Origin of the sequence: Xenorhabdus sp. BG5 (assembly GCF_015163665.1) — a bacterium.
GTDB lineage: Bacteria > Pseudomonadota > Gammaproteobacteria > Enterobacterales > Enterobacteriaceae > Xenorhabdus.
The window spans coordinates 1-57,671 of record NZ_JADEUG010000009.1 but is presented as its reverse complement, the minus strand read 5'-3'; the positions used below and the strand labels follow the sequence as shown (position 1 = coordinate 57,671).

50 protein-coding genes, 1 tRNA gene, 1 pseudogene and 1 CRISPR repeat array (1 of these 53 running past the window's edge) are annotated in these 57,671 nt (G+C 45.5%); of the genes and pseudogenes, 29 read left to right on the top strand and 23 right to left on the bottom strand.

Features of this window, described 5'->3' with window-relative positions; translation table 11 throughout:
* The 3 genes in view from IQ209_RS06855 to IQ209_RS06845 are tightly spaced (each overlapping or abutting the next) and all read right to left on the bottom strand, a layout consistent with a single transcriptional unit that may run on beyond the window.
* A protein-coding gene (locus IQ209_RS06855; RefSeq protein WP_193850216.1) for a cysteine protease StiP family protein crosses the window boundary here: on the bottom strand, positions 1–906 show its 5' portion. 174 nt of this gene lie to the left of the window's left edge; the window shows 906 of its 1,080 coding nt (coding positions 1–906); the start codon lies at positions 904–906; the stop codon falls past the left edge of the window.
* A complete protein-coding gene (locus IQ209_RS06850; protein WP_193850214.1) occupies positions 899–1,672 on the bottom strand; it encodes a hypothetical protein in 774 nt (257 codons plus the stop codon). Before IQ209_RS06850 ends, IQ209_RS06855 begins: the two co-directional genes overlap by 8 nt.
* Positions 1,665–2,849: a phosphoribosyltransferase domain-containing protein gene (locus IQ209_RS06845; RefSeq protein ID WP_193850212.1), complete on the bottom strand. Its 1,185-nt coding sequence runs from the start codon at positions 2,847–2,849 to the stop codon at positions 1,665–1,667. The genes IQ209_RS06850 and IQ209_RS06845 overlap by 8 nt, the downstream gene beginning before the upstream one ends.
* A 339-nt stretch (positions 2,850–3,188) precedes the next feature.
* Here IQ209_RS06845 and IQ209_RS06840 point away from each other — a divergent pair, with 339 nt between their 5' ends.
* The 6 genes from IQ209_RS06840 to IQ209_RS06815 all read left to right on the top strand — a co-directional run bounded on the left by IQ209_RS06840 (position 3,189) and on the right by IQ209_RS06815 (position 8,156).
* A complete protein-coding gene (locus IQ209_RS06840; protein WP_193850210.1) occupies positions 3,189–3,776 on the top strand; it encodes a TerD family protein in 588 nt (195 codons plus the stop codon).
* Complete coding sequence (locus IQ209_RS06835; RefSeq protein WP_193850208.1) at positions 3,776–4,903, top strand: TerD family protein; 1,128 nt, start codon at positions 3,776–3,778, stop codon at positions 4,901–4,903. Before IQ209_RS06840 ends, IQ209_RS06835 begins: the two co-directional genes overlap by 1 nt.
* Before the next feature lie 31 nt (positions 4,904–4,934).
* Positions 4,935–5,390 carry a tellurite resistance TerB family protein gene (locus tag IQ209_RS06830; RefSeq protein WP_193850206.1) on the top strand — a complete coding sequence of 152 codons (456 nt, stop codon included), beginning with the start codon at positions 4,935–4,937 and terminating at the stop codon, positions 5,388–5,390.
* Between the two features lie 27 nt (positions 5,391–5,417).
* On the top strand, positions 5,418–6,446 hold the full coding sequence (locus IQ209_RS06825; RefSeq protein ID WP_193850203.1) for a TerC/Alx family metal homeostasis membrane protein: 1,029 nt from the start codon (positions 5,418–5,420) through the stop codon (positions 6,444–6,446).
* 49 nt (positions 6,447–6,495) lie between these two features.
* Positions 6,496–7,074, top strand: coding sequence for a TerD family protein (locus IQ209_RS06820; RefSeq protein WP_193850201.1), 579 nt, complete (start codon positions 6,496–6,498; stop codon positions 7,072–7,074).
* Positions 7,075–7,805: 731 nt separating this feature from the next.
* Positions 7,806–8,156, top strand: a complete 351-nt coding sequence (locus IQ209_RS06815; protein WP_193850199.1) for a SymE family type I addiction module toxin — start codon at positions 7,806–7,808, stop codon at positions 8,154–8,156.
* A 128-nt stretch (positions 8,157–8,284) separates the two neighbouring features.
* On the opposite strand, the gene IQ209_RS06810 is transcribed toward IQ209_RS06815, so the two are convergent.
* Positions 8,285–9,031: an SDR family oxidoreductase gene (locus IQ209_RS06810; RefSeq protein ID WP_193850197.1), complete on the bottom strand. Its 747-nt coding sequence runs from the start codon at positions 9,029–9,031 to the stop codon at positions 8,285–8,287.
* Positions 9,032–9,162: 131 nt separating this feature from the next.
* Between IQ209_RS06810 and IQ209_RS06805 the strand changes: the two genes are divergently transcribed.
* From IQ209_RS06805 to IQ209_RS06785, 5 genes and pseudogenes are all read left to right on the top strand, one after another.
* Positions 9,163–9,498, top strand: a complete 336-nt coding sequence (locus IQ209_RS06805) for a DUF3761 domain-containing protein (protein WP_228005752.1) — start codon at positions 9,163–9,165, stop codon at positions 9,496–9,498.
* Positions 9,499–10,134: 636 nt separating this feature from the next.
* Positions 10,135–10,908 (top strand): protein bax, encoded by a 774-nt coding sequence (locus IQ209_RS06800; protein ID WP_193850193.1) that lies wholly within the window; start codon positions 10,135–10,137, stop codon positions 10,906–10,908.
* Between the two features lie 157 nt (positions 10,909–11,065).
* Positions 11,066–12,487, top strand: a pseudogene (locus IQ209_RS18740) (MBOAT family protein).
* Positions 12,474–13,610 (top strand): SGNH family hydrolase, encoded by a 1,137-nt coding sequence (locus IQ209_RS06790; protein WP_193850191.1) that lies wholly within the window; start codon positions 12,474–12,476, stop codon positions 13,608–13,610. The pseudogene IQ209_RS18740 and the gene IQ209_RS06790 overlap by 14 nt, the downstream one beginning before the upstream one ends.
* Entirely contained in the window at positions 13,597–14,805 is a 1,209-nt protein-coding gene (locus tag IQ209_RS06785) for an SGNH/GDSL hydrolase family protein (RefSeq protein ID WP_193850189.1), read from the top strand. Before IQ209_RS06790 ends, IQ209_RS06785 begins: the two co-directional genes overlap by 14 nt.
* 273 nt (positions 14,806–15,078) lie before the next feature.
* On the opposite strand, the gene nadS is transcribed toward IQ209_RS06785, so the two are convergent.
* From nadS to gntR, 5 genes are all read right to left on the bottom strand, one after another.
* Positions 15,079–15,375, bottom strand: coding sequence for a NadS family protein (gene nadS, locus IQ209_RS06780; protein ID WP_189758784.1), 297 nt, complete (start codon positions 15,373–15,375; stop codon positions 15,079–15,081).
* The gene (locus IQ209_RS06775) at positions 15,376–15,687 is read right to left on the bottom strand and encodes a type II toxin-antitoxin system RelE/ParE family toxin (protein WP_189758785.1); all 312 of its coding nucleotides are present in this window, start codon (positions 15,685–15,687) and stop codon (positions 15,376–15,378) included.
* A 186-nt stretch (positions 15,688–15,873) separates the two neighbouring features.
* On the bottom strand, positions 15,874–17,211 hold the full coding sequence (gntU, locus tag IQ209_RS06770) for a gluconate transporter (protein WP_193850187.1): 1,338 nt from the start codon (positions 17,209–17,211) through the stop codon (positions 15,874–15,876).
* Positions 17,208–17,765: a gluconokinase gene (gene gntK / locus IQ209_RS06765; RefSeq protein WP_193850185.1), complete on the bottom strand. Its 558-nt coding sequence runs from the start codon at positions 17,763–17,765 to the stop codon at positions 17,208–17,210. Before gntK ends, gntU begins: the two co-directional genes overlap by 4 nt.
* Positions 17,766–17,986: 221 nt before the next feature.
* Positions 17,987–18,982 (bottom strand): gluconate operon transcriptional repressor GntR, encoded by a 996-nt coding sequence (gene gntR / locus IQ209_RS06760; RefSeq protein ID WP_193850311.1) that lies wholly within the window; start codon positions 18,980–18,982, stop codon positions 17,987–17,989.
* A 539-nt stretch (positions 18,983–19,521) separates the two neighbouring features.
* Positions 19,522–21,260: direct repeats of the CRISPR family, unit length 28 nt; unit sequence GTGTTCCCCGTGAGTACGGGGATAAACC.
* A 469-nt stretch (positions 21,261–21,729) separates the two neighbouring features.
* Between gntR and IQ209_RS06755 the strand changes: the two genes are divergently transcribed.
* From IQ209_RS06755 to IQ209_RS06700, 12 genes are all read left to right on the top strand, one after another.
* A complete protein-coding gene (locus IQ209_RS06755) occupies positions 21,730–22,128 on the top strand; it encodes a VOC family protein (RefSeq protein ID WP_193850309.1) in 399 nt (132 codons plus the stop codon).
* A gap of 50 nt (positions 22,129–22,178) precedes the next feature.
* Positions 22,179–24,926: a CRISPR-associated helicase Cas3' gene (cas3, locus tag IQ209_RS06750; RefSeq protein ID WP_193850182.1), complete on the top strand. Its 2,748-nt coding sequence runs from the start codon at positions 22,179–22,181 to the stop codon at positions 24,924–24,926.
* Positions 24,926–26,404, top strand: coding sequence for a type I-E CRISPR-associated protein Cse1/CasA (gene casA, locus IQ209_RS06745; RefSeq protein WP_228005751.1), 1,479 nt, complete (start codon positions 24,926–24,928; stop codon positions 26,402–26,404). Before cas3 ends, casA begins: the two co-directional genes overlap by 1 nt.
* A 126-nt stretch (positions 26,405–26,530) precedes the next feature.
* Positions 26,531–27,082: a type I-E CRISPR-associated protein Cse2/CasB gene (gene casB, locus IQ209_RS06740; protein ID WP_193850180.1), complete on the top strand. Its 552-nt coding sequence runs from the start codon at positions 26,531–26,533 to the stop codon at positions 27,080–27,082.
* 41 nt (positions 27,083–27,123) lie between these two features.
* Entirely contained in the window at positions 27,124–28,161 is a 1,038-nt protein-coding gene (gene cas7e, locus IQ209_RS06735) for a type I-E CRISPR-associated protein Cas7/Cse4/CasC (RefSeq protein WP_193850178.1), read from the top strand.
* A gap of 11 nt (positions 28,162–28,172) precedes the next feature.
* The gene (cas5e, locus tag IQ209_RS06730) at positions 28,173–28,946 is read left to right on the top strand and encodes a type I-E CRISPR-associated protein Cas5/CasD (protein WP_193850177.1); all 774 of its coding nucleotides are present in this window, start codon (positions 28,173–28,175) and stop codon (positions 28,944–28,946) included.
* Entirely contained in the window at positions 28,933–29,607 is a 675-nt protein-coding gene (gene cas6e / locus IQ209_RS06725) for a type I-E CRISPR-associated protein Cas6/Cse3/CasE (RefSeq protein WP_193850175.1), read from the top strand. The genes cas5e and cas6e overlap by 14 nt, the downstream gene beginning before the upstream one ends.
* Positions 29,607–30,527 (top strand): type I-E CRISPR-associated endonuclease Cas1e, encoded by a 921-nt coding sequence (cas1e, locus tag IQ209_RS06720; RefSeq protein WP_193850173.1) that lies wholly within the window; start codon positions 29,607–29,609, stop codon positions 30,525–30,527. Before cas6e ends, cas1e begins: the two co-directional genes overlap by 1 nt.
* Positions 30,528–30,529: 2 nt before the next feature.
* Positions 30,530–30,823 carry a type I-E CRISPR-associated endoribonuclease Cas2e gene (cas2e, locus tag IQ209_RS06715; protein WP_189758795.1) on the top strand — a complete coding sequence of 98 codons (294 nt, stop codon included), beginning with the start codon at positions 30,530–30,532 and terminating at the stop codon, positions 30,821–30,823.
* Between the two features lie 505 nt (positions 30,824–31,328).
* On the top strand, positions 31,329–32,318 hold the full coding sequence (locus IQ209_RS06710; RefSeq protein WP_193850171.1) for a hypothetical protein: 990 nt from the start codon (positions 31,329–31,331) through the stop codon (positions 32,316–32,318).
* Positions 32,318–33,469: a BamA/TamA family outer membrane protein gene (locus IQ209_RS06705; RefSeq protein WP_193850169.1), complete on the top strand. Its 1,152-nt coding sequence runs from the start codon at positions 32,318–32,320 to the stop codon at positions 33,467–33,469. The genes IQ209_RS06710 and IQ209_RS06705 overlap by 1 nt, the downstream gene beginning before the upstream one ends.
* 35 nt (positions 33,470–33,504) lie before the next feature.
* The gene (locus IQ209_RS06700) at positions 33,505–34,599 is read left to right on the top strand and encodes a DUF4056 domain-containing protein (RefSeq protein ID WP_193850307.1); all 1,095 of its coding nucleotides are present in this window, start codon (positions 33,505–33,507) and stop codon (positions 34,597–34,599) included.
* Between the two features lie 49 nt (positions 34,600–34,648).
* Here the strand turns inward: IQ209_RS06700 and IQ209_RS06695 are convergent, their stop codons facing one another.
* From IQ209_RS06695 to IQ209_RS06660, 8 genes are read right to left on the bottom strand one after another with little or no spacing between them, the layout of a single operon-like run.
* A complete protein-coding gene (locus IQ209_RS06695; RefSeq protein ID WP_304952570.1) occupies positions 34,649–35,404 on the bottom strand; it encodes an Asp/Glu racemase in 756 nt (251 codons plus the stop codon).
* On the bottom strand, positions 35,401–36,390 hold the full coding sequence (locus tag IQ209_RS06690) for a carbon-nitrogen hydrolase family protein (RefSeq protein ID WP_193850167.1): 990 nt from the start codon (positions 36,388–36,390) through the stop codon (positions 35,401–35,403). The genes IQ209_RS06695 and IQ209_RS06690 overlap by 4 nt, the downstream gene beginning before the upstream one ends.
* A 30-nt stretch (positions 36,391–36,420) precedes the next feature.
* Entirely contained in the window at positions 36,421–37,332 is a 912-nt protein-coding gene (locus tag IQ209_RS06685) for a fumarylacetoacetate hydrolase family protein (RefSeq protein ID WP_193850165.1), read from the bottom strand.
* A 3-nt stretch (positions 37,333–37,335) separates the two neighbouring features.
* Positions 37,336–38,475, bottom strand: coding sequence for a cupin domain-containing protein (locus IQ209_RS06680; RefSeq protein WP_193850163.1), 1,140 nt, complete (start codon positions 38,473–38,475; stop codon positions 37,336–37,338).
* 9 nt (positions 38,476–38,484) lie between these two features.
* Complete coding sequence (locus IQ209_RS06675) at positions 38,485–40,842, bottom strand: bifunctional salicylyl-CoA 5-hydroxylase/oxidoreductase (protein WP_193850161.1); 2,358 nt, start codon at positions 40,840–40,842, stop codon at positions 38,485–38,487.
* 53 nt (positions 40,843–40,895) lie between these two features.
* Complete coding sequence (locus tag IQ209_RS06670; protein WP_193850158.1) at positions 40,896–41,315, bottom strand: thioesterase family protein; 420 nt, start codon at positions 41,313–41,315, stop codon at positions 40,896–40,898.
* 24 nt (positions 41,316–41,339) lie between these two features.
* Positions 41,340–42,932 (bottom strand): indolepyruvate oxidoreductase subunit beta family protein, encoded by a 1,593-nt coding sequence (locus tag IQ209_RS06665; RefSeq protein ID WP_193850156.1) that lies wholly within the window; start codon positions 42,930–42,932, stop codon positions 41,340–41,342.
* 15 nt (positions 42,933–42,947) lie between these two features.
* Entirely contained in the window at positions 42,948–45,107 is a 2,160-nt protein-coding gene (locus IQ209_RS06660) for an indolepyruvate ferredoxin oxidoreductase subunit alpha (RefSeq protein ID WP_193850154.1), read from the bottom strand.
* Positions 45,108–45,563: 456 nt separating this feature from the next.
* Here IQ209_RS06660 and IQ209_RS06655 point away from each other — a divergent pair, with 456 nt between their 5' ends.
* Positions 45,564–46,541 (top strand): AraC family transcriptional regulator, encoded by a 978-nt coding sequence (locus IQ209_RS06655; protein ID WP_339378924.1) that lies wholly within the window; start codon positions 45,564–45,566, stop codon positions 46,539–46,541.
* Between the two features lie 150 nt (positions 46,542–46,691).
* On the opposite strand, the gene tsaD is transcribed toward IQ209_RS06655, so the two are convergent.
* The gene (gene tsaD / locus IQ209_RS06650) at positions 46,692–47,729 is read right to left on the bottom strand and encodes a tRNA (adenosine(37)-N6)-threonylcarbamoyltransferase complex transferase subunit TsaD (RefSeq protein WP_193850150.1); all 1,038 of its coding nucleotides are present in this window, start codon (positions 47,727–47,729) and stop codon (positions 46,692–46,694) included.
* A 407-nt stretch (positions 47,730–48,136) separates the two neighbouring features.
* Between tsaD and rpsU the strand changes: the two genes are divergently transcribed.
* From rpsU to rpoD, 3 genes are all read left to right on the top strand, one after another.
* Positions 48,137–48,352: a 30S ribosomal protein S21 gene (gene rpsU, locus IQ209_RS06645; protein WP_001144069.1), complete on the top strand. Its 216-nt coding sequence runs from the start codon at positions 48,137–48,139 to the stop codon at positions 48,350–48,352.
* A 114-nt stretch (positions 48,353–48,466) separates the two neighbouring features.
* Positions 48,467–50,215 carry a DNA primase gene (gene dnaG, locus IQ209_RS06640; protein ID WP_193850148.1) on the top strand — a complete coding sequence of 583 codons (1,749 nt, stop codon included), beginning with the start codon at positions 48,467–48,469 and terminating at the stop codon, positions 50,213–50,215.
* Positions 50,216–50,565: 350 nt separating this feature from the next.
* Entirely contained in the window at positions 50,566–52,416 is a 1,851-nt protein-coding gene (gene rpoD, locus IQ209_RS06635; protein ID WP_193850146.1) for an RNA polymerase sigma factor RpoD, read from the top strand.
* A 69-nt stretch (positions 52,417–52,485) separates the two neighbouring features.
* On the opposite strand, the gene IQ209_RS06630 is transcribed toward rpoD, so the two are convergent.
* The gene (locus IQ209_RS06630) at positions 52,486–53,265 is read right to left on the bottom strand and encodes a GNAT family N-acetyltransferase (protein WP_193850144.1); all 780 of its coding nucleotides are present in this window, start codon (positions 53,263–53,265) and stop codon (positions 52,486–52,488) included.
* 261 nt (positions 53,266–53,526) lie between these two features.
* On the opposite strand from IQ209_RS06630, the gene IQ209_RS06625 reads away from it, so the two are divergent.
* Positions 53,527–53,602 (top strand) — tRNA-Ile (locus IQ209_RS06625).
* 212 nt (positions 53,603–53,814) lie between these two features.
* Complete coding sequence (locus IQ209_RS06620) at positions 53,815–53,973, top strand: hypothetical protein (RefSeq protein WP_193850142.1); 159 nt, start codon at positions 53,815–53,817, stop codon at positions 53,971–53,973.
* Between the two features lie 493 nt (positions 53,974–54,466).
* Here the strand turns inward: IQ209_RS06620 and IQ209_RS06615 are convergent, their stop codons facing one another.
* From IQ209_RS06615 to IQ209_RS06605, 4 genes are all read right to left on the bottom strand, one after another.
* The gene (locus tag IQ209_RS06615; protein ID WP_193850140.1) at positions 54,467–54,883 is read right to left on the bottom strand and encodes a type II toxin-antitoxin system HicB family antitoxin; all 417 of its coding nucleotides are present in this window, start codon (positions 54,881–54,883) and stop codon (positions 54,467–54,469) included.
* Positions 54,884–54,937: 54 nt separating this feature from the next.
* On the bottom strand, positions 54,938–55,111 hold the full coding sequence (locus IQ209_RS06610) for a type II toxin-antitoxin system HicA family toxin (RefSeq protein ID WP_187650298.1): 174 nt from the start codon (positions 55,109–55,111) through the stop codon (positions 54,938–54,940).
* 148 nt (positions 55,112–55,259) lie between these two features.
* Positions 55,260–55,343, bottom strand: coding sequence for a damage-inducible type I toxin DinQ (gene dinQ / locus IQ209_RS18735; protein WP_370588405.1), 84 nt, complete (start codon positions 55,341–55,343; stop codon positions 55,260–55,262).
* A gap of 489 nt (positions 55,344–55,832) precedes the next feature.
* Positions 55,833–57,470, bottom strand: coding sequence for a hypothetical protein (locus IQ209_RS06605; protein ID WP_193850138.1), 1,638 nt, complete (start codon positions 57,468–57,470; stop codon positions 55,833–55,835).
* Positions 57,471–57,671 lie beyond the last annotated feature (201 nt).

Below are 57,671 nucleotides of genomic sequence, written 5' to 3'. Positions count from 1 at the left end.
TTCGGCAATGCCAGGTTTAATACGGTTAATACTGTCAATCTGGTATTTTTCAGCAAGACTGGAAATCACCGTTTTGCTTAATTGCTGCAAAGCGGTTTTTTCCTGTGGCAACCAAACCGCTTCTGGTATAACAGCCCAATCCAATCGATTACGACAATCAGCGACAGTGTCCACCAATAAGCGGCTGCACTCAAACTTGAGCAGGTGATCACACTGCACGCAACCGTGCACCTCTTCTTCATGCCAGATCGAACGTGATATCAATCCCGATACCGGTGCTCCCATAATACCGAAAGGAATCAACCAATCATCATCGCTGGCTGCCAGCCACGAACAGCCACAAGGATCAGCTAATACCACCAGACGTGGAATACCTGAATATCCCTCCCGCCCCGCTAAAGATCGCGACAGTTCTGTAGTAATCGCGCCTTTGCCTGTCCAGCCATCAACAAATACCACGCCATCCGTTCCATGTTTCTGCTCAATATACGATAGCGCTGTATTATCAATACCACGATCCCGAATAATGCTGATGCCATAATGATAAGAACGCTTGCCCATTTCCCTGAGGGTTTGATGCAACATCACCCCCAATGGAACGCCAGCCCTAACCAAGCTGACCAAGACAATCGGCGTATCACCAAAGCGGGACACCAGAGCTTTGGCTAGCATCACAACTTCCGTCGCCAACCGAACAGCCCCTTGTCCAAGCGCTTTATCAAACAGTTCAAGGTGATAAGATGTGGGTTCTGGCTCCTGACTTAACATATCCGAATAATGACGAGCGCCAGACTGGATCAACTGCTCCTTGATATCCACAGGCGTCATCTCAATTTGAACAGGTTTTAGCAGGAATTGGACATCATCAGAAGCATAACTCCCAGAGAAAGGGGGAAAGCTATTCATTATTTACAGCTCCAAATAAGGCCGTCATTAATGTGACAGCAAACTGGCTTTGCTGAGGCATGCCAAACCAATCACACAGTTGCATAAAACGGTGATCGCTCAGACTGTCTCCCAAGCCGATAACCGGGAAAACGCCTCTCTCAGCACGAAGCCTTTGCAAAAGATGATGAGTCGCCAGTCCCTTGTCAACACACTTTGGCAACACAGTAAGATTGTTATTGTTTTGATGGAAATAAAAGTTTTGATGAAAATGACTTTCTTGAGCCAAAGCTTCAGCCAGTATATTAAGCTCATTCAATTTATCGTGATTGCGGTGCTTGATGATCAGAGAAACAGGCACATCACCGTACTCATAGTCAATGCGTACCCAAGTATCTATACCATAAGATGCCATCAAACGCTGGCTCAGACGTTCCAACTCACACAATTTATCCCGATATGACAACAGTTCTGACAACATGTACGATTGCCACAGCTCATCAACAGTACCTTCTGGCGTGAGGAGCACCGCACCGTGCGAAACAATACGCCAGGAACGGAAAGGGATCTGCACGCGGTTTAACTGTTCTGTATTTCTGGCTGTGACTGGAATAACCTCTGTATGAGCCAACAACCAATCAACCAGCATGGACTGTTTTTCAGTCATATAGCTGTGGGGAACACATTGTCTATCCAAGGCACCCACGCGAAAAGCGATTTCTTTCAGCTTACGGCGAGATTGAAATAGCGTGTCATCAAGATCAGTCAAAAATACAGGCTTAATCATATCCAACGATCTCGACAACCGGAGAAACACGGGCAAGCTGTGCCATCAGCGCCGGATCAACGGACATTTTGGGCGTTTCAAGACAGAGTAATACCCGATCAAATTTCTGGTGCGCAACATTGTAGAGAAAATTCGGAATGCCAAGCCCGTAATTATCCGTAAAAGCCATCACAGATTGGATAGCATGGCCGCAAGAAATGGGGGAGCGAGTTGTTGAACCAAATACCACTGATGCCCCTTCCTGCTCAAGCCGTTCAGCCAGCAGGAACGGCTGCCAGACAAATTCACTGGAACCCAATACCAGCACGTTTTCGCCTGCTTTGGCATTGATTGTAGCGCCAATGTCACATTGGATCTCATCCAACCCCAAACGTCCCCAATTCTGTTGGCCTATCATGTTGATTTCTCCCTTGGCCGTAACATTGACTGGAGGCATCACCGGCACTGTGGCAGAGATATCCGCTTCCCACTGCCAATTCCCCTCGATCAGGGAAACCTCAGAAACCGGCAATGGGCTGCGTTTCACAACCGATTTGCCACTCCAATCCGTCAATGTCACGGTGACAATATGTTCAATATGCTCAAGCCCTGCATGACGCAGTGCATCCAGCAAATTAAGGAACGTATTGCCCGTGGTTGCTTCATCATCAATCAGAACCAAAGTTCGGGCATTTGTCACCCGTTGGCGCAAACGGTTCTCTGTTGGCCAATAAATCAGATGATCCGTAGCATGGCTGTGATTTTCCTTAAACTCACACAATAAATCGCCATCAACCGGATGGCGTGTCGAAGTCAGAAATACGGGCTTATCGGCTTTGTGTTTCGTTTCTTGAAATACCCCTGCCGCTAGCCCGACAGCCGTTTCTGCCATGCCAATATAGAGAACCGGGCCGGGAAGATTAGCAGGGAATCGTGCAGATAATTGCTGATAAACCGAACGCATGATCGATGGCTTGACCGGAATATGTCGCCCCAAAACTTTACTGACAAACAGGAATGCTCTTTTGGGATTACGGCGTTCAGCGATATCAAACAGGGTTTCCAGACATGCTGTGCCACGCGATGCCGTCACCGTCAATGTCCCACTGTTTAACTTTTTTTGGTAAACCTGGTCTTGGAAAACCTGTTTTTCATCAGCTGGTTTTTTATAAACATCGATGTCACTCAACACAGTCATGGAGATGCCTTTTCAAAAAAAACTCAGCCTGAACCAATAAGGTAACTTTCAGCATTTGTTCTTAATTCGGTGAAATAGTCATCGCAGTCTAGAATTTCAAACTAGTACGTGTCAATCATATTATGATTCTTTAGGCTAAAATTTGTTTGACTTTTCTGCATGGAAAAGAAATCATACCAAACGAAACCAGCCTGTTGACTATCATACAGTTAACAGCCAGATAGACCTGTTTACGGGAGTCATAATATGACAGATTTAAGTTATCTATTTGTCATATTATGATTTTTTAATACGTGAAATTACCGTGATTCACCGACAAACAGAATAGAGGTGTCATTAATGGTTTCGTTAAGCAAAAACCAGTCAGTTTCGCTCGCCAAACAGAGCGCATCACTGGCTAAAATGGATTTTGGTCTGGGATGGGATCCTGTGACCAAGAAGAAAGGCTTTCTGACGAGTTTATTCGGCGGTGGCAGTGATGAAATTGATCTGGATGCAAGCTGCGTTCTGCTTGATAAATCTGGCAATGCCATCGATACAGTGTGGTTCGGCCAACTGAAATCAAAATGCGGTTCTATACAACACACTGGCGACAACCTGACTGGTGAAGGTGATGGGGATGATGAAGTTATCCGCGTCAATCTAATCAAACTTCCCACCAATGTCGAATACCTTGCATTTACTGTTAACAGTTTCCGTGGACAAACCTTCAATGACATTGAAAATGCCTTCTGTCGTGTCGTTGACCAAAACGGCAAAGAGCTGGCTCGCTATCAGTTGAATGAGCAAGGTGCCCACACTGGCATTATTATCTCTTCCCTGCGCCGCAACGGTGGTCAGTGGGATTTCACGGCACACGGCGTCCCTTGCCTTGGACGTACTATTGACGCGATGTATCCACAGATCGTTGAAACGGTGGTGCGCTAATGAATCTGACGCCTGGGGGCAACGCCTCTGTTCCCAACCAAACGCTGACTGTGCGGGTGCTATCGGGTTCAGCCGTTGATGTTTCTGCTTTCCGTCTGTATGCAGAGGGCAAAGTGAAGGGTGATCCAGATATGGTGTTCTACGGTCAGCCGGTCAATGATGACAACACCATCCGCCTGACTGGCGGTAATATCAATACCTCATTCAGTGTCAACTTGCCTGCATTAAGCCAGGATGTCCAGAAAGTCGCGTTCACCGCGACTTGCGACGGTAATCAAACGATTTCCAATCTGCGCAACCTTTCCATTCGGGTTGAACTGAACAACAGCGTGATTTTGCAGGGAGATGTTGAAGTACAAGGTCGTCCAGAGGCTGCCTTGATCCTCGGCGAACTGTATCGTCGGAACGGTGAATGGAAATTCCGTTTTATTGCCCAAGGCTTTAATGGCGGTCTCAAACCACTGGCTGAGCATTTTGGCGTAGATATTATTGATGATGAGCCAGCACCAAATACCGTTAATTTGAGTAAGGTTTCTCTGACCAAAGAAAAACCGACTATCAGCCTTAGCAAACGCGACAACTACGGTGAAATTCGCATCAATCTGAACTGGAGTCAAAACGCTGCCTCCTCAAGAGGCCTATTGCAAGGCATGTTCGGTGCAAACAAAAACGTGGATTTGGATCTCGGTGCATTCGTTAGACTGCAAGATGGAGAGAAAGACGTTATACAAGCACTGGGGAATCGCTTTGGCAATTACCGTTATGAACCGTATGTAGAATTACAGGGGGACGATCGCACCGGTCAAGTACGTGATGGTGAATGGCTCCACGTCAATGGGGTTGAATGGAAAAACCTCCGTGAAGTTTTGATCTACGCCTTTATCTACGAGGGCGTGCCGAGTTGGGACAAAACCGACGGTATAGTCACAATTTATGTCCCTGACCAGCCCCCGATTGAAACGCGGATGACAGAAGGCAACAACCACAAAGGCATGTGTGCCATTGCCCGCCTTGTCAATGAAAACGGCGCCATCAAAGTAGAACGCATTAATCAATACTTCAGCGGGCATAAAGAGATGGACAGGGCGTTTGGCTGGGGTTTTAGCTGGACATCCGGCAAGAAATAACTTTCTATTTTACCAATAAGCGGAGGGACTGATGTCCTTTTTAAACAAAATCAAATCAGCGTTCAACGCAGGCCGCGAAGAACTCACCACCCAAGTTAGTCGCTTCAAGAACAGAAAGTTCATGGAAGGTACGGTAGCAGTATGTGCACACGTTGCCATGGCGAGTAATGGCGTCAGTTCAGAAGAAAAGCAGAAAATGATCGGGTTCATCAAAAACTCTCCTGAGCTGAAAGTGTTCGATACCGCTGAGATTATCGAATTCTTTAACAAACTGGTCAGCAGCTATGAGTTTGATGCTGACATTGGTAAAGGTGAAGCCATGAAATTCATTATGGCTTTGAAACAGCAACCGGAAGCGGCGCAGCTTGCTTTGCGCGTCGGAATTGCAGTCGCCAAAAGTGATGGTGACTTTGATAACAACGAAAAACAGGCTGCCCGTGAAATTTGCTTAGCCCTTGGCTTTGCACCGGCTGATTTCGAACTGTAATCGCAGATAATTTAAGAGGCTTACTTCATGGTATCCACGCACATTGGTTTTCCGATGGAAACCGTTGCTGTATTTATTATTCTGTCGGTTGGTGCGCTCTTTATCGACCTCTTTATGCATCGTCATGATAAGCCGATTTCGCTGCGTAGTGCCGCCCTTTGGTCTATTTTCTGGATCGCAATTGCCTTTGTTTTCGCGGGATTCCTGTATGTCCATCACGGCGCGGAAGCCGCAAGTCTGTTTGTCACGGGCTATGCACTGGAAAAAGTCCTGTCCGTCGATAACCTGTTTGTCATCATGGCAATTTTTTCCTGGTTCGCTGTCCCAGACCGCTACCGCCATCGAGTCCTGTATTGGGGGATTATCGGCGCGATTGTCTTCCGTGGTATTTTTGTTGCCATTGGGACAAGTCTGCTGGCGCTTGGGCCGTGGGTTGAAATCATATTTGCGGTTATCGTTGGCTGGACAGCGGTCATGATGCTGAAAAGCGGTGATGATGACGATGAAATTGAAGACTATTCACAGCACCTTGCCTACCGTCTGGTGAAGCGTTTCTTCCCAATCTGGCCGAAACTGCGCGGCCATGCTTTTGTACTGAACCAAAAGGAAGTGGATGAGGAATTGGCTAAACCAGAAAACGCCGATGTGAAAGTGGGTTGGGCGAGCAAAGCCGCACTTTATGCTACGCCACTGATGCTGTGTCTGGCAGTGGTTGAACTGTCTGACGTGATGTTTGCCTTTGACTCTGTACCTGCGGTAATTGCAGTCAGCCGGGAACCATTAATTGTGTACAGCGCCATGATGTTTGCTATCTTGGGCCTGCGCACGCTCTACTTTGTGCTTGAAGCATTGAAAAAGTATCTGGTGCATTTGGAAAAGGCAGTAATCGTTTTACTGTTCTTTATTGCCATCAAACTGGGTCTGAATGCTTCTGAGCATATATTCCACCACGGTTATTCAATTTCAGCTACAAATAGCTTATTTGTGGTGATTGGCGTACTGGCAGCCGGTATTCTTGCCAGCCTGCTGTTCCCGCAAAAAGAAAATGCAAGCTAACTCCGTAAAATCTAAATAACAATACGACGTAATAAGTGAGGAAATAACAATGGGTGTATCTCTTTCTAAAGGCGGTAACGTTTCTCTGAGCAAAGAAGCGCCAAGCATGAAAAACGTTCTGATCGGTCTCGGCTGGGACGCTCGTGCTACTGACGGACAAGACTTTGACCTTGATGCCTCAGCTTTTCTGCTGACAGCAAACGGCAAAGTACGTAGTGATGCAGATTTCATTTTCTACAACAATCTGAAATCGGCTGACGGCTCCATCATGCACACTGGCGACAACCGTACCGGTGAAGGGGATGGCGATGACGAATCACTGAAAATCAAACTGGATCAAGTGCCTGCTGACGTAGAAAAAGTGGTGTTTGTAGTAACTATCCATGAAGCACAAGCTCGTCACCAGAGCTTCGGTCAAGTTTCCGGTGCCTTCATCCGTCTGGTTAACGATGACACACAAGTTGAAGTGGCGCGCTATGACCTGACGGAAGATGCGTCTACCGAAACCGCTATGCTGTTCGGTGAACTGTATCGCCACAATGCAGAATGGAAATTCCGCGCAGTAGGCCAGGGTTATGCGGGTGGTCTGGCTTCTGTTTGTGCCCAATATGGTATTAATGCTGCTTAATTTGAGTATTACTCAATTAAGCATTTCAGTGTAAAGCTTGAATTCGGTGCACTGAAATTAAAAGCCCTGCTTGATAATATCGGTAGGGCTTTTTGTTGTCTTACCTATTTGTTTATAATTCATTACTCAGAGCCTGAGCCAGAAATTGATCACTGGAAATCTGGGGTTATCATACGGATATTTCTACCATTTTAATTCGAAAAGATTTTGAAATGCATTTCATTTTAATATTCTCATTTAAAACTCTTTAGCATTTTCACGACATATACCAATCCAACTTCAAGATGCGTGTTATATTTCCCCGCTGCGCGGGGAAATATAAGGCCTCGCCTCGTCTTGCGGATTACAGCTTGAAGTTTATTGAGTATATAATGTCAATATTTATAAATAGATACAGGATAAAAAATATAACCTGCCAAAGAAACCACAGACTAAGATCCTCTATTCATCCCTTTGATAACACAAAAAATCACATAATTATTTACAGAGTTATTTTTTGTTCTAACCTAAGAGATGCATTTCAAAATGGATAAATATCCAGTTATTTTTTGCGAGTTGCTTCGCAAAGAGCAACATTACCGATGGCATATTAGCCAACTAACCGCTAGGGTAGATATTGATTATTAACAATGAACACTATTTAGATGAAAAACACGTATGAATTCGCGGTGCAGTGCGGGCGAAGTGCTGATAGCGTATCGCAGTATATCCATAACACAAGGAACGTCCAAATGGGCCTTCATGTTTCATTCCGCTATTCTGACATTGGCTTCCCTGAATTAATACTGAACGGCAGTGCACTCAGTGATGCTGGATTTACCGCAAATGAATTATTTCATATCTCACAGTTTTCCAATGGCGTTATTATTTCTCTTGTTGATCCTAACGCAGATTTAGCCAATTTAATCAATAAAGTGGAAAACAATCCATACCAAGGAATCGACAATATTCGTGAAAATGGTGAACTTTATATTGCCGGTGACTGGCTAACGATCAGCAACTTAGTGGAACAACCTATTAACATTGAAATACAACCTGACAAGATTATTCTAAAACCGAAATTGATGGAAATATTGGCTTAAAATCAATTGTCACTACAAAAATAGCCTTCCATTAATTAGCCGGAAAGAAATATTAAGAAGAATTCCGGCTTTTATAATTTCTGATATTAAATGCCGCCTTATTTAAACAGCATTTCGAACTCTATAACCTATTTCCCACCAGCCAAATCAACGAAATTACCTGTAACATATGACGATTCATCAGATAGCAACCATGCAATGGCCTGAGCAACTTCTTCCGGTTGTCCACCCCGTTTCATAGGCAAGGAATCTTTGATTCTTTCAACGCGTTCAGGCTCTCCACCATCGGCATGCATTTCGGTATAGATGAATCCAGGGCGCACAGCATTTACCCTGATTCCCTGCGCAGCCACCTCTTGCGCCAACCCAATTGTCAGCGTATCAATGGCCCCTTTCGATGCCGCATAATCAACGTATTCATGGGGAGAACCTAATCGAGCGGCAGCGGATGAAACATTGACGATGACTCCACCTTGCCCACCGTGACGCAAAGCCATTCTCTTAACCGCTTCACGCGCACAGAGAAAGGCGCCAGTGATATTAGTGGCAAAAATTTCATTTAACCGCTCTGCCATCAACTGTTCAATGGTAGCTTGAGGTTTTAAGATCCCGGCATTGTTCACTAATCCAGAAATATACCCCAACTCTTTTTCCGCCCTTTGGAACAATGCTATCACTTGATTTTCATCCGCAATATCCACCTGAACCGCAATTGCTGACTGCCCAAGAGCACGGATCATATCCACTACTTCATAAGCACTGTCTTCACGGTTACGATAGCCAATACAGATATGGTGTCCCTGTTTTGCCAAACAAATTGCCGTGGCCTTGCCGATACCACGGGAACCACCAGTAATGATCGTTACTTTTTTCACAATGCTATCCCATATTTGATTTGCGTTATTTTTTTACTCTCTATGTAAAATTTGCAATCACAATATTCAAAACTATACTCCAAACTGCAAGAGTAGATTTCGAGTTTCAGTACTCTAATCAGAGGAACCATATGATGAAAAGCTTGAAGTTATCCGTTGCAGCATTACTGGTGTTGTTTTCGAGTGCAACACTTGCAGCACCAGCAGTATCAACCTCCGCCGAAGCTGCCTCAAAAACAGCAACGGCAGTAAAGCAAAATGTTAATTCAGCAAAAAATAAAGCTAATTCATTCGAGAAGAAAGTTACTAAAAAAGTAAAAAACCAAAAAGTATCAAAGAAGAAAACTAGAAATAGCTCAACCAAAAAAGGCGCTAATACGGCTCTTTGCAAAGATGGTAGCTATAGCAAGAGTAAATCCCGTAAAGGAGCTTGCTCTCGCCACGGTGGTGTTGCTAAATGGCTATAAAGTTTCGTTGATTTTTCATCATGCACAATTAGGGGGCTTCGGCTCCCTAATTATTTTTGAGTTTTTTTCATTAAATTACTTAATCGTCATACGATGAATAAAAAACACTTTACTCCCCAATCAGAAATAATTTCACCATTATGATGTTAATTGTCATATTTCCTTCAGAAAAAATATTGCCGTTTATATTTCATTAACTTCAACTTCTCATGCTAAAATTCAGATAAAAAACTTAAAATAAGCCAGAAAAACAGGCAATAAAATATAAACAATAAAATAATTTACAGCAACCCACAATAAAGCAAAAACGCACACGCCAACGAGAGTTGGATTAAAATTGGAAATATTTAATTATAACATATAGTTAAATAAGGATGATTCATTAAATCAAGTTACATAAACGGGCAATATAGCATTATTAAATGTAACATAGATAACCCAATTCACCAGATAAAATCATAATAATCATTACATTAATTTACCATACAAAGTAAAAAATATAGATATTTGTCAGTAGGGTGCTAATATTCGTTACAGAAACTAAACTTATGAATGACGAATAACAGTAGCCATATATTGTTTGCTCTGCTAACATTCGTCTAATTTTTATCCAGAGTAATAAAAAGAGGAGAAGCAATGCCCTCTCTAACGATGAGGACAAGTGCGGTCTTCGCTTTCTTTATCTCATTAATCTTTATCGGTCTGAGCCATGCCTCGACCAGTACCTCAAAAGTGCAAGAGTATTCTCACAATGGCATGCAGGTAAGTTTGCCTGATTTGCGACAATACCCTTCAGGTACACCTCGGAAGAAAGCGTTTTTAAATATTATTGTCCCTGTAATTGATCAGCATAATCAAAAGATTATGCAAGACCGCAAATGGCTCCTGTCACACCAAAAGAATCATCATTGGTCTGTACAGGATAGTAATCTATTAAAAAAGATCTGCATGGATTACAAAATGACCTGCAATTCGCCAAAACAGGTCAATTGGAACAAGTTATTAAGCCGGGTTGATATTATTCCCACCCATTTTGTTGCTACGCAAGCAGCAGCTGAATCAGGTTGGGGAACGTCAGAGCTTGCCAAAAAAAATAATAATCTGTTTGGAATGCGTTGTAACTCTTGCGGCAAAACGAAAGGAAAAGTCAAAGGTTATTCAGTTTACCCTACCATTAATGCTTCCGTCGTTGCCTATATGAAAAACCTGAATACGCACCGTGCTTATGAGTCACTGCGTTCTTCACGTGCAAAGCAGAGAACAACACAGGAGCCGCTGAATATCAGTAAGCTGATTGATAATCTCAATGGTTATTCTGAACTGGGATCTGACTATAATCGCTATTTACATCGGGTATTTAATGGCAACAAGGCGCTGATTTCACAAGTGCAAGAATTGGCTATTCAATAACACTCTCCCAACAATCCACATTGTATTAATTACAAGGTGGATTTTTTTATAATCTATCTCTGTATTATCTACTGTAAACATCGTCAAATTCCATACTATAATGCACTTCAGAATTACATTCTTTCTCCCAACGATAAATGGTTAACCAGAGCCTAATATGAATTTCTTCTCTTTTGAGTTCCTTGGATCGTTTGTTATTCTGCTGGTTGTCTATTGGCTTTTACAAAAAGCGCCCAGGCTACAGAATGGCGTGTTAATTTTAACGAGTTATTTATTTGTATTCTCTTTTGCAGCAAATTTCGCCTATATTTTATTCGCCTATACCCTATTTATTTACTTTTTGGCGAATATTCTTAGTCGTTATTTATCCAATAAGGCTATATTTATACTACTGACATTCGGACTTCTCAGCTGTTTCACTGTTTTCAAATATTACTCTTTCTTTCAAGAGTCGATTCAACAAACATTAGCTAATGTTGAAATCAACGTGGAACTCCCAGTCCTTGAATTGCTGATGCCGCTAGGTCTGTCATTTTATGCGTTCCATTCGGTCAGCTATGTTGTATCAGTATGCAAGAAAGAGCTACCTGCCGCTCCATTGCTTGATGTCATTTTGTATCTTTGCTTTTTTCCCAGCATTGTCGCCGGACCGATTAATCGAGCCAAAGATTTTCTGCCACAGATTTAGGCAACATCCAGAATTGTACTGGAACCATTGAAGGCGCTATTATTGATTACTCTCGCCATTGTAAAACTCTTTTTGCTCAGTTCTACGCTCTCTGAGTCTCTTGTGAATCCTGTTTTTGAAGATCCGATTAACCATCATGCAGGGCAAGTCCTTGTGGCAATTTATGCTTATGCCTGGAATATCTATTTTAACTTTTCCGGCTATACCGACCTTGTCACAGGTATCGCCATGCTATTAGGCTACAAAGTGCCACGTAATTTTGATGCCCCTTATCTGGCTGAAAACTTACAGGTATTTTGGCGACGCTGGCATATCAGCCTGTCAACATTCATCCGTGATTATGTCTACATTCCATTAGGTGGTAACAAAAAAGGTGTATTCCGCAAGAACCTGAATATGTTCACCGCTATGGTTATTTCTGGCCTATGGCATGGTGCTGGTCTTAATTTCATTATTTGGGGTGCTATTCACGGATTAGGGTTAATTCTGCAAAATATTAAAAATGCCCTGCTCCCTGTTTCAAAGAAACAGAGAGCACCACAAGCCAGAAGCCCGATTGCATTATTTTTATCTCGTGTTGTGACATTCCATTTTGTCTGCTTTGCATGGATCTTTTTCCGTAGCCCGACATTTAATGATGCGTTGGCGGTATTAAATCAATTGTTCTCTGGCGAAACATTTGCATCCCTGTTATCCAGCCGTTCTCTATTAATGGTTTTCTGGGGATTCTTTATTATCTATCCTTGGTTGGTGAATTTCAGAAACAAAATTGAAAAAAATCATGGCCTGATTTCCTGGGTTTATTACCCCATTCCCTTAGCCCTGATCCTTACTTTGGTATTTATTTTATCACCTTCAGGAATGCCAGGATTTATCTATGCCAACTTCTGAATTTACCTCTAATCTTAAAAAAGTCGGACAAGCGATTTGTACCGTGGCATTGATCAGCTTAATATTAATTTGGCTTAATCAAGGTTCGTTAGATAATTTCTGGCAACAGAAATATCACCGCAATAGTCCCTGGGCATCTCTCAAGGGGAAACCGTGGTGGGATTTGGGGAATAATGTGCAGCAAGGAGCCATTGCTGCCAGTAAAACTTTTATGGCATATGCGCAAGGCAAATATCAGGATAATCCGTCATCAGCCATGAATATTGATAACAGGCAGACAGTATTTCCCCCTGATTTTCAGGTTGGCTTGCGCTTTCTGGAAGGTTACGTGTATCCCATCGAAAATCTCTCTTTCACCTTTCCTGAGCTACTGAACAAAAATATTAAACTCGTTCAGTCTTCTTTACCGCCAAATCGTTCAGCAGAAAATCCGGTTGTTGAAATTGCCCAGAAAACCCATGTTAATCTGGGCATAAAAGATAAGGTGTTATTTGCCGGTGATTCAATGATGCAGGGCGTGGCCCCACATTTAAAACGTCGGCTGTTTCAGCAATATGGCATTTCCAGTATTAACTTAAGTAAACAAAGTACAGGATTGTCTTATCCTGGTTTCTTTGATTGGCCAAAAACGATTAGCGATGCGTTGAGAACTCACCCTGATATTAAGTTGGTAGTGATATTTTTAGGCCCAAATGATCCGTGGAATATGCCCTCAGGACACGGAGGGCCTTATTTGAAATTCGCCAGTGAAAACTGGGAAGATCTTTATCGCCAAAGAATTGAATCCATCTTAAATGACGCGCGCCAATATCAAGCTGATGTTATTTGGGTTGGACCACCCAATATGCGCCAGAAAAAACTTTCCAGCAGTATGTCTTATCTCAATAAATTGTATCAAACTGAAGTAGAAAAAAAGGGAGAGATCTATGTTGCGGTTAATGATATGTTCAAATATCAGTCGGATAATTATTCAGACTATATTGGCGATGGCAGCAGCACCATCAAACTCCGAAGCGGAGACGGTATTCATTTCAGTTTGAAAGGGCAACAAACCATTGCGGATTATCTATTTTCATTGATCACATTTACTCAGGAGCCAGTTAAAGAAAATGCAACCAGTTAACATGTTCCGTGGATGTTATCGGATAGTGGGTGCAGGTCTGGCTATCGCGCTCTCAATCAGCCTATTATCGTGCAAGGGGGAAAAATCTAAGCCTGCATCGGAACGCCAAACAACACACATACACCGTCAACAACAATTGACGAATTTTGGTGATCCCAATTTCGCGCTATTAACAGATAAATTACGCCACAATGATACTCGCCAACTCCATTTTGTACAATTGGGTGATTCACACACAGCTGCCGATTTCTTTACCGGTAAGTTGCGCAGTTTATTGCAGAATCATTATGGTGACGCAGGGCCAGGTTTTATTCCTCCAATGAGCATTCCTGGTCAGCGTAACGCCTTAATACAATTCTCTGAGGATAAAACCGGTTGGTGGCTTTCCAGCAGCCGCAAGGAGAATCGGGCTGATTATCCATTGGGTGGATTTATCGCCATTCCCGAAAGTACCAGGAGTGCGATACAAATCAAGTCTTCCTCTGCTCATGGCAAGTATTGGCTGAGTGCACTCTATCAATCCCATACAGCGACCCAAATCAAAATGCCATTTACCACCATAGAGTTACCCGCAACACAAAGTGAATGGCATTTCTCACCAGAACAGAGCATTAGTTTCCCCATTGATCTCTATCCACAGGATACACAATTGAAAATTGGCGGCTGGCTGATAAAACGTCAAACCCCTGGCATTATGTTATCTGCATTGGGGATTAATGGCGCCACCATTAATATGCTGGATAAATGGCAACCGCAATGGATTGATACGCTGGCGCAGATAAAACCGGATATGGTCGTTCTCGCCTATGGCACCAATGAAGCCTTTAACGATTCACTGGATTTGGTTGCTTATCAGAAGGATTTGACAGCTAAAATACAAGACATCCGCAGAGCCATACCGCAAGCCGTTATCCTGCTGATTGGGCCGAATGATTCGCTGAAAAATAAAACCGCGGCAAGCTGTGAAGAACAACAACCTGCTTTACTTGATCATGTGATTCAGGTTCAACAAACTGTCGCCAAACAACAGCGTACCCTGTTTTGGGATTGGCGGGAATATATGGGTGGGCCATGTTCGATCAGAAGATGGGAACAGCAAAACCTCGCTCGTCCTGATTACATTCACCTTTCCGCAGACGGTTATGAACGCAGTGCCGAAGCACTTTATACGCAGTTTATGGCATTGATTGAATAATTAAAGTGCCCTATGTAAGTCGTAACAGTTTTTCAATAAAGCGGTTATACCAATCTCCCTGCGTAGCGGGAGATATAAAACGCATCTTGAAAGGCGATTGGTATATTAGTGATTGCGGTTGGTAAGCGAGCATGAAATAAGATTTATTTAGCAGCTAATGAACGTGGATAACACGGGGAATCGTGTAAAACAGCACCTTATGATGGATAAGGTGCCATGAAAAATCGCTTAAAAAGGCTACCACCATTGCGATTAATACTGATATGCAACAGCTTAATTCGTACCGGAAAGTGCTGGCAATACATGTTCAGGATCACGTTCAATAGCGCGCAAAAGTGCTTTTGCAGGACCTGTAGGCTGGCGGCGTCCTTGTTCCCAATTTCTCAATGTATCAACATTCACTGAAATCAGTTTTGCAAATCCAGTTTGGGACAATCCCGTCGATTGTCGAATCTTCTTGACTTGCACAGCTACCACATGTGTTTCACGCGAAGGTTCACGAGTACCATCAATAATTTCATTCATTTGCGTCATACTTTCAGTTAGACGCTCAAACAATTTTGCATCCATTTACCACCTCTCATTGAGATCGCGTAATATCTTTTTCTCTTGTTCTGTTAGATTATCTTTAATCCCTTTTCTATAGATTAACAATAATCTTATCTGTGAATCAGATAATTTGTAGTAATAAATGACTCTTACGCCGCTGCGCTTTCCTTTTCCATAGGAACTCCATCGAATTTTTCTAAGTCCACCAGTATTAGGAATAACTTGACCAAATTCAGGCTGAATAGCCAAAAATGTCTGAAATTCGCGATAATCATCATCTGTTAATAATTGAACTACATCATCTGTAAATATTTTTGTTTCAATAAATAGCATTACTGTCGTTCAATGAACCATGGATAAAATCTATCCTATCACCCAAAAGCTATAAGTCAATGACTGACACTCAATTATAGAAACAACAAAACCTATGTCGAGAAGTTAGGAGAATTAATAAAAAAGCACCTTAATTCATATCATAAGGTGCCATTCGAAATCGCCGCTTAAAAAGGCTTTAGCACATCACAACATAGCGAAATAGATCATACCAACCATCGCGCCGGTTGTGCCGAGAATGGTTTCCATTATCGTCCAGGTTTTTAGGGTTTGTGCTTCTGTCGCACCAGTAAACTTACCGAACAGCCAGAAACCAGAATCGTTCACATGACTAAGAACCAAAGAGCCACCAGCAATACATACTGACAACGCGGCCATTTGCGCACCGGAATAGCCCAATTCACCAACCACTGGCAGAACCAACCCTACCGTGGTCAAACATGCGACAGTCGCCGAACCCTGAATCACTCTCACCGCACCTGACAAAATAAAACACGCCAGCGCGATTGGCAGGCCAGCACCGATCAACGCATTACCCAATGCAGGCCCAACACCTGAATCTACCAGCACTTGTTTGAATACACCACCTGCACCTGTCACCAGCAAAATAATTCCCGCAGGTTGAATCGCTGCAGAGCAGACCTCCATAACTTTCTCTTTGCTCATACCACGACGGATCGCCAACCCGTAAATTGTCACCAGACAAGCAAGCAAAATTGCAATGAAAGGATGACCAAGAAATTCCAGCCAATGATATAGCGTTGATTGCTGATCAACAAAACGAGCACCAATAGTTTTCAAGCCCACCAGTATCAATGGGAATAATACCAATGCCAAGCTGAAGGCAAAGGAAGGCATCTGACCTTTGCCAATACTTGGTGTCCCTAGATCTTTGGGTAAATCCAGTGTCACATATTTGCTGATAAAATTACCGTATATCGGGCCAGCCAATAACATGCCGGGAATGGCAGCACTCAGGCCAATCAATATCATCCAGCCAAAATCGGCTCCCATCTGGGAAGCCAGCATCATTGGCACTGGCCCCGGAACCAAAAATGCGGCCGCCGCCGCAACACCTGCGAACAATGGAAGCGCTAGTTTCACGACATTGCCATTGGTGCGACGTGCAACGGCAAATACCACGCCAATCAATAACACAACCGCCACATCAAAAAACAGTGGTAATGCACAGACAAAACCGGCAACACCCAATGCATAGTTAGCCCGCTTTTCACCAAAGCTATCCAGCAGTTTCACGGCAATCTGGTCAAGGGCTCCCGTTTCATGCAAGATCTTGCCAAACATTGCACCAAGAGCCACAACAATGGCAAGAAAGCCTAAAGTGCCTGCCATACCGTCCTGCATTGTCTGGGTGATTTTCTCCAGTGGCATGCCAGAAAAAACCCCTGCCCCCACAGAAACCATCATCAAGGCAATAAAAGCATGTAACCTGGCTTTCATCACCAAAAACAACAATAGGAGAACAGAGCCGACGGCTGTCAGAACCAGAGTTACAGTACTCATGAACATCCCTCACTAATACGGTTAATGGAGTGGATATGGTCAATAGCTTTAATCGCATTTTTGATGACTTCATCAAGATCAGGTTTGATATCAATGCGATAAATATCCTTTTCATCACGGGTCGGCTCTTCCAGTGTCTCAAATTGCGAGATGAGCATTTGTGGTTTGAAGAAATGCCCCTTGCGTGCTTTCAGGCGGTTTTCGATTAAGTCAAGATCTCCTTTCATATAGAGAAACGACAGGTTTTGATTGCCATCACGTAACATATCCCGATAGCTTTTTTTCAAGGCAGAACACACGAGCAGAGAGATAGGGTTGGTGCGCTGCATGGCAAAAATGGCGTCATTGAGTGCCTTCAACCATGGCCTACGATCATCATCATTCAAAGCTTGGCCCTGTGCCATTTTTGTAATATTGGCGCGGGGATGAAGGAAGTCCCCATCCAGAAAAGCAGCCCCTAGTTCACGGGCAACACCACTGGCAACCGCGGATTTACCGCTGCCGGATACCCCCATCAATACAAAAACGTGATTTGGTTGTTGGGTATCACTCATATCAAACTCCTTTACACAGGTCTTACTGCTTATATATTCATATGATTTTAAATAAAAAAATCAGCAGGGAAATATTACCCACCAAATGTTACCGGTAACTTATTGCTGGTAACATTAACAGTAGAGCCGGATGATGAGCAATCAATCAGGATCATCAAAAAAGGAAAATGTGAGGCTTATCGCAATTGAAAATGGGAAAGCATCATTTCGAGCTACAAAAATTAAACACTTTCACCCAATGAAAGGGTAAACCCAACATCGATCAGAGTTTGTTCCAGCGTCTCCCCTCTCAGACGGGCAAGCAAGGATTCCGCTGCCTTGCGTCCCATTAAGTCACGAGGAGTCAACACGCTGGCAAGCTTGGGAGCCATTACCTGGCCGACATCATGACCATGAAAGCCAGCTATCGCGATCTCTTCCGGTACTTTAATCCCCTGTCGCTGGCACTCGAAAATTGCCCCGATGGCGATATCATCATTCGTACAAAACAAACCATCAATTTCGGGATATTTCTGACAGGATTCCTGCAAAAGCTGCGCGCCTAATGAATAGGAAGAGCTGACTGGTGTCATCATTTTTCTCGGTTGAAGCCCAGCATTGAACATCGCCATTTCAAATCCTTGCAAACGGATCATCGTTCGTTCATCCTGCCGTGCACCAAGATAAATAATGTTTTTGCAGCCGCGTTCGATCATCGCCATCGTCATCTGACGAGCCGCTGCAAAATTATCGATCCCTACTGCAATATCAAGGCAAGGCGATACACTGTCCATCAATTCAACTACGGGTATGCCTACTGTTTGCAACACCTTTAACGTTTTGGGGGTATGCGTGCGTTCAGCCAGAATCAGGCCATCAATATTGTAAGCAAGCAAGGAGAGTAAACGTTCTTCTTCTTTCTGGGCAGAATAACCATAGTGGGCGAGCATGGTTTGATATCCATTGCGATCAGTCACATTCTCGATGCCGCGAATAACTTCAGCGAAGACCTGATTGGTCAAAGAAGGAAGCAAAACACCTATTGCACGGCTGGTGGAATTAGAAAGAATATCGGGTACACGGTTGGGGATATAACCGAGTTGCTCCACAGCTTCCGCTATTCGTTTTCCCAACGCTTCAGAAACCTGATCGGGATTGCGTAAAAAACGGCTGACCGTCATTTTTGTGACCCCAACGAGGTCGGCAACATCTTGTAAAGCTGGGCGTTTTTTCTTCATTTTCAATGTAATACAATCAGTTATTGATAGGTGCAGAGGAATAGCTTGCGGTTTTAACATATTTATACAGCATTACAACACGCTTTCTGGTGAAAAATGCCAATATACTCGCATCTTGTTTAGCAGTAATTACTGAAATTGTGATGGCTTACGCGCGTTTGAGTAAATATTCCAGCAGGCTTAAAAAATGATCTCACCGGATTAGCCAATACCGCTGCTCCTACTCTTCAGTTTCCGGCTGCGTACACAACAACCAGCATTCTAATGAATCTCCCCATCGTTCAATACACAATAGAATAGTTTTCATGACCTTATTTTCTTTACCATTAAATTAACGCCACTCTCATTTTGTTATTGTTGTGACGGGAATCTCATAAATTGGTAAATAAGAGTTGAGAATATGAATTAAATGCGATCTACATTACAGATGGTAAATCATAAAAATGAAAGGAAAAATTTGGCTGACTTTATAGGCTAAAAAAATGGTAGAATTTTTCGGTCCTAAAAAGATTTTATAAAACAGATGGATAAAATTAGGGGTGTTCCCCGTGAGTACGGGGATAAACCGGTGCTGTTAACCCTCTGATTCAACGCACTTCAGTGTTCCCCGTGAGTACGGGGATAAACCGGGCAGGTGGAGTTCAGAGACGACCTGAGTTTGGTGTTCCCCGTGAGTACGGGGATAAACCAGCAGATTGAGTTATAAACAAAATGATCCCTATAGTGTTCCCCGTGAGTACGGGGATAAACCGCCTGCGGCGATGGAAAACGGGCTTTATTGGTTGTGTTCCCCGTGAGTACGGGGATAAACCGGTGATCCGACTGGTTGACATCAATGAATATAAGTGTTCCCCGTGAGTACGGGGATAAACCGGACTGTCAGATTGCCCCTGAATACGACGAGCCGTGTTCCCCGTGAGTACGGGGATAAACCGCACCTTGGGGCCAGCCAACGAGCCATCTTTTGGTGTTCCCCGTGAGTACGGGGATAAACCGAGCTTGGTTTGAAGTCTTACCGTTTTTCTATTGTGTTCCCCGTGAGTACGGGGATAAACCGCGATATTATGGAAAGCACATTGATAATGAGGCGTGTTCCCCGTGAGTACGGGGATAAACCGTATATACTTAGTGACGTGATATCATAAAATTGGTGTTCCCCGTGAGTACGGGGATAAACCGCTCACTTGGTCGCGCAGAGAGTTAAATCAGAAGTGTTCCCCGTGAGTACGGGGATAAACCGAAAACCGTCGGAGTTGTGTTTGGTAAATTTTAGTGTTCCCCGTGAGTACGGGGATAAACCGGTATCATTGAGGACGCACGTTTCAAAACCTATGTGTTCCCCGTGAGTACGGGGATAAACCGACCATTACTTACTCGTCTTGGGTGTATATTCAGTGTTCCCCGTGAGTACGGGGATAAACCGGTTTTCTATTTCCTTACAAATCTGCACTATATGTGTTCCCCGTGAGTACGGGGATAAACCGACCGGGATATTCATGTTTTGGATGCCAGTAGCGTGTTCCCCGTGAGTACGGGGATAAACCTAATTTTCATGCTTTTTGAACTTATGCCCTGTAGTGTTCCCCGTGAGTACGGGGATAAACCGGAGTTCATAAAGCCAGGACATTGTTTGAAGATGTGTTCCCCGTGAGTACGGGGATAAACCGAAAAAAAGTCGAAAGGAAAAAGCACCCAGCTGGTGTTCCCCGTGAGTACGGGGATAAACCGGCATTTCGGTGACTGAAAATTAAGGTGTGAAAGTGTTCCCCGTGAGTACGGGGATAAACCGATAGATATCGCTGTAATCAAATCGAATTATGCGTGTTCCCCGTGAGTACGGGGATAAACCGAATTAAAGCCATTCCCTGCTCATCGTCGTGAACGTGTTCCCCGTGAGTACGGGGATAAACCGTTCTTCCAACACACTACGCTTGCGAGGATTGAGTGTTCCCCGTGAGTACGGGGATAAACCCCCTCGCCTCCGGGATTATTTCTGAGGAACTTGTGTTCCCCGTGAGTACGGGGATAAACCGCCAACTGTGTGCTTTTCTGCGTAAAAGAGCGCGTGTTCCCCGTGAGTACGGGGATAAACCGGCTGGACGTCTGTTAATGCGCAGGACATTCGGGTGTTCCCCGTGAGTACGGGGATAAACCGCATGTATATGCAAATCAGGTACATAACCGTGAGTGTTCCCCGTGAGTACGGGGATAAACCGCAACCAATATTGAATTGTCAGTAGGGCATTTGCGTGTTCCCCGTGAGTACGGGGATAAACACTTACTTGGATAACAAAATCATACACTTTAGAGACTTGAAAATATAATTGGCGCAAAAAGTCACTAAAAGCACTACTGGCTTCAAATCCCGTTAAAACTATAAACAAACTTCAACAAGAAATTAGATCCCTGAAACGAAAAGCAACCTATCAAGATAAGACATTATCAGATAAGTCCACTCAGAAATTATTACAGGATAACCATAAAGAGAATCATCAAAATTTAGCTCATTATGATGCTATAGGGTTTCCATCACTAACGGTTCACATAATCCTGAATGTGATCAATATTCCATATAAGATAAAATGTTAGTGATAACATAATATAAAATAGGGTAAATTCTCCAAATCCGTTGTTAACGTAGTGGATTTAACTCATTTTTTAAGTAGCTCGCTATTTTAAAAAATATAATCACCCAGGAAAACACTTTGAACGCTAATAATGCAACAGAAATAACTTACTGGAATCGTATGGTACCAGAACTTACCGTGACCAATTTTGCAGTTTCACTTGATTTCTATCAAAAAATATTAGGGTTCGAAATATTAATTCGTCGAGAAAATCCTGATTTTGTTTATTTAGGATTAGGTGAAGCACAATTAATGCTGGAAGTATTTCATGACGATGGTTGGAATACTGGAGAACTTAATAGACCATTAGGGCGTGGTATTAATTTTCAAATTGAAGTCGATAACATTATGTCAATCCTGGAAAACCTGAAAATTAACGAAATCGAACTTTATCGACCACTGGAAGATAATTATTATTGCATAGGTGATACCACAATCTGTCAGAGGGAATTTCTCGTTCAAGATCCAGATGGTTATTTACTTCGATTTAGCCAATATAGAGAAAACGCAGAAGATTAATGACAAACCATTAATATAGGCAAGTTATAATTATTTATTCATGAGAGCATATGACTAATTTAATAAATAACTTTAATTACCTCACACGATATTGGGGCAAAGCCCAAAAAAATCCCTATTCTGACGAAAATTACCATCTTCTGGCTTATCATTGTCTGGATGTTGCCGCAGTAGGCCAATTATTATTGGCGCCACATAAAAAATTAACGCGAGATCTCGCAACCTTTTTGGGATTATCACCAGAATCGTTACAAAACCTGTTTACATTTTTTCTGGTACTGCACGATATCGGCAAATTTGCCTCTGCATTTCAACAACTATATTCCCAAGAAAATACAGATCTGCTTAAACCTTATAAATGTACCCCCTATGATTCCAAACATTTCAGGCATGATAGATTGGGACTGTTTTTCTGGAAAAAAATCCAAGACCACGTCCTATTCTCGTTAGTGGGCAGCAATCACCTGCAACTCAGGGAAAAAGACCGTGCTCAAGATACATTGATGATTTTAATGCAATGTGTGCTTGGTCATCACGGTAAACCCATTGATGACGGCCGTTGGCAAGATATTGTCGATTTTACTGCTCCCGATAATATTAATGTTATTGACGCTACAGCATTTGTTCATGATCTGCTCACGCTTTTTCAACCTCGTCTGCCACTGGCAAAGCTCCTTTCAAAAGACTGGCAACGAAACCTAAAACAGGTGAGTTGGCAACTTGCCGGTATTGTCGTGCTGGCTGACTGGATAGGCTCTGACTGCTACCATTTTCGTTATCAAACCAAAGCCCTTCCACTGGCAGAATATTGGCAGCTGGCCCAAAAACAAGCCCAGGTTGCCTTGAATGGCATTGATCTCCATAACACGCCAGTGATATCGCCGTACACTTCTATCCAGGATTATTACCGCTTTTCACCGACCCCATTACAAAAATGGGCGGAGGAAGTCCCGATTGATGACTCCCCACAACTTTTTATTCTGGAAGACGTTACGGGCGCAGGCAAAACAGAAGCCGCCCTCGCTCTGACTCACCGCTTAATGCAAACCGGGGCTGCGGACGGTTTCTATTTTGGCCTGCCAACAATGGCAACGTCTAACGCCATGTTTGGCCGAATCGTCAAGCACTACCATCATATGTTCGATACAAAGAACAGCAAACTGCCTAGTATCATTCTCGCGCACGGTGCACGTGAAATGAATGATAATTTCCGTGACATCATCCTGACGTCTGAACATAACGACAGTGATTACACCAGAGACGATAGCACTGCGACAGCACAGTGCCACCGATGGTTAGCTGATTCTAATAAAAAAGCCCTATTGGCATCGGTGGGGGTAGGTACTATCGATCAGGCATTACTTGCCGTTTTACCGAGAAAATACCAGTCACTTCGATTGATTGGATTAAATCGCAAAGTATTGATCTTTGATGAAGTACACGCCGCCGATGAATACATGTTTGCATTGCTGGAAAGCGTATTAAGTCTGCACCTGCACCAGGGGGGTTCCGTGGTATTACTGACTGCCACACTCTCCTTGAAACAACGCCAACGACTGGTGGATATCTGGTTATCTGCTAGCGGCATACCGCCACAAAAATTGCAAAAAACCGCCTTTCCACTGGCAACTCATGTCACGTTAAATCCAGAAGCTCCATTGGTTGAAACTCCCCTGCACAGTCGTCCAGATGTCAGCCGTACTGTCACCGTAAAAACGGTGAATCATCTGGATGAATGTGTACAAATCGCCCTCAACGCCGCTCAAAATGGGCAATGTGTGGTTTGGGTTCGCAACTCCGTGGATGATGTACTCCATGCTTTCCGACTCATTCAGTCACAAATGGAGCAGCCGGAAAATTGCCTGTTATTCCACAGCCGTTTTATTTTGCATGACAGAAAAGCGATCGAAAATCGTGTGCTGGCAATATTTGGTAAAGAAAGCAAACAGAAGGATCGGCAAGGAAAGATCCTGATTACAACGCAAGTGTTTCAGGAAAGCCTTGATGCAGATACGGATGTCATGATCTCTGATATCTGCCCGATCGATGACTTGATTCAGCGGGTTGGTCGTTTGCACCGCCATACTCGTAACGCAAATAGCGAATACAAGCAAGGTATTACCGATAGCCGCTCTGCGCCTGAATTATATCTCCACGCCCCAGAATGGGATGATCAACCCAAAGCGGATTGGCTGAGCAAAGACTTTCGCAATACCCAATATGTTTATCGTTCAGCCGGACGTTTATGGCTTGGCTTACGCGAACTCCTGCGCTTGGGAGCGATTCGTATGCCTGCTGAGGCGCGAACCTTGATCGAAGCCGTTTACGGTGAAGATGCTGATGAACAGATCCCTGATGCACTCAAAGCCAAGGATAATGAAGAAATCGGAGAAGGGCGGAGCAAAGATGCCGCAGCACGATCACAAGCCCTGCAATGGCAGCGCTATGAATATAGCAAACGCAGTGCCCGTGGTTGGTATGACGATAACTGCGATATCAGCACCCGATTCAGCGATATCGAGACAGTGAGCGTGCTGCTCGTCAGACGGACCGAAAGTGGTGAATTGATACCGTGGGTAGAGGATGAAAAATTCCCTGTCCAATTAAGTATTGTCAAAATATCAAAAAACAAATTTGCCGATAAGTTGCACCCCATACCAGAGTCCCTTTCTCAAGCCATGGAGCGGTTACAGGGTAAATTCAACTCCGTCAAATACCTGCACATCTGGCTGCCAGAGAGTGACCCGCATTTTACTTATGATCCCAACATTGGTTTTTATCCCAAGCAGGAGGCGTAATGAACCTCGTTAAAGACGCATGGCTGACTTTTAGCATGAGAGATGGTAGCGAGAAAAGGTTACCGCTAGCGGCAATCTGCGATCCCGCCGTTGTCGATTTTGCCCTGCCACGGGCTGATTTTCAGGGCGCCGCTTACCAGTTGGCCATTGGCTTGCTGCAAACGGCTTTTGCTCCCGAAGATAAATACGAATGGCATGAATATTACGAGCAAGCCCCTACACAAGCTGACTTACAAGCTGCATTTCATCGGGTAGAACATGCTTTCAACCTGACAGGAAATGGCCCTCTGTTTATGCAGGATTTTGATTCGTTAGCTGAAAAAAAACCCACCAACATTTCAGGGTTGTTGATTGAATCACCTGGGGAAAAAACATTGAAGGATAATACTGATCACTTTATCAAACGCAACCAATGTGACGTGATCTCCCCTGAAATGGCCGCCATTGCCCTATTCACACTACAGATTAACGCGCCTGCCGGCGGTGCTGGACATCGTGTCGGGTTACGGGGAGGTGGTCCACTCACGACCTTGATTCAGCCACAAGAAGCGGATGCTTCGCTATGGCAAAAACTTTGGCTGAATGTCATTAATCGGGAACATTGGCCTTACCCCGATCCTGATCTCAATAGCCCAGACGTTTTTCCTTGGTTGGGTAAAACTAATAACAGCCAAAAAGCAGGGACAGAAATTTACGCACATAATGTCCATGAACTGCATATGTATTGGGCCATGCCACGGCGGATCCAGCTGGAGATAGAGGATAAGCCCGCCATCTGCCAATTAACAGGGCAAGCAACTCACCCATCCGTTTCGGGTTATCGTACCCAAAACGATGGCAACAATTATTCTGGTACCTGGCAACACCCTCTAACCCCCTATTGGTGGAATCCGAAAAAACCGGATGAAGTGCACCTTTCTATCAAAGGGCAGCCCGGCGGCATTACCTATAAGATCTGGGATAGCCTGACTTTTTCCGATGATAAACAGGGTCAACAGGCAGCCCAGGTTGTCGACCATTTTAACCAGATCAATGATTATTTTGCCGATGAACAAAGTTCCACCCCTCGGTTATGGGTTTTTGGCTATGATATGGAAAAAATGAAAGCCCGCGGTTGGCATTCCACTACTTTGCCTCTGTTTTCCATGCCGATTGAAAAGAAAGATGCCATCTTCCGGCGCGTCAAGACACTCCAAAACCTCACTGTCAATGCGTTGACGCAGTGCCGTACCCAGATCAAAAGCGCGTGGTTCCGTCGCCCGAATGAGACAAAAGGCGATATGTCATTTATTGATGCGACCTTCTACCAACGCACTCAAACCGCCTTCTTTAAGGCTGTACAACAGATTGTCAGCATAAAGCGTCTTCCCTCTCCACCGAAGACGCTAAAACCTGGCTCTACCAACTTAGAAATACCTGCTTTGATCTCTTTGATGAATTTGTACTGTCAGAAGATACCGATCCCAAAAAACTCATAGAAAAAATCGAAGCGCGGCAAACACTTACCAAGTGGTTAATGGGTTCTAAAGATATCAAGTCATTTATGGCAGAGCACAATATAGAAATCCAATCATCCAAGAACAAAAAGAAGGGGGAAATTATCAATGAATAACCTAAGTGAAGGTCGTTTACTACGCTGGTGGGAAAGCATGTTTTTATCCTCCGAAGAATTGAAGAAAAAAGAGATCCCCCCTGCACCAACGCTCTTTAAAGCTGAATTAAAGCGTTGCCAGGATATTGAGGCAGCAGCTTTAACCGAAGGTTTTCGCGCATTATGGTTCAGCTTGCCCGAAGATATCACCAAAGAGGCTCAGCAACAGACTGTTACGCGATGGGCGATGATTGCCGTCACGCTGGTGTATGTCAAAACCAACACCACCACTAATCTGGCAACTGCTGCAGGCACCAAAACCGAAAACGACAAGCCGATTGTCAGTACACATCGCTTTGCCCAATTGCAAGCAGCCAAAACACCCGATGAATTTATTATGCGTTTGCGGCGCATCCTACAACAACTGAAAGGCCAGGTTTCCGTGTTATCCCTTGCCAAAGATATTGAACAATGGTTGAGAGAGTACCACCAGCCAAGAGCATATCGCGCCAATAAACGCCTCTGTGTGCAATGGGCGATGGATTACTACAAGGTCGCTAAATAACGCCAATAATTAACCCATTTTAAGCTAATAAGGAATTTTAAATGAGCCAATTTATTCAGCTACATCTGTTAACTTCCTACCCGCCTGCCAATCTGAACCGCGACGATCTCGGACGCCCTAAAACCGCCAGAATGGGCGGAGCGGAGAGATTAAGAATTAGTTCTCAAAGCTTGAAACGCCATTGGCGCATCTCTGATCTGTTTCAGGATGCCCTCGCAGAGCACCTTGGTTTTCGCACCAAGCGCTTTGGATTTCAGGTTTATCAACGCCTGCTTACTGGAGGAATCAAAGAGAAGCAAGCCACTGAATGGGCTTCTGCCATTGCGGAAGTCTTTGGCACAAATAAAAAAAATGACCCTCTGGAAATTGAACAACTGGTACATATCAGCCCGGCAGAAAAAGAGGCTACCTTTGCATTGGCCGATAAAATTATTGCCGAAAATCGCGCACCAACCAAGGAAGAACTGAATCTGCTGAGCAGAGAAAAAACAGCCGTAGATATTGCATTGTTTGGACGTATGCTGGCATCCAGCCCTGCCTATAATGTGGAAGCAGCCTGTCAGGTTGCCCACGCTATCAGCGTTCACAGTGTTGCGGTGGAAGATGACTATTTTACCGCTGTTGACGATCTCAATGCGGGCAAAAGCGATTCCGGTTCAGCTCATATTGGCGAAACTGGCTTTGCGGCTGCTCTGTTCTACAGCTATATCTGTATCAACAAATCTTTACTAATCGAAAATCTGTCAGGTAATGAAACCCTGGCGAATCAAGCCATCGCAGCCCTGACAGAAGCCGCTATTAAAATCGCCCCATCCGGTAAACAAAACAGTTTCGGCTCCCGAGCCTATGCCAGCTATGTGTTGGCGGAAAAGGGAGAATATCAACCTCGCTCCCTGTCTGTTGCATTCTTAAAGCCCGTTGATAGCGAAGATCAGGCAACCGATGCCATCAAAGCGTTAGAAAACCAGAGAGAAAACTTCGATAACGTTTATGGCGCTTGTGCTGACACGCGCTATAGCATCAATGCCGTCACGGGTAAAGGCTGTTTTGCTGAGCTACTTCAATTCGTTACTGAATAAAAGAGGCCAATATGAAGACTTACCTGGTCTTTCGTTTATATGGGGCACTAGCCAGTTGGGGAGTAGAAGCGGTCGGTAAAAACCGGCCAACCGGCACTTATCCAACCCGTTCGGCTATTCTGGGGTTATTAGGTGCAGCACTGGGCATCCGGCGCGATGATGAAACACAACTCATGGCATTGCAGCAGAGTGTCAAGATCGCCATCAAACAGATCGTTTCCGGTTTATTGATGCGGGATTACCATACCTCCCAGGTTCCTTCGCAAGAGAAAAAACGGGCACATCTGACCCGTAAAAGTGAGTTACGTGATAAATCCAAATTAAACAACATACTGTCTTCACGCGATTACCTTGCTGATGGCGTGTGGGTTATCGCTATTTCCTTGACCGAACAGGCCAGTTTCCCCCTTTCTGCCCTGCGTGACGCGCTGCTAAAACCCGTTTTTACGCTGAGCCTTGGGCGAAAATCCTGCCCTCTTTCACTTCCGATGATGCCGCAACTGGCAGAATATCTGTCATTAAAAGCCGCCCTTGATACGCCTTTTCCTCTCTTGCCTTATCAATCAGAAAAGGCCAATCACTCTTATTGGCAACGTAATCATGATGTCGTGAGTTATTTCTGGGAAGGAGATAAAGACGAGATCACGATCCCTGATACGACAATACTGACGCATCAACTTTGGGATGAGCCACTATCACGTAGCCGCTGGCAGTTTACGCAACGCACGATGCACCAATTATCGTTCCAGTTATCAGTCGTGGAGGGAACACATGTATCTGTCTAAAGTCACCTTGCACCCTTCTGCTTACTCTATACAAGCACCGTCACGAAAACAGACGAAAAATGATGTCTATGCTTCCCACCAACTCTTGTGGCAATTGTTTACGGAGCAGGAAGAACGCAATTTCCTTTTCAGGCAAGAGATGAGCTTAAGTGGCAGACCTGAATTTCTTGTGTTGTCTACGACCATACCGATAGCCAACTCCCCGCGGTTCCAGATTCAGACCAAGCCTTTTGCCCCTCAATTACATAACGGACAAAAACTGGCGTTTAAACTCCGCGCAAATCCCACTGTCTGCCTCACAAATAAAAATTCAGGCAAACAACTTCGCCATGATGTGTTGATGCACGCCAAGCGTCAGGCAAGACATGCTGGTAGCTCAGAAGACCTTGAATCAGCAATGATGCAGGCCGCCCAAACCTGGATACAAGATGAAAAACGGCTGGCTAATTGGGGGATTCGCTTTGATTTTGCTCCGGATATTGAACGCTATACCCAACATAGCAGCTTTAAAGCCTCTGGCCAGAAAGTGGCATTTTCCAGCGTAGATTTTCAGGGCGTACTCACTTTGTCAGATAGCGAACTTTTCCTTGAGCAATACCAGAAAGGGTTTGGCAGAGCAAAATCCTTTGGTTGTGGGCTGATGCTAATAAGGGCACTGTAATGGCATTTATTCCATTAAAACCCATTCCCATCAAGAACAGGAATTCGATGATCTTTATTGGTATGGGACGTATTGATGTCAAAGATAATGCGTTTGTTGTGATTGATGAAGTCAACGGCGAACGTATGCATATTCCCGTCGGCTCCCTTGCTTGCATTATGCTGGAGCCAGGTACCCGCATTAGTCATGCTGCGGTAAAATTGGCATCTACCACCGGAACATTGCTTATTTGGGTGGGAGAAGCCGGTGTCAGACTCTATTCCGTAGGACAGCCAGGCGGTGCGCGTTCAGACCGGCTGCTTTATCAGGCTAAATTAGCACTGGATGAGGATTTAAGGCTCAAAGTTGTCCGCAAAATGTTTGAATTACGTTTTGGTGAACCCGCTCCCCAAAAACGCAATGTCGAACAGCTTCGGGGCATTGAAGGTGCCCGCGTCAGGAAAACCTATCAAATATTGGCAAAACAATATGGCGTAAAATGGCACGGGCGCAATTACGATCATACCGATTGGGATAAGGGTGATCTCATCAACCGCTGCATTAGTGCAGCAACCTCATGCCTATATGGAGTGACCGAAGCCGCTATTCTGGCGGCGGGTTATGCACCTGCTATTGGTTTTCTGCATACTGGCAAGCCTTTGTCATTTGTCTATGATATTGCAGATATCTTAAAGTTTGATACCGTCGTGCCTATTGCATTTAAAGTTGCTGCCACCAATAGTATTGCTTCTGACAGGCAAGTCAGAATTGCTTGTCGTGAAAAATTCAGGACAGACAAAATTCTGAAACGCCTTATTCCCTTAATTGAAGAAGTGCTTGCGGCGGGCGAAATTTCCCCACCGCTCCCTCCTGCTGATGCACAACCTCCGGCGATTCCCGAACCCATTTCTATCGGTGACATTGGACACAGGAGTCAATAGAGATGAGTATGACGGTGGTCGTAACAGAAGCTGTTCCTCCTAGATTACGGGGGCGGCTGGCTATTTGGTTACTGGAAATACGGGCAGGGGTTTATGTGGGTAATATATCCCATAAAATCAGGGAAATGATTTGGCAACAAATCACGGAGCTGACCGAAGATGGAAATGCAGTTATGGCATGGCAGACCAACACCGAATCTGGATTTGATTTTCAAACCTTTGGTGAAAACCGAAGGGAACCGATAGATTTTGATGGACTGCGTTTAGTGAAATTTAAACCACTTTCTGAGGATTAGTTTGGGTATTCCCTGTAGGTACGGAGATAAACCGCAAACGCTGATTGTAGAACGAGACAAAAACAAATATTCCCCATAGGCTCAATGAATAATTCCAATATGAAAAACATAAAAAAAATTAATATAAATTAAATGAGATAATAGAAAACCAAAGATAAGATTATCAATTGTCGTTTAACAATGGCTTATTGTGATAAGTCATGTAAATAATAAATAAAATTAAAACCGTTATAGATTATCTTCTTATTTTAAGTAACCGAAATAAAAATCAATATAAGAAATAATTGCAATATAAATTAATTATTTTTACTAACATCTGGAGAGATAAAACTCGCTCTATTTGACGATAAAACAAACGAATATTTCAAATCGTGCGATATTCCACCTACAAACATAACTCATTGATGATTGCCCAAAATAGCTATGATAATCTACGCGCCTTTCCGTCTTAATATGTTCATTTTACAGACAATTAAACATCAAAAATTAGGAAGCGAATTCACTTATGAACTTAACTAATACCAACAAATTGTTAGCTGCCACTTTGTGTCTTGCGACCTCATACAGTTATGCAGATAGCGAGCGCCCACTTTTTTCATTAACCGTATCTGAATCTGGCGTTCAGCAAACAAATAATGACGGTAGCTTATCCCAATCGACTAAATCGGGATCTCGTATTCTGCCAATTTGGGGTGATGCAGCACGTGCAAAAGGTTACGACCTGCCTGAACCGTTTGGTGCTAGTTATGGTTATATGAATCTGCGCCAGGATATTGTAGTAGATCAAATCGGTTTTATTATGCCTAATAATCCTGATACTCCTGGCTCTACAGAAATAAAAGTAGGGAAAACCCGTGAACGCACTGAATCGCATATTCTTAAGCTGGATACATGGGTTCTGCCATTCTTAAATGTTTATGGTGTATATGGAAAAACAAAAGGCTCATCTCAATCTGATGTTGAAAGTGTGAAATTTGGTGGCCTACCTATGCCAATACTTGGAAATACACCTTTCGCTTTAGATTTTAAAGGCAAAACCTATGGTGGTGGTATTACATTGGCTGGAGGTTATAATCAATTTTTTGCAACATTAGATACAAACTATACTCAAACCAATCTAGATATTTTAGACGGAGGTATTAAAGCCCTTGTTATAACCCCTAGAATTGGTTATGAATTTACATTTCAGCCATTATTTGCAGGACAAGGTAATACCAAAGTTCAAGTTTGGACTGGAGCCATGTATCAAGATATTACCCAACATTTTAAGGGCAAGGTCGCTAACCTAAATATGACCGGAGCGCTAGGCGCAATTGTCGGAGCGGTCCTCGAAAATGACCCTGAAATGTCGTTCGACGTCAAACAACACCTAGCCCATAAGTGGAACAATACCGTTGGTGCACGCTTCGAAATCACTCGTAATTTCAATATCCTGTCAGAAGTCGGTTTTGGCAACAGAAACAGTTTCTTTATTTCCGGTGAGTTCCGTTTTTAATGTTTGGCCTTGCAACGCTCAAAAGGCTGGTCATTGCCAGCCTGCTTATCTTTACCATTTCATCAGCCCACGCTGATATCCTGCCTAACCGGCAAAAAATTGATGGTTGGTTAAACGAATTAGGCGGCAGTAATCATTTTGATGACCGCAAAAAAATTGACTGGGGCGTATTACCTGGTCCTTTCTACACCCCTGAAATGGGAATGGGGATTGGTGTGGCTGTGGTCGGTTTGTACCGTCCTGACCATTCAGACCACATTAGCCAGACTTCTTCATTGGGACTCAGTGGCTTTGCTTCATCTACCGGCGCGTTTGGCCTGAACTTTACCAATTACAATTTTCTTGCCAGTGACCAATGGCGGTTATTCGTTTCCGGTACACTGAATAACACCCCAACTTACTATTGGGGAAAAGGTTATCATGCCGGTAAAAATGACAGTCACAAAGAGGAATACCGTTCACAAGAATTTGCTATTCATCCGCGACTTCTCTACCGCGTCGCTAATACCACCTATATGGGATTAGGTTGGAATTTCTCATCCGTCAATGCCAGTGATCCCAATAGCGGAGCAAAACGGTATTTTGCCCAATCTGTCGGTGGTCGTTCCGTGATGAGTTCCGGTGTAAGTGCCCACTTCAGTTATGATACACGGGACTTTTTACCCAATGCACGACACGGACAAGCATTTGAGATTGTTTATACCTATTTTTCCCCAGAATTAGGTAGTGATCACCGTTTCCATACCACACAACTTCAGTTCTCAGCCTATTACCCGTTATCTGACAAGACCGTCCTGGCCTTCGATAACTATGCCCGTTTCAGCGCAGGTGATGTCCCGTGGAACCAGCTATCACTGCTTGGTAACGGCCAGCGGATGCGCGGGTATTATGAAGGGCGTTATCGTGACAACAATATCTTCACAACACAGTTAGAGTTAAGACATCAACTGGACTGGCGCCACGGTGTGGTCGGCTGGATAGGCACCGGCACGTTGGGAGATTCCCCTTCACAGTTGGGAACCAAGCATTGGCTTCCTTCTATTGGTATTGGCTATCGTTTCGAGTTTAAACCACGTATGAATGTCAGATTAGATTTTGGTGTCGGTAAAGACAGTACTGGATTCTATTTTCAGGTTGGGGAAGCGTTTTGAGATTATTCGTTACACTTTGCCTCTGTTTTTTACTGATGGCATGCCAAAACCAGCCACAATCGGTTGATCCGGTCAAACCGGTCCTTGTCAGTGATACCCATGAGCAGTCACAGCAAAATTGGAATGCATTACCTCCCATTGCTCCGCCAGAAGGTTTAAGGGCTTGCTGTGCTTTCGGCTATAACCTAAAAGCCCAACTATGGAATATTCCCATTCCCTTCTACGACATCGACAATATTGTCGAAGCCAAGAAATTGGGTGAGCATCACTATAATGACAGTGTTATCGGTGCCAGTGCCGCCTTGTTGGGGGTAAGCAATGAAAAAGTGGGTCTGCTCTATACCCATAAGGGAGGGTTTATTGATATCTCCCATGTCAGGGATACCGCAGACTATACGCTTTATCTGTTTAGCCAGATTTACGCTCATCTTGGTCAAGAGAGGGAATTAACCCTGAATAATGAACTTGCCGCGCGTAAAATGCATTTTTTTGCTTTTACGCCACCGCAAGATCCGGCTGAACGCTATACGCTAAGTGCCTATTTAGCGGCTAAACTCGCTTTTCAACTTGCCGCCTGGCATGAAATAGCGCAATGGTATGGCTATCAATCAGTCCCTGGATTTTCAGAGGGAATTTCGGCTTTTTCCCCGGAAGATCTCTATTCAAACCTATTGGGTGCACGGTTGGCGCTGACGTTGATTCTGGAAGGCCACGCTTCTTCTGTAGCACAGTTCTCGGACGCAATGACGAAGATCTTGCCAATAGCTTTGCATGAACTTGGAGATTACCCCAAATCAGGCACAAAAGAGATGTTTGATAGCGTAGATGGTTTGTGGTGGAACAGTTATCAACGCATTCCTGAGAAATTTTTAGTTCTGCACCGGAATTATGATATCCAGGACAACCGGTTACCATTAATGCCTTTCGGTAAAGAACACTTTGCCCTGCGCTTGTCTCTGCCTAAGCATTATCAGCATTTTTCGTTGGATAAACTGGCTGAATTTCAGCTATGGCCAACCAATGAAATGAAAAATCTGCCTGTTCCAAAACAATATTGGACAATAAAAGATTTTAAAATGCTGGCGGAAAATGCCCGACGGGAAGATGAAAAACAGTTGCTAATTAAATAAGACGCGTTTATTCAATATATATGAGGCATATGCCTAATTAACCGGTATATCAATATCTTCCTGACAACAGTGATCCAAATCGCGGAACGTATGTATTTAACCCAAGCTGTTTCAATATCATGTAGGTTGTCGCCACAGATGAAGAAATAACAGGCAGTCCAACCCGCTCTTCGATCAGCGCTACTGACGCCAGAGAAGGCATTTGTACACAAGCGGAAGCCACAATCACATCCACATTACTGTTTAGCCGTTTGGTAATCTCTACGGGTGCGAGGGGATCTTGTCGCCCGACGGCAAGATTATCGGGGATCTCCAGCGAAATGCTGTCGATAACTTCGATCCCCTCATTTTCAATGTAATCAATGACTAACTGAGTCAATGGTTTCATATAGGGCGTCAGTATGGAGATCCGTTTCGCCCCCAAAGCATGTAACCCATCTACCAACGCCCCCGCACTGGTCACAACCGGTGCCGGATGTCCATTTTCTAGCGTCCGCAGATGGAGGCGCTTTTCAGCGATCCGGTGATATCCCTGTCCCATGCTCATAATCGCCACTAAACAGGCATATCCCAGCACATCAACCGCGGCATCCGATAACTCAAGCGCACAGTGATCACTGTCTGCATCCATGGCCGCCAGTTCCGCTTTTGTGACTGTTTTCATTCTCATTCGACTGGAATGAAAGGTAAAACGTTCAGGGTTTACGACTTCACGGGCGTGCAGGATAGCGGGAATTTCTGTTTCCATTGTCGTATTCGATGAAGGAACAATCAGCCCCACGCGAAAATGCGGTGTGTTATTCATGGGAGATCCCCCTGATCGGCGGGCAGATCAGTAAATCGGATCGCACGCATTGGATGACGGTTCACTTTGAGATCGAAGATATCAAATCGGTTGTAATGCCCCGTGATATCGTGCATTTGGCGAGGCTGAATACAGCGGTTCAGGTCAATATGCGCATAGACGATCCCCTCTTTATCAATCAAGGGATCACCCATCACGCGTCCATCAGGCCCAATAATGCCGGTAAATGCACTATTAGAACGTGCCAGTAACGCTTCTGCTTCAGGATGGGTGGCCGACATCGCTGTGACAATTTCCGGTGAAATCGTGGAGCAGGAGACGATGGTAAACACCTTGCCTTCAAAACAATGGGCTGCCGCCCGCAAACGGATCGCCTCAGCCATATCATAATCTGCTGGTGCAACCGGCAGGGAAATATAGCTGGCAACATGGACCAATTCCCCCTGAGACAACAAGGAAAAACGCGCTAACGGATTGGTATTTTCACCACAGGCCAGCACGCCCAATGGCCCGATACGGGTATCATGCACTTTTAACGAAGCCGCATCACCATTCGCCCATGTCAGTTTTTCCGCCCATGTCGGCACCAGCTTACGGTGACGCCCCAGAATGTTTCCTTCATCAGAAATAGTCACCAGCGTGTTATAGAGTGTTGCTATGCCGTTAGGACTGCGCTCATTAACCCCAACCACAACGTTGATATGATGACGAGCCGCAGCCAGGGCGATTTTGTTGATCTCCGGCCCTGGGACTTCAATGGCAGATTTGCACAGTTTCTCAAACCACGGACTGCCTTGTATTGGGGTCATTACCCAGTTCCAATAGGGGTAACCCGAAACAAATACTTCGGGAAAAGCCACCAAACTGGCCCCTTTATCTGCTGCTTCCTGGATCAGCCGACAAACGAGATCAACCGTCGCCTCTGTATCCAGAAAGACAGGCGCAGCCTGTACCGCAGCCGCCTTGAACTCAGGAAGTTTCAGCATATCAGGCTCCTGTTTTAGCTTATGCTTGACTTACACCGCAATCACGGAGTGACGCAAATGACCGACCTTTTCAAGGTAGGCTTCAACAACATCCCCCGGCCATAGCCATTCTTGTGGATCACGCCCTGCCCCGACACCTTCCGGTGTGCCGGTAGCAATGATATCTCCCGGCTCCAGCGTGATGCCTTTACTAATATCCGCAATCAACGTATTGACCTTGAACAACATATGGCGCGTATTGGAATCCTGTTTGGTCACGCCATTGACTTTCAGGCTCAGCGCCAGATCTTGGGGATCAGAAATTTCATCAGCCGTGACGATGCAAGGGCCAAAAGGGGCGTAGGTATCCTGCCCTTTGGAGTAGATCCACTGCCCCGCCCGACGGCAATCACGGGCGCTCATATCGATTATCAGGCTGTAGCCGAAAACATATTTCAACGCCTCAGCTTCCGATACCCCTTTGGCGCGGGTGCCGATAATCACCGCCAGTTCCACTTCCCAATCCAATTGCGCTGTGATCTCACTGTTATGCTCAATCGCATCGCCAGGCCCAATCACTGTCGTTGGTGGTTTAGAGAAAATGACCGGCTCTTTTGGCAGATCTTTTGCCGTATCCAAAGAGCGGTTGGATTCTGCCACATGTTCAACATAGTTCAGGCCGATACCAAAGAGGTTTTTCCGCGGGCGAGGAATAGGAGCGAGAATTTTCACATTCTGTAATGGCTGTGAAACGCCCGTAGGCCACAAACCCTTAAAGGAATCTAACAGCGCTGTTGTGCTCCTGACTGCTAATGGTCCCAGATCAATAAACTCCAGCATGTTATCCGGCAATCGATGACCGGTATGGGCAGCCAGCTTTGCCAGATCGACGACGTGATCATTGACAACCGCCCCTAATCGCGCGGCAGCCGTGACTTCTGAACGGTAAGTGATTAAACGCATCTTTTATCCTCTCACTCGTTGGTGCCCATCGTTATCAGTCAGGGCTTCTTCGTAATACAATTGCAATGCCTGCATAACGGGCAAGTCGTTGAAACAGAACAGGCAAGCATCATCCGTTTGTGAAACATTCACATGCTCATGAAATGCCCATGAAGGAACGCAGAAAATATCCCGCTCCTGCCAGTCAAATCGTTGACCATCAATCACGGAATAACCTTTTCCTTTTGCCACTTGATAGATAAAACTGCCGGTATGACGATGTGCCTTACCCACAAAACCAGGGCGCAACAACTGCATACTGGCGCCAAGAGTCGGCATCACATGACCGCCGGTTAGCGGATTGGCGTAATGCATCAAAATGTCATCAAAAGGCGATCCATCCGAAACACAGGCATAACGCTGCAAAGCTTCATAAGTTGGCTCCCATTGGTATCTGAACAACGGAGAATAAGGTTTATCCCAGCCAACATTTTGTGGACGCAAAGCGGGAACACCCCAAAGTGCAATAGAAGAATTCACAGGTTCAGTCACTGCCTGACGCAAATCAGGATGTACCTTATAAAAACCCGCTTCCAATATGTTAACCAGCGGTATATCCAGGCCATCCTGCCAGATACATTGCGAGCCATCAGGCTCAACACCATGCTCATGCCAGGTGCCATTCGGGGTTAAGACAAAATCATTCGCTCCCAACGACATTTTCTGACCATCAACAATGGTGTAAGCACCGCGTCCTTCCATGATGAAACGCAGGGCAGAAGAGGAGTGGGCATGTGCCGATGCCGCTTCCCCCGGCCGCATGGTCTGGAGACCGGAATAGAGCAAGCCAACAGCGGTAGAGGCGCCTGGCTCTCCCGAATTGTTCAGATAGACCACACGACGACCCGCTTTTTCCGGTGTCACTAAATCGGCAGATTTTAAAACGTGCTCACGCAGATCACGGTAACGCCAAAGTACCGGCACTGAGGCTGATTTAGGTTGCCAGGGTTCTATTTTATTGGCGATGGTCCAGAGTGCCCCTGTCCGGTATTTTCCCAACTCCCTGTAATACGCCAGCAGTTCAGGGCTATCGACCACATTGGCACGGCCGATAATATCTTCCCTGTATTGATCATGAGCTTGGATATTTTCTTGTTGAGACATAGCTATCTCCTAGAGTGGTTTTTTAATCAGTTGCGCTCTGCCGTAAAGATAAGGTTTTGGCCAATCGATGCCCGTCCAGCCATATCTGGCGCATTCATGCAGTAGCCAGGCCGCATTAGATAAGAATGGGCGGGATAAGGCACAGAGATCAGCGCGCCCCGAAGCGATAATGCCGTTGATTTGATCAGCATCTGTAATTGCACCGACCGCAATCACCGGCACATTGCCTTCATTGCGAATGCGATCAGCCATCGGAGTCTGGTACATGCGCCCGTAAATCGGCTTCTGATCAGCAGAAACTTCCCCCGTGGAACAATCCACCATATCCACGCCGGCTTCACGGAAACGACGGGCAATCTCTACGGCTTCATCAACCGTCGTTCCCCCTTCCACCCAATCCGTGGCAGAAATACGCACCGATATCGGTAAATCAGCCGGCCAAACCTCACGTACCGCCTTGAAAACGGCCAATGGGAAACGAAGCCGGTTTTCCAGCGAACCGCCATATTCGTCATCGCGCTGATTAGTCAGCGGGGAGATAAAACTGGAGAGCAGATAACCGTGAGCGGCCTGGATCTCCAGCCAGTCAAAACCGGCTTTGATGGCACGGTGGGTTGCTGCAACAAACTGCTCCGTCATTTCTTGTAGTTGTGTCTTGGTCAACTCTGCCGGCACTTGTGAAATCCCGGCTAAATAGGGCAAGGCCGATGCCGAAACCAAAGGCCAATTACCCTCTGGCAAAGGGTGATCAGATTGTTCCCACCCCAATTGGGTTGACCCCCGTCTTCCCGCGTGTCCCAGTTGGATGCCTATCAACGAGTCAGAATGTTGGTGGACAAAATCGGTGATCGCCTTCCACGCTTGCACTTGCTGATCGTTCCACAATCCCGTACAGGCAGGCGTGACACGCGCTTGCGGCGAAATGGCCGTCATTTCAGCGATCACCAGACCCGCGCCGCCCAATGCCCTGTTGCCAAGGTGAACCAGATGGAATGGCCCCGGAACGCCCTCCACGGCGCTATAAAGCAGCGTGGGAGAGACCACAACCCGATTTTTTAAACGCACGCCGCGTACCTGATAAGGTGTCAGCAACGGTGGAGTTAATGGTGAAGATAGGCGAAATTTTTTGGCAAACCCGCGCTCATAATTTTCCAACCATGCCCTATCTCTCAAGCGCAAATTTTCATGGGAAATGCGTTGTGAGCGTGTCAGCAATGAATAAGCGAATTGTTCAGGCGAAAAACGTTCATAGCGTGCGACATTTTCGAACCACTCCGTTGAATTACGGGCGGCATTCTGAATTTTCAGCACTTCCACACTGCGCGATTGTTGGTAATCGGACAACCCCGCCAGCCAATTCCCCTGATGGGCTTTCAGGCTGTTTGCCAGTTCAATCGCATCTTCTAATGCCAATTTTGTGCCGGAGCCAATGGAAAAATGGGCGGTATGGGCGGCATCTCCCATTAACACAATCGGGATATTTTTGCCGCTATCGTCCTCTTTGATCCAGTGCACCCAGTTCGCACAAATGATACGAGGAAAACGTATCCAAATGGCGGCGCCCCGCAAATGGGTAGCATTGGAGATTAAGGGATGTCCATCCAGCCACGGTGCGAATATTTTTTCGCAATACGCAATGCCCTCTTCCTGTGACATTTTGTCGATCCCCGCAGCCAACCAGGTCTCTTCCGTTGTCTCGACAATAAAAGTCGATAAGCCTTCCTGAAATTGGTAGGCGTGAACCTGAAACCAGCCATATTCGGTTTCCACAAACAGAAACGTAAACGCATCAAAAATTTTACGCGTCCCCAGCCAGACAAAACGGCAATGGCGTTGGTCAATATCAGGCCGGAAAGATTTGGCATAACGAGTGCGTATCTGGCTATTAATCCCATCAGAGGCAATCAGCAAATCTGCATGATATTGACGGGCAATCTCCTGCTCATCCTCAACCTGCGTTTCAAACAGCAATTCAACCCCGACTTCGTCGCAACGATCTTGCAGGATATTCAGTAACTTTTTACGGCCAATGCCAATAAATCCATGACCGCCACTACGATTTACAGTTCCCTTAAAGTGGATATCAATATCATCCCAACGACTAAATTCCTCCCTGATAATTTCAGCCGACACCGGATCAGCCTGATGCAAGTTTTCCAATGTTGCATCCGAAAACACCACACCCCAGCCAAAAGTGTCATACGGACGATTGCGCTCGATGACCACGACACGATTATCAGGATTTTGCAACTTCATCAGCAGACTAAAATACAATCCCGCCGGTCCACCGCCAATACATACGATATTCTTACCCGTTACGGTCACTGCATTTTGACTGACTACTGCATTCTTACCTCTTACATTCATGATTTATTCTCCTGCCGCACGATATCGACCCTATGCATAATGCGCCAGTTCAGCTAAGGCATCTGTTCAGTTAACGCATAGTAAATCTCATCAGGTATGGGGATAGCTTGATGGGTATCCAGTGAAGTGGTGACATAAGTCTGCGTTACGTTCATCCTCAACTCACCTTCTTTGCTGACGCAGCGTTGGATCAGCGTCAATGATTTTTTGCCAATTTTCTCAACGTTTAATTCCAGCCAAACCTGATCCCCCATTCTGCTAATGGCCTTAAACTCCGCCTCCAGGTGAACTGTCGGCAACCCAAAACGGAGTTTGGCGATGTAGTTGGCATATCCCATTGGCGTTAATTCATCGAACCAATCTTCCAGCAAGTTGTTGAACATCACAAAATACTGGGGATAAAAGACGATCCCCGCCGGATCACATTCAGAAAAACGGATCTTATGGGGCTGTATAAATCTAAGCAGGCTCATTGCAGGCTCCTTAGGATAAGTTCTTTAATATAAAGAGAGACGCTGTTGGCACTCGCGTAATCGATCACCTTGCTCATCCGCCAATGCCGCTTCACGCAGTTGCCGCAGGCTGGCAGGAGGTAAGTCATGCAGATGGTGATCAACAATCGCCATCAAAGTTTGAAAATGACGTGATCCACGAGAGTGAGTATCACCATATCCCTTGATCAAGCGCTGACATTGAGCGATTTCCGTAGCCAGTTCGGGATCACGCGTTGCTGTTACACCAATTCGCTGTAGCCACTCTTCAATGCGGGCCGTTTCATGCTGAAAGCGCAGTGTATGGCGGCGCATTCGACGCCAACTCGCCAGTATATAAAGCAACAGATATCCCCGAAGGGAACTACTGGTAATCACATACCCACGGCTGAGTAGTGTCGCCAACATACGATTGACAAAATGAGGACGAGACAACCAGCGACCAATATTGGCCGGCAAGCTGTCACAAACTTCTTCCATTCTGGGATGCAGAAAGTCATTGATCTCGAATAGTTGACCGTTTTTCACCCGCATTTCTTTCCTGACACGTTCGAATCGACTGGCACGGATTTTGAGATCTGCCACCCGCATGGTGTCTTCGTAAGCCATCCACAGCGCCAAATGGCGGGCAGTTTCACGTAATAATTGCTCGTTCAGTAATCGCTCATCAGGTTTCACTGCTTGTTCAATCAGGCGCTGCAATCGATCAAGGTACAAACTGGCGTAAGCCGGATCTTGATAATCAATCAGGCGCCTGGCTCCTTCAATGGCAATGCCATGGACACAGGCAGGCAGCTTTTGCCGGATACGTAACAGCAGGGCGTTGACTTTATGGTTATGGGAAAAACAGTTATGGGAAAAATTGCTATGGGAAAAGCGATGATGGGAACGCTGTGCTTTTTGTGGAATATGGAGTTCTGGCGCAATTTTTGATTCTGCCTCCCATTGTGTCCGGCCCAACCCCAAACTAAAAGCTTGCAGACTGGGCTTTATCCCTACGTTTTTCTTGATGATCGCTGCTTCAAACTGATTACGACTAAACGGCAAGATCTCCGTACCACAGAGTGCACCAAACAAGACTGCACTGATCACACTGCCGCTTTTCTCTGCCATCTTCGCCATATCAAAATGGATAAAACGCAAAGCAGCTTGTCGGGATTGCTGGATCAATACCTCGCTATCCACACGCCCATCGCCCATTGCCGAACGCTCTTCCATCGAAAATACCCGATGGCTTGATGCGATCAGCGTCGTGCGATCCGCTGTGACCAAACCGCGTTGGACAGCGCGTCCGGCTTCCATCAATTCCGAAGCCAGCACAATATCCACATCACCGGCAGTGGGCATTAATGCCAATACAGGTGTCGGTACTTCAGGATCATCAGCACCAGGAAATAATTCGACATAATAAATGGTTGCCCCAGTCCGCTGGGCGACACCCGGAACTGAAGTCGTTTGGGCGAAATAGCCATGCTCTTCCCCCAGGGTTACGATCCAATCGGCCAGTACACCGCCGCCTTCACCTCCCGTCGCCAGAATAGCGATTTTAATCGGCTGTTTAGGCGAATTCGTGAGCGGGGAATGGATGGAGGGTGGCATAAGGATAGCTCCTTCTTAAAAATCATATTGCTTACGACGTTTAACATCACGACGCTGCAAATAACCGATGAGTCCTTTGCGAATACGATGGATCAGCCGTTCCCAGCGATTGGGATTGATAATGATCCGTGCCTTGAAGAAAGAGGGGCACAACACTGCCGCGTGGGATAATTCCCCGCACAACCCACAGCCCACACAACTGTTCAATACTGTTGTCACTGGATCGGTACGCAATGGATCAGGATTCGGTTTAATCGACAGGGAAGGACAACCGGACAAACGGATACAGGAGTGATCACCCGTGCAAGTATCAGGATCAACCCCAAACTGCTCGCGGACGATCCGCTTCCCTGCTGCAATAGCGCCTTTGATTTTTACCTTCTCGCGCCGTTGTTTATTCAACATACACTCACTCTGTGCGATCAACACCTTTGGCCCATGCTTACCTGTTGTCAGCGCCTCGCGTAAGGTATTCATCATGGCTTTGAGATCGTAGGTACGTTTGATCGTGCGTACCCATTTCACCCCCACACCTTTGACTGCTTTTTCGATATTATGGCCGGTACTGCGGTGGGGATTTAACGCTGTTGAAGAGGGAATATCCTGCCCGCCGGTCGCGGAGGTGTAACTGTTGTCCACAATAATGGTCAGATTGTCGCTGCGGTTAAAAACACTATTGGCTATGCCACTGGTTAAGCCATTGTGCCAAAATCCACCATCCCCCATAACTGAGATTGCCCGCTTATTCGTAATCGGTGTATTCAGTGCTGCCGCACTCGCTGCTCCCAATCCGTAGCCCATCGTGGTATTGCCCAAATTAAATGGCGGTAAAATGGCAAACAAATGACAACCAATATCTGCACTGATGTGATGTTGCCCCAACTCCCGTTCGAGCAATTTCATCGCCGTAAAGATTGGGCGTTCTGGGCAACCGGTGCAAAATCCGGGTGGACGGGTATGAACCGCCTCTTCCAGTGGATCTTTTGTCGGTAAAGTGACAGACGGGATGCGTATCTGACAGGCAGACACCGCACTTTCCGCAGCAATTTTGCCGTAACGCTCAAGGAAAGCACGGAGTCCTGACAACACGGTGGCCGTGTTGTATTCCCCCGCCATTGGCAGTAAGTCCTTGCCATGTAACCGGGTTGCTATCTCACGCTGGCGCAAGATATTAGCGACATTCTGCTCCACAAAATTGGGCTGGCCTTCTTCCAATACTAAAATCGCCCGCTTGCCATGACAAAAACGTTCAAACTCTTCATCGATCAACGGGTAGGCGACATTCATGACATACAGCGGGATTTGGCTATTGCCAAAAACATCTGCCAGCCCAAGTAAATTCAGGGCACGGATCACGGTGTTATAGCATCCCCCTTGCAGAGCAAGGCCAACATCCTCCGCCTGCTCAACGAAAAACTCATTCAGTGCGTGCTGTTGGATAAAACGCACGGCAGCAGGCCAGCGATCTTGCACTTTTTCTTTCTCATGCAGAAAACTGGCGGGAGGCAAAACAATACGGCTAAGATCGCGCGTCGGATTTTCCAGCGCATCCTGAATCATGAACGTTGATGAACGATTTTTCTCACACACAAACCGACCATGTACATGACAAGCACGAATGCGCATCTGTAACATCACGGGTGTATGACTGGCTTCTGATAGCGCAAACCCCATCTTCACCGCCTGTACAATCGAAGGCAGATTGGGGCGAGGATCGAGCAACCAGATTTGAGACTTCATCGCAAAAGCATGGCTGCGCTCCTGCATAATGGAAGATCCCTCACCATAGTCTTCACCGACAATAATCAGCGCACCACCCACCACGCCGCCCGATGCCAGGTTTGCCAATGCATCCGAGGCAACATTCGTGCCCGCCGTCGATTTAAATGTGATGGCTCCACGCAATGGGTAATTCACGGAAGCAGCAAGCGTCGCAGCAGCAGTGGCTTCACTGGCACTGTTTTCAAAGCGAATGCCATATTCAGATAAAATATCCTGTGCATCCAACAACACATCCATCAGATGGGAAATTGGCGCCCCCTGATAGCCAGCCACATATGCCACACCCGATTCCAGCAGTGCTTTTGTCACGGCAAGTATGCCTTCACCACTGAAAACTTCGCCCTGGCCCAGACGTAATTTTTTCACTTCCTCGACAAATGATCGTTCAGCCATGCTTACCTCACCGTGCCCGCTTTACGCCTTTTCGTTATTTTTTATGTAATGCGGACATGCATTAACGGTCAATGCATGATTTGTCATGTTATTGTGATTTATGCAGTGTTTGGATAAAGCGCGCAGCAGGTGGCTATAGAGTACCCATCATGAATATATTCATAATCATATATATTTCATTTAAATAATATGTGGATACTGTTATCAGATAATCGAATAAGGTTAATACTGTTATTTTTTATATCCCGAATAATCAAAACAGGGAATAAACACGTTATTAGCGGGATATCTCATACATCATAACAATGATATGACTGGCTAGAGGTATCTGAAATTATGAGCAATTCGTGGTCTTACGACTATTTTGGATCTAAAAATACTGAATCAAAGCACACTGACTCTCGAAGAGCAGAATCAAGATATTCCACTGCAAACTGTTCAGACCCTAAATATGCGGTGACAAAAATTAGGGCACATCTCAATTCGCCAGAACATCTACTTTTTTCATCCAACGATCTTGATGAAGTTAAATCTATGGTCGGACGGGTCATGCAGCCTCATCAACTCACTATACTGGGTAACAATCAAAAGCTGGACGCTAAAATGCACTATATTCCACTGGGGGATATTTCCATGAGCCGACTGCGTTACGGTGCCAGCGTTGAAATCACCCCAGGAGAATTGGATTCGTTCTTTCTCATTCAGATGCCGTTGGCTGGCTGTGCGGGTATTGAAAGCGGCGGCCAGTGTCTTGATTCCACGCCCAATCTGGCTTCCATTCTCAGCCCAAATCAGCACACTTCCATGCGCTGGAATGCCGATAGTGACCAGTTTATGGTCAGGATCTCCCGTTCCTTGCTGGAAAGAACGCTTGTCGGCCAATTAGGTCACCCTCTGGATCAACCACTGGTATTTGAACTGGGGTTTGAGTGGCAACGCTGTCAGGCCTGGCGCTGTTTGATGCCTTATATTCTGGAATGTACCACCCAGGTATCTGATATCTTGCAACACAAACTGATTACCAACCAAATAGAACAATTGATTTCCGTTACCCTGCTGTCCACCCATCAACATAATTACAGTGAAATGCCTACTAACCGCCGATGTTCTATTCGCCCGCGACATGTACGGCGAGTACAAGAATATTTGCAGGCTCATGCCCACGAACCAATAACCGTAGAGCAGCTCGCCCAAGTAGCAGGAGTCAGCTTGCGCAGCCTCTATTCCGGCTTCAAGGAGTTTCTGAATATCAGCCCGATGCAGTATTTACGTGACCTGCGCATGGAACATGTGCGCACGGAACTCCTGACTGGAGAAGCCACCAGCGTTACAGGCGTCGCCCTGCGTTGGGGGTTCGCTCATATGGGACGCTTTAGCGCAGAATATAAAGCCCGCTATGGTGAGACGCCAAGTAAAAGCCTGAAACGCGGGTGAAGCCATAGCGGGCAACCAAATCCTGTTCTAACCTGTGACCATCTTCACAAATCATTAACATATGCTGAATGTTTAAGTTATTAATCCTGTCCAGTATTGGATTGAAGTAACAAATAGCACTCAGCCCATATCAAGCAACGTCTTTTATTATTACTTTTGCAAAGCAGGAAGATCCGCTAACGGCCAACGCGCTTTCACCGTTACGCCTAAGTCACCGGCTGTACCACCTTGCAAACGGATCATACCAGCCAGCGCGATCATTGCTCCATTATCAGTACAGAATTCAGGTCGGGCATAGAAAACTTCGCCCCCCAACTTTTTCATCACGTCCTGCATTTTGGTACGCAAAGTTCGGTTTGCACTCACTCCGCCTGCCATCACCAGACGTTTAAATCCCGTCTGTTCCAATGCTCGTTTACACTTAATTGCCAGTGTATCCACGACGGCATCTTCAAATGCGCGAGCAATATCTGCTTTGGTTTGCTCATCCTCAGCCATATTATGGCCCTGAATGTTATCGCGGATCGTATTCGCTGCGAACGTTTTCAGGCCAGAGAAACTGAAATCCAATCCCGGACGATCGGTCATCGGACGTGGGAAGATAAAACGTCCCACTTTACCCTGCTGCGCCATACGGGAAAGCACTGGCCCGCCAGGGTAATCTAAACCAAGCAATTTTGCTGTTTTATCAAAAGCTTCGCCAGCGGCATCATCAATGGATTCACCCAACAGTTTGTATTCACCAATACCCGTCACACTAATAAGCTGGGTATGACCACCTGAAACCAGTAAGGCAACAAAAGGAAACTTAGGGCTGTTTTCTTCCAGCATCGGGGCCAGCAAATGGCCTTCCATATGATGCACGGGAATGGCAGGTACATCCCATGCAAATGCCAGTGAACGACCAATGGTTGCCCCAACCAGCAACGCACCAACCAATCCCGGCCCGGCAGTGTAAGCTACTGCATCAATGTCTTTACTCGTCAGACCCGCTTCCTTCAAAGCCGCCTGAATCAAAGGAACCGTTTTACGAATGTGATCACGGGACGCCAGTTCAGGCACAACACCACCATAATCAGCATGCAGCTTGACCTGGCTGTATAATTGATTGGCTAGCAGACCGATTTTGTCGTCATAAATTGCGATTCCGGTTTCATCGCAGGACGTTTCTATACCTAAAACTCGCATTGCACTATTTGTCTCGTCGTCTCGTGTCTCGTTGTTTGGTCATATACATTCGCATTCCTTATCAACGCGCGACAGTGTAACACCATCTATTGTTAAATGCTCTGCCGACACGCTTTCCATATCAATATTCTCGCCACTGAGTCCATTACATGCTGGCTATTTTTTCTGTTTAGTCTATAATCAATGCCCTACTTGAATATCCTGTGTGGTTAATGTTAATAACGCCGACACCAAGCTGTTTGTTTTGCGTACAAAAAAGCAGCCAGTAACCCGTGGCGTTATCGGTTTCAATTTTCCTCGGCACTTTACAAGGCCGTGTTCATTGAAGTAAAATTCCGCACCATTTTAAAGACGGCTGGCACTATCACGCCAGCGACAAACCCGATTTCTATTGAGGTGAGAGGCACATGCCAGTAATTAAAGTACGTGAAAACGAGCCATTTGACGTTGCACTGCGTCGCTTCAAGCGTTCTTGCGAGAAAGCAGGCGTATTAGCAGAAGTTCGTCGTCGTGAGTTCTATGAAAAACCAACGACTGAGCGCAAACGCGCTAAAGCTTCTGCTGTTAAGCGTCATGCTAAGAAGCTAGCTCGCGAAAACGCACGCCGCACTCGTTTGTACTAATCTTCGCGGTCAGTCCGCTTAGTGGTTGTATTAACAAACTACTGCAGTTAAAGGCCGTGCTTTCCCAAAGGAAGCGCGGCTTATTCTCGTTCATCAACAGGCGAAAAAGGGCTTATGGCTGGACGAATTCCACGCGCATTTATCAATGACTTATTAGCAAGAACCGATATCATTGATTTGATCGATGTTAGGGTGCCTTTGAAAAAGAAAGGTAAAAACCATCAAGCGTGCTGTCCTTTTCATAACGAAAAAACCCCTTCATTCACTGTGAACGGTGATAAGCAGTTTTACCATTGCTTCGGTTGCGGGGCACATGGCAATGTCATTGATTTTTTAATGAATTATGACAGGCTGGACTTTGTCGAATCCATCGAAGAACTGGCAGCAATGCATGGGCTGGAAGTTCCCTACGAAGCAGGTTCCGGCATTAGTCAAATCGAACGTCACCAAAGGCAAAATCTTTACCAACTGATGGAGAAGCTCAATAGTTTCTATCAGCATTCACTGAATACTCCCAGCGCCCAATCAGCCCGACAATATTTGGCTCAACGTGGGCTCAGTGAAGAGATCATCCAGCGTTTCGCCATTGGTTTTGCGCCTGCGGGATGGAATAACGCCTTAAAACGGTTTGCCCATAATGCGGAAGAGCGCAAACAGTTAGACGATGCAGGAATGCTGGTCACGAACGACAATGGCCGCACTTATGATCGTTTCCGCGAGCGGGTGATGTTCCCCATTCGAGATCGTCGTGGTCGCGTGATTGCATTCGGCGGCCGAGTGCTGGGAGATGCGCTTCCCAAATACCTGAACTCGCCGGAAACAGAAATTTTTCATAAAGGCCGCCAGTTATATGGCCTTTATGAGGCACAGCAAAGCCACACTGCCCTGACGAAGCTATTGGTGGTTGAAGGTTATATGGATGTTGTTGCGCTAGCCCAATTTGGCATTGATTATGCCGTGGCTTCGCTGGGAACGTCCACGACAGCCGAACACGTTCAGTTACTTTTCAGGACAACCGATAATGTCATCTGTTGTTACGATGGTGACCGTGCAGGTCGTGATGCCGCATGGCGTACATTAGAAACAGCGCTGCCTTATCTGAATGATGGTCGGCAATTACGTTTTATGTTCTTGCCTGATGGCGAAGATCCTGATTCATTGGTTCGCAAAGAAGGACGGGAAACATTCGAGCAGAGAATGGAAAAGGCATTGACCTTGTCTGCATTTTTGTTTGAATCACTCTTGCCGCAGGTTGATTTAAGTAACCCAGAAGGAGCGACTAAGCTCAGTTCGCTAGCCATGCCGCTGATAAGTCTTATCCCAGGGGAAACACTGCGACTCTACCTGCTTAAAGAGCTTGGAAACCTGTTAGGTACGCCTGATACAACACAATTGGAACGATTTTTGGCAAAACTTGTCAAAAAAGATACCAATACTTATCAGGCGCTAAAACTGAAACCAACAACAATGCGCATACTGATCGCATTACTGGTACAGAATCCGCATTTAGCGACATTGGTTCCCCCATTACAGGGAATGTTTCCTACTCAGATAGCAGGACTGCCATTATTCATAGAGCTTGTCGACACGTGCCTTGCGCAACCAGGTTTAACCACAGGGCAACTGTTGGAGCAATATCGTGATAATAAATATGCTAAACAGCTTGAAAAACTCGCTGCATGGAACGATATACAAATAGAAGAGATTGCTGAAAAGACTTTCAGCGATTCACTGAACCATCTTTTTGCGTCAGCACTTGATGAACGTTTTAATTTTCTAATGGCTAAAGAGAGAACTGAAGGCCTAACACCAGAAGAGCGTGAAGAAGTCCGGTTAATTACGGTATCTGGTGCGAGGAAATAAGAATCTGTCTCAGCAAGGCTATATTACTTCAAGATTATATTAACTTGGAGGTTATACTATTTGGCTTACTTATATAGGCTTATATCTTTAATAGGGTTTGCTGAAACTATCGCTTGATAAAAATATCACTCGATAAAATATAGCTTGGTGAAACAGGTTCTAAACCAAAACCTAAAATCACAGACACAGAATTCACGGCTTAAATGCCGCATTAGGTAGGGCAGGTAACCCTACAATTGCCGCAATTGAGGGCAGCGGCAATACAATGTAAACGCCCCTAAATATTATTGTTGGCATATTTGTTTCGCCGACCGACACCAACCAATACTCTGAAGTGTGGATACCGTCTTATGGAGCAAAACCCGCAGTCACAGCTAAAGCTACTTGTCACCCGAGGTAAGGAGCAAGGCTATTTGACCTATGCTGAGGTCAATGACCATCTGCCGGAAGATATCGTCGATTCTGATCAGATAGAAGATATCATCCAAATGATCAATGACATGGGCATCCAGGTAATGGAAGAAGCACCTGATGCCGATGATCTCATGTTGGCAGAAAACACAAACGACACAGATGAAGACGCAGTGGAAGCGGCTGCGCAAGTGCTATCTAGTGTTGAGTCAGAAATCGGTCGTACCACCGATCCGGTTCGCATGTACATGCGCGAAATGGGTACGGTTGAACTCTTGACTCGCGAAGGTGAGATTGACATTGCAAAGCGCATTGAAGATGGCATCAACCAAGTGCAGTGCTCCGTTGCTGAATACCCTGAAGCAATTACTTACCTGTTAGAACAATACGACCGTGTTGAATCCGGTGAGAGTCGTCTGTCCGATTTGATCACGGGTTTCGTTGATCCTAACGCAGAAGAAGATCTTGCCCCAACCGCCACTCACGTTGGCTCTGAACTTCCTCAGGAAGAACTTGACGACGATGAGGACGATGATGAAGAAGATCGTGATGATGATGCTGACAGCGAAGAAGATAACAGCATCGATCCAGAACTCGCTCGCCAGAAATTTTCGGAACTGCGTGAACAACATGAGCTAACTCGCCAGGCGATTAAGACATACGGTCGCAGTCATTCTAATTCCGCAACAGAAATATTAACTTTATCTGAAGTATTTAAACAGTTCCGCCTGGTACCAAAGCAGTTTGATCATCTGGTCAGCAATATGCGTTCCATGATGGATCGTGTACGTCTTCAAGAGCGTCAGATCATGAAGATGTGTGTTGAACAGTGCAAAATGCCGAAGAAAATCTTCATCACGTTGTTCTCTGGCAATGAAACCTCTGATACATGGTTCACCGCTGCAAAAGCAATGAACAAGCCATGGTCTGACAAGTTGCTGGAAGTTGAAGAAGAAATTATGCGTAGCCTGCAAAAGTTACGCCAGATCGAAGAAGAAACCGGACTGACCATTGAACAGGTCAAAGACATCAACCGTCGCATGTCAATCGGTGAAGCGAAAGCCCGCCGTGCGAAAAAAGAGATGGTTGAGGCCAACCTACGTCTGGTTATTTCGATTGCGAAGAAATATACCAACCGTGGCCTGCAATTCCTCGATTTAATCCAGGAAGGTAATATCGGTTTGATGAAAGCGGTTGATAAATTTGAATATCGTCGTGGTTACAAATTCTCAACTTACGCGACATGGTGGATCCGTCAGGCGATCACGCGTTCTATCGCGGATCAGGCACGTACCATCCGTATCCCAGTACATATGATTGAGACCATCAACAAACTCAATCGTATTTCCCGCCAAATGTTGCAGGAAATGGGTCGTGAGCCTTCACCGGAAGAGCTGGCAGAGCGTATGATGATGCCTGAGGACAAAATCCGCAAGGTACTGAAAATTGCCAAAGAACCCATCTCCATGGAAACCCCAGTGGGTGATGATGAAGATTCACATCTGGGCGATTTTATCGAGGACACCACTCTCGAACTGCCGCTGGATTCAGCAACGTCAGAAAGCCTGCGCGCGGCAACTCACGATGTGCTGGCCGGTCTGACGGCACGTGAAGCGAAAGTTCTGCGTATGCGTTTTGGTATCGATATGAACACTGACCATACCTTGGAAGAAGTGGGTAAACAATTTGATGTAACCCGCGAACGTATTCGTCAGATCGAAGCAAAAGCACTGCGTAAACTGCGCCATCCTAGCCGTTCCGAAGTACTGCGCAGCTTCCTTGATGACTAACCAACAAATTTGGTGATAAATCTAAAAGCGTCTGTTTCGGCAGACGCTTTTTTATTAACGATTGCAATTTCATTCACGGAAAAATGCATAATGTTCAAATAGTGGCTTAAATCCCATACGTGCATACGATGGACATCTTGCAGGAACACCATCCAGATACCATTCTTTTACACCTTGCCGTTTAGACTCACTCAGCACATGATGCATCAAAGCTGTAGCATATCCCTTACCCTGCATATTGACTAAAGTCCCAAGATCATCGAGGCGAGCCTGATCCTGCACTCGTGATAACGTCATTGCACTCACTGGTTTTTCATCTACATATAATGCATAGTGCTGGAGTTGTTTTCCGGCCAAAAGTGCTGCTTCATGGCTCTTCTGATATTGTGAAGCAATATTTTGCCCTACATTAAAAGCATTATCTATTGGCGTCGTCCAATCGGCTAAACAGTGATTGACACACCTGACATCATATTCGCTATGTAACCTATCTTCTATCTGCCAATGTTCAAGATCAAGCCGCATCGATATTAATAAACTTTCCGGATCATAAACAAACCCAGCCTGATTACAGACCTTCTGAATATGTTCATACCCTCCAACGGTCACAATACTAAAAGGCTGTTCACACCTTTCTTCCATTAATTGGATACCCATTTTTAACGCCTTAACGACACACGGATCGTTTTGGGTAACCAACAAGAAATTAAAGAGCGAACTATTTATCCCCGTCACATATGCCCACACATGTTCACTTACATGCTGATGGATCTGACTGATGGATGAGTAAAAATAATCTTCAAGTCGTAAATGGTTTAAAATGTATACTGAAGTATGATGATTATTCATATCAACTCACAAAATGTATTATGGGAAGCAATGAAAATATGGAACATAACTAGTAATACCCCACCAGATTACAACAAAGTACACTAAACAATCACAAAACTTATCAAAAAACAGACAGTCATCACCAGAAACAGCCCGAAATGACTTATCGAATTCTTAAATAATATGAAAATATACTGACCATTGTATATAAAACGCGCATATGAATTTTGGGGACTAGACCTAGCACCAAACTGTACCGTATAATCTCCCCAATTCGACGGCCCCTTAGCTCAGTGGTTAGAGCAGGCGACTCATAATCGCTTGGTCGCTGGTTCAAGTCCAGCAGGGGCCACCAGATTTTAGCTGTGATATCAGCAACTTAAGCCACCCTTAGCCGAGTGGCTTTTTTTGTCTCTATAGTTTAGCGGCGATGAAATGGCGATAGAGATTTTCGGCGATAGGTCGCACTAATTCTAAAATTATCCTCATCTTGCCTTACGCTCTTACCTCTAACATAATTCATTACTGCTTAATTAAAATAGCCCACCACTATTAAGGATAATGAAGATGTTTACTCAAAAACGGAATATCAAAATTGAAGTCACCAAGGATAAAACTCTTGTCGATTTAAAAGGGCTGTCAGCCGAAGAGGCCATTAAAGTTATCGAAACAGCTCAGGCCATCAGAGTTGTACACGCAGAAGAAGATAATTCAGCGAAGCAATAAATTTCAGTCCCTCTTCTCTCACAAGGCCGCATCAATCCTGAATTCTCTAACCCGCTGCGGCTTTGCTTTGTGATCCAAAACCCCACGTAAAATAGAATTTCCCCTTTAATATCATTACGTTGATTTTTCCTCGCGATCCAGTCCGCGATCCAAAAACTGAAATTGCCTGAAAACCGTTTCATTCCTTTCAGTGAGGGAATTTTCTCACGCCGCCCGTACTGGCGCGGCCTGGCGATAGGGTTTGTCGGATTTTAAAACTGAAAAAACTTTTTGATCCAAAACGTGCAGGCGGGTGCGGTGTAGTCCGTTTTACGTGGGGTTTACGTTTATTTCGTGGGAATTACGTGGCATATGCGCGATGTGGTGACGTGATCCAAATAAACCCCATCAGGGTGGTAAGTTAATAGGTGAATGGCTTATAGCGCGCCTGATGACACTTGGTAAGGGTATAAAAAAGGCCACGATTTACGCAGCCTTTGAAGAGTGATCACCTTTATAGGATAGACACGGTTAATTGATGCCCGATAGCCGTCGCCGCCTTAGCCACCGTATCAATCTTGGTCGAGTGGTGCAGGTCAAACAGGCGAGTGACTTCCTGTTTCTTCACGCCCATGCGCTGGGCTAGCTCTGTTTGCGTTAAGCGGGAATCAACAAACGCATTGAGCATTAACACCTTTGAAGCCACGCTTAACGGCACATCGACATAATCACCACCTTGCGCCACAGGGCTGGGTGATGGGATTTTTTTACTGTCTTCGAAGTAGAATTCAAAAGAGGTGATTAACGCATCAAGCGCCATCTCCAGTGCTTCTTCCCGTGTTTCCCCCTGGGTTAAGGCTTCGGGGATATCCGGGAACGAGACAAAATAGCCGCCCTCTTCTACAGGTTCGAGTATTACGGGATATCGCATAGTATTTGATAGTGAAGCTGTGCGAGAACCCGCCTCTGGTGAGACGGGTTTTTATTACAATCCTAACTGCTTGATGATTGCTTTCCTTAGTGGTTCTTTTATCTCATGGGCGGGGTGTCTTGGCATAATCGTGCATTTCCCCTTGTATCTCAGTTTCAGATGGTTTGTTCCGTTTGAAACCTCGACGCCCTGAGCTTCCAGCCACCGTCTAAACTCGCTTTGCTTCACTGCTCCTCCATTCTGTTGAACATGGAATTATAGTAAACATTTATGCTTACCATGTCAACATTATTGTTTACTTTATTTTTTTGGAGAAATAGAAATGTTAAAGGCCACCGGGCGGTTAACCCGATGGCCTTATCTACGTTTCCGTTACCTATTTCAGAAAGGTACAGATCAATTCTAAAAGCGCAATTAACGCCTTGAGAACGATGATAGCGGTATCAATAAATGCTTTCACCCGTTGACTCCAATTAAGGAGCACGACTTAACCAACCATTGCCTTTAGACTGCCTGTCCGATTGGCTATCATCATTGTTAGTAGGTGACTGTCGCGCTCTGACCGAGGCACCGAATCAGCACCATCTGGTATTCAGCCAGGGCTTTGTACACCTCGTAAGACTTACGAAGTATTGAAATCCTTTTCAATATAAAACACTTTAGTTAATGATCATTGCGCTTATCCAACTAACAAGCGTAGATTATAGGTCTATTTTCAGATGATTCAATCAATTAAAACAATGGTTCAGCAAAAACAAAAAAACCAACTGGTGAGGTTGGCTTTTTTGTTTTTACCCTTGAATTGGGTGGGATACTTTACGCTATTGGCAAGGTTGGTGGCCTCGGTTTTAGCGCGACAGTCACCTACTAACACTCCCAGTCTAATACCTATAGCATAAAATATCAACCTATGGTATAGCGTCAAAGATCTCACACAAATGAGCGATATTCACCCAATCACAGGCGAATACTTCTGTTTCAGCCCGTCCGATTTATAGGCCGTATTTCTTATCGCGCTGGCGTTCTCCGGGGTGCCGGTATTGTGATGGGTATGGGCGGCGGTCAGTTCGGCCAACTCCTTCACCACATCCAGTGTCTCCAACATTAAGGTCATCACGTTCAGTTGCTGGCTGCCAACCCAGACCACAGGGGCGACAATCTCCTGCCTGGCGCCGGCAATGCTTTGCTTAAGCAGGCCAATTTTCTCAATCAGCTTTTGACCGACCTCGATATTCGCGGCTTTTTCCACATTGGCAACCAGATTTGCTGACGTTGCCAGGCTGTAATCCCCGTCAGCAATGTGCTGGACAGCGCCTGCCAGTAGGGTAGATGTCCCCAAAACGGTGGTTTTATCCGTGGCCTGTACCGTAGTTTCCCGTGCTACCACGGTGCGTGTTTCTGTGTCGGCCTTGATTTCACGGTGCATGGACGATTCATTAATGGTCTGGTCGGTTTGCCTGATCCAACTGCCCTCCTGGGTGACGCGCTGCGAGACTTCCGCCCGCTGCTGCTGCAATTGTTCACCGGGCTTAATATCGGGCAGCGTGTTGCCCTGGCTTAAGGTCTGGCGGATAAAGGGCTTGTCCGGTCGGCCACCTTCGAAAGCAATTTCAACCACCGTGCCGATGGGCGGATACTGGAACATCCCCGATTCAGCGCCCGCCATGGGCAAGGGCAGCGGGACAGCATAGTAAATCGGCGCGGCGGCGTCCTTACCGTCGTCGTCCAGCAATTGCACATCAACCGCATAGCGTGGCCGGAAGGGGTCAGAAATATCACCACTGGCCGTGTTTTCGGTGTGTGCCTCAATGCGGGCGAACTTGGGCAGGTGCGTGCCCGCCGATAATTCCGGGTAAGCGGCATCAATCTGACGCTGGGCGGGAGTTTTGTGCGCGGGTTTCCCGTCAGGCAACCACGTGATGGTCATGTTTTCATTGGTCAGGTTGACCTTATTCAGCCGCTGTTGATTGACCACAAAACCCGGTCGCAAAGATTGGATCATCGGAATGGTCATGCTATTGCCCGCGGTCTGTTGCTGGCTAAATTCATTGGGAATGTCAACGGGCTTATCCTTAAACATCGAATGCGCCCAACTGCCCAGATAAACCGAACCATCCGGCAATTGATGCCAGATATAATCCTCAATAGCAAAGACCTGCCCCAGATTTGCCAGTAGCTGGTAGCCTGTGCCGTTATGGGTATAGTGTGGAATAGGCTTATCCGTGTAAGGGGCGTCCGATAAGGTGAATGTCAACCCGCTGTGTTCCTGCAACCAGCCTGCAATCTGGCGCAGGGTGGGATGCTGGAACGAGCACGGCCACGCACGCTCAAACACACCGACCAGTTCACGCACAAACAGGCGCTGATAGCCGTTCTGGGCAGGCTGTGAACGTTCCACGTAGCCTGTAAACCAACGCAGTACCAAATCGGTATAGCCCACATCGAGGCGCACCAGTTTTCCGGTGTAATCAGTGGTCGTTTCCGCGGTGATAAAACCGCGGCCACAGGATGAAAGTTCCAGCATCAGATTGGCATCAACCAGGTGGATCTCATCACCGGACAGATAAAGTCGGTTAATCGGTTTCATGATGTGTATTAGTCGTGACTTGAACTGACACTGGATCTTGAAAGATTGAGAGTTACCGGTTTTGATATGGGTGTCTAATCCTTATACAAAATACAAAATACGAGGTAACTCTCATGCTTCATACTAACAACCCTATCATCAAACACAAAGCCGGTTTGCTGAATCTCGCCAAGGAACTCGGTAATGTCTCGAAAGCCTGTC

Excerpts from the sequence above, each read along its gene's own strand:
- IQ209_RS06685 (WP_193850165.1), bottom strand. The coding sequence starts at position 37,332 with ATGCGTTTAATCACTTACCGTTCAGAAGTCACGGCTGCCGCGCGATTA.
- IQ209_RS06660 (WP_193850154.1), bottom strand. The coding sequence starts at position 45,107 with ATGGCTGAACGATCATTTGTCGAGGAAGTGAAAAAATTACGTCTGGGC.
- IQ209_RS06775 (WP_189758785.1), bottom strand. The coding sequence starts at position 15,687 with ATGCTATTTATTGAAACAAAAATATTTACAGATGATGTAGTTCAATTA.
- casB (WP_193850180.1), top strand. The coding sequence starts at position 26,531 with ATGAATAACCTAAGTGAAGGTCGTTTACTACGCTGGTGGGAAAGCATG.
- IQ209_RS06710 (WP_193850171.1), top strand. The coding sequence starts at position 31,329 with ATGAACTTAACTAATACCAACAAATTGTTAGCTGCCACTTTGTGTCTT.
- IQ209_RS06670 (WP_193850158.1), bottom strand. The coding sequence starts at position 41,315 with ATGAGCCTGCTTAGATTTATACAGCCCCATAAGATCCGTTTTTCTGAA.
- IQ209_RS06785 (WP_193850189.1), top strand. The coding sequence starts at position 13,597 with ATGCAACCAGTTAACATGTTCCGTGGATGTTATCGGATAGTGGGTGCA.
- IQ209_RS06620 (WP_193850142.1), top strand. The coding sequence starts at position 53,815 with ATGTTTACTCAAAAACGGAATATCAAAATTGAAGTCACCAAGGATAAA.
- cas3 (WP_193850182.1), top strand. The coding sequence starts at position 22,179 with ATGACTAATTTAATAAATAACTTTAATTACCTCACACGATATTGGGGC.
- cas5e (WP_193850177.1), top strand. The coding sequence starts at position 28,173 with ATGAAGACTTACCTGGTCTTTCGTTTATATGGGGCACTAGCCAGTTGG.
- nadS (WP_189758784.1), bottom strand. The coding sequence starts at position 15,375 with ATGGATGCAAAATTGTTTGAGCGTCTAACTGAAAGTATGACGCAAATG.
- IQ209_RS06755 (WP_193850309.1), top strand. The coding sequence starts at position 21,730 with ATGGTACCAGAACTTACCGTGACCAATTTTGCAGTTTCACTTGATTTC.
- IQ209_RS06820 (WP_193850201.1), top strand. The coding sequence starts at position 6,496 with ATGGGTGTATCTCTTTCTAAAGGCGGTAACGTTTCTCTGAGCAAAGAA.
- gntR (WP_193850311.1), bottom strand. The coding sequence starts at position 18,982 with ATGAAGAAAAAACGCCCAGCTTTACAAGATGTTGCCGACCTCGTTGGG.
- rpsU (WP_001144069.1), top strand. The coding sequence starts at position 48,137 with ATGCCAGTAATTAAAGTACGTGAAAACGAGCCATTTGACGTTGCACTG.
- casA (WP_228005751.1), top strand. The coding sequence starts at position 24,926 with ATGAACCTCGTTAAAGACGCATGGCTGACTTTTAGCATGAGAGATGGT.
- IQ209_RS06840 (WP_193850210.1), top strand. The coding sequence starts at position 3,189 with ATGGTTTCGTTAAGCAAAAACCAGTCAGTTTCGCTCGCCAAACAGAGC.
- IQ209_RS06830 (WP_193850206.1), top strand. The coding sequence starts at position 4,935 with ATGTCCTTTTTAAACAAAATCAAATCAGCGTTCAACGCAGGCCGCGAA.
- gntK (WP_193850185.1), bottom strand. The coding sequence starts at position 17,765 with ATGAGTGATACCCAACAACCAAATCACGTTTTTGTATTGATGGGGGTA.
- IQ209_RS06805 (WP_228005752.1), top strand. The coding sequence starts at position 9,163 with ATGATGAAAAGCTTGAAGTTATCCGTTGCAGCATTACTGGTGTTGTTT.
- IQ209_RS06800 (WP_193850193.1), top strand. The coding sequence starts at position 10,135 with ATGCCCTCTCTAACGATGAGGACAAGTGCGGTCTTCGCTTTCTTTATC.
- gntU (WP_193850187.1), bottom strand. The coding sequence starts at position 17,211 with ATGAGTACTGTAACTCTGGTTCTGACAGCCGTCGGCTCTGTTCTCCTA.
- cas1e (WP_193850173.1), top strand. The coding sequence starts at position 29,607 with ATGGCATTTATTCCATTAAAACCCATTCCCATCAAGAACAGGAATTCG.
- IQ209_RS06680 (WP_193850163.1), bottom strand. The coding sequence starts at position 38,475 with ATGTCTCAACAAGAAAATATCCAAGCTCATGATCAATACAGGGAAGAT.
- IQ209_RS06665 (WP_193850156.1), bottom strand. The coding sequence starts at position 42,932 with ATGCCACCCTCCATCCATTCCCCGCTCACGAATTCGCCTAAACAGCCG.
- IQ209_RS06695 (WP_304952570.1), bottom strand. The coding sequence starts at position 35,404 with ATGAATAACACACCGCATTTTCGCGTGGGGCTGATTGTTCCTTCATCG.
- IQ209_RS06675 (WP_193850161.1), bottom strand. The coding sequence starts at position 40,842 with ATGAATGTAAGAGGTAAGAATGCAGTAGTCAGTCAAAATGCAGTGACC.
- IQ209_RS06615 (WP_193850140.1), bottom strand. The coding sequence starts at position 54,883 with ATGCGATATCCCGTAATACTCGAACCTGTAGAAGAGGGCGGCTATTTT.
- IQ209_RS06690 (WP_193850167.1), bottom strand. The coding sequence starts at position 36,390 with ATGCTGAAACTTCCTGAGTTCAAGGCGGCTGCGGTACAGGCTGCGCCT.
- IQ209_RS06845 (WP_193850212.1), bottom strand. The coding sequence starts at position 2,849 with ATGACTGTGTTGAGTGACATCGATGTTTATAAAAAACCAGCTGATGAA.
- IQ209_RS06815 (WP_193850199.1), top strand. The coding sequence starts at position 7,806 with ATGGGCCTTCATGTTTCATTCCGCTATTCTGACATTGGCTTCCCTGAA.
- cas7e (WP_193850178.1), top strand. The coding sequence starts at position 27,124 with ATGAGCCAATTTATTCAGCTACATCTGTTAACTTCCTACCCGCCTGCC.
- IQ209_RS06850 (WP_193850214.1), bottom strand. The coding sequence starts at position 1,672 with ATGATTAAGCCTGTATTTTTGACTGATCTTGATGACACGCTATTTCAA.
- cas2e (WP_189758795.1), top strand. The coding sequence starts at position 30,530 with ATGAGTATGACGGTGGTCGTAACAGAAGCTGTTCCTCCTAGATTACGG.
- rpoD (WP_193850146.1), top strand. The coding sequence starts at position 50,566 with ATGGAGCAAAACCCGCAGTCACAGCTAAAGCTACTTGTCACCCGAGGT.
- IQ209_RS06605 (WP_193850138.1), bottom strand. The coding sequence starts at position 57,470 with ATGAAACCGATTAACCGACTTTATCTGTCCGGTGATGAGATCCACCTG.
- IQ209_RS06825 (WP_193850203.1), top strand. The coding sequence starts at position 5,418 with ATGGTATCCACGCACATTGGTTTTCCGATGGAAACCGTTGCTGTATTT.
- IQ209_RS06630 (WP_193850144.1), bottom strand. The coding sequence starts at position 53,265 with ATGAATAATCATCATACTTCAGTATACATTTTAAACCATTTACGACTT.
- IQ209_RS06790 (WP_193850191.1), top strand. The coding sequence starts at position 12,474 with ATGCCAACTTCTGAATTTACCTCTAATCTTAAAAAAGTCGGACAAGCG.
- IQ209_RS06705 (WP_193850169.1), top strand. The coding sequence starts at position 32,318 with ATGTTTGGCCTTGCAACGCTCAAAAGGCTGGTCATTGCCAGCCTGCTT.
- cas6e (WP_193850175.1), top strand. The coding sequence starts at position 28,933 with ATGTATCTGTCTAAAGTCACCTTGCACCCTTCTGCTTACTCTATACAA.
- tsaD (WP_193850150.1), bottom strand. The coding sequence starts at position 47,729 with ATGCGAGTTTTAGGTATAGAAACGTCCTGCGATGAAACCGGAATCGCA.
- dnaG (WP_193850148.1), top strand. The coding sequence starts at position 48,467 with ATGGCTGGACGAATTCCACGCGCATTTATCAATGACTTATTAGCAAGA.
- IQ209_RS06700 (WP_193850307.1), top strand. The coding sequence starts at position 33,505 with ATGGCATGCCAAAACCAGCCACAATCGGTTGATCCGGTCAAACCGGTC.
- IQ209_RS06835 (WP_193850208.1), top strand. The coding sequence starts at position 3,776 with ATGAATCTGACGCCTGGGGGCAACGCCTCTGTTCCCAACCAAACGCTG.